Origin of the sequence: Pedobacter sp. MR22-3 (assembly GCF_026240075.1) — a bacterium.
Classification (GTDB): Bacteria; Bacteroidota; Bacteroidia; order Sphingobacteriales; family Sphingobacteriaceae; genus Pedobacter.
In genome coordinates this window covers 115,344-173,014 of the sequence record NZ_JAPIVF010000008.1, presented here as the reverse complement: position 1 = coordinate 173,014, position 57,671 = coordinate 115,344, and the positions used below count along the sequence as shown (strand labels likewise).

Here is a 57,671-nt window from a genome sequence, read left to right as displayed (position 1 = left end):
GGACGGTTTACCCGGCGTGTATAGCTCAGCTGAACCTGGTTGTCGCCTTTCAGCTTCTGTGTTAAAAATACACTCGGATATAATCTTTTATAGTGAATATTTCCTTCGTTTGAGGTTAATATATTATTGGTATAGCCATCTAAGTGGGTATCTAACCGTGCATCTTCAGCCCTTAAACCCAGCTGATAACCGAAATCCTTAATTTGATTCTGATAGTTTAAGTAAAGTGCATGAACCTGGTCTTTGCTGTCAAAATTGTTAATCAGCTTATTGTTTTGTATGTAAATACTTGTATTGGTTAAGATAGAATCTGCATATTGATTGTTGCCGGCCAAACGAATCTGACTCCGGTATCCAGCCTCCAATTTACCTGCTTTACCCACAGGCATGGTATAATCTGTCTGGATGTTATAGTTTGAATTATCTCCTCTGTTGAAAACACGTTGCAAACTCAGATTCTCATTGATGGGAATATTATTTCTATTTGTGGTGGTGGTGCTATACGTTTGGTCGTTGTTATTATCTCCGTTCGAATAGCCGAAATTAAAAGTTAACTCTTGCTTAGGTTTTTTAAACTTCTGAACGAAATCCAGATTTAAATCATAGCTACTTCCATAACCATCGTTTAGATTTGTTCTATTACTTAATGAAAGCGGCGTTTGTGCACGGTTCAATTGTTTGATGTCGAGCAACTCATTTCGCTCATTTTCCCTGGAGTTGAACCCCCCGGATAAACTGATTACACTTTTAGGTGTCAGGTAATAATCCAAACCAGCTTTAGCATTATGTCCCTTATCCAAAGAATTTGAACGGGTTGCCTGGCTGGTGTAAGCTGTTCTTGAGGAGTCAGATTTATAAAAAATATCCTGATAACCTCCACCAAGGCGGTTGCCATAACGATAGCTGTAGTTTCCGTAAATATTTACCTTACTGTTCTGAAAACTCAAATTGGTATTTGCATTATAATTGTCGCGGTTACCGGCAGTAATGGCTGCTGAACCATTAAAACCTAATTTAGTGTTTTTCTTTAAAACAATGTTGATAATGCCCGACTGACCTTCCGCATCATATTTGGCTGAAGGATTAGTGATTACCTCTACACTTTCAATAGAACTGGCCGGAATGGAAGCTAAAATCTGTGCTACGTTTCCGCCGGCAATTAAAGAAGGCTTGCCATCAATTAAAACCCGGACACCTGTTGAACCACGTAAACTTACATTCCCGTCCATATCGGTGGAAACGGAAGGCACATTTTGCAATAAATCAGTTGCGGAACCACCTTCGCTGATCACACTTTGGTCAACAGAGAAGATTTTTTTATCAATCCCCATCTGCATGCCTTGTTTCTGGCCGGTTACGGTTACCTCACTTAAAATATTGCCTTTAGCCGCATTCATTTTTATATCGCCAAAGTTTAAAGTTCCAGTGGCTGCGGTAATGGCAACATTATCCCTTACCATGGTTTGATAGCCTACAAAACTGATTTTAAAAGTAAAATTCCCATTAGGTAAATCAGCCATGGTAAAGGCCCCGTTAAGGTCAGTCTGTGCGATTTTAACATTCTTTGCGGTTGCTTTGTCAATTAAAACAGCGGTAGCAAACGGAATAGTTTCTTGGGTTTTAGCGTCTTTTAATACGCCGGTAATTTTTGCTTTGCCCCCGCTTTGGGCAAAAAGGTTAAACGTTAAACTTAAAAATAAAAGGGCAAGTGGTATGGCACGTAAGTGTATAAGTCTCATTAAAGATTAAAATTTGTGTATGTATTGTAAAGGGAGACAAAGTAACAGCAACTAAGTTTAATAAGCATGGCGTAACTATTTTATTACAGCGGTTTTATAGTAATATTTTTGTGAGTCTCAATGATGCGAAAGGCTTTAGATAAATAAGCGCTTTTGAAGTGTGGAAGCCTTTCATAAAATGTTACTTTTGTTTGATTTCAAAAACGTCTGAAATAAAATTTACACAATGAAAAAAATATTAATCGTTGATGATTTACACCCGGTTTTTAAGGAAAGGGCCATTGCAATGGGTTATGAAGTTGATGATGAACCACAAATTACGCGTCAGCAAACGCTGGATAAAATCAAGGATTATGTAGGGATTGCAGTGCGGACGAAGTTTAGAATCGATACTGAGATTTTTGCAGCGGCCCCAAATTTAAAGTTTGTGGCCAGAGCCGGTGCCGGTTTAGATAATATTGATGATAAAATCGCATTTGAAAGAAATATTGAACTAATCAATGCTCCGGAAGGAAATTGCGATGCTGTTGGAGAACATGCTACCGGATTGTTGCTTTCACTGATGAACAACTTCCGCAAGGCCGATTTGGAAATTAGAAATGGAATTTGGGATCGTGAAGGTAACAGAGGTTACGAATTGAAAGGTAAAAAGGTAGGGATTATCGGTTACGGTTTTATGGGACAAAGTTTTGCGAAGAAACTGGCAGGTTTTGAAGTGGATGTAATGGCCTATGACAAATATAAAACAGGCTTTAGCGATGCTTTTGCGCGTGAGGTAAGTATGGAAGAGATTGTAAAACATAGCGATGTGCTGAGTCTGCATATTCCACTCACTGCTGAAACCCGGCAAATGGTTGATGATGAATATTTCTTCCATTTTAAGAAACCAATTTTCTTCATCAATACCGCAAGGGGAGAGGTGGTCAATACCAAAGCTGTTTTGAATGCCATTAAATCTGGTAAGATTTTAGGTGCCGGTTTAGATGTACTGGAAACTGAAAAATTCCCTGCCCTGGCAACGCAAGACTGGTACGAAGAATTGAAGAAAAATGAAAAGGTTATTTTAACTCCGCATGTAGGCGGCTGGACTTTTGACTCATATCGCAAAATTTCGGAGGTGCTTGCTGATAAGCTGCAGGGTTTTTTATAGTTACATTTTATTCTATACTTGTAATTGCTGCTTAGAATTTAAAGCTATTTTCTTAAATTGATTCCAAATCTAACTCAGATATATTATGCCGAAAGATCATTTATATTCAACAACCATTACGTGGACGGGCAATAAAGGTTCCGGAACAATGGATTATCGTTCATACGATCGTGATTATACCATAACCGTTGATGGTAAAGCCGATATTTTGGGCTCATCAGATTCTGCCTTCCTGGGTGATAAAACTAAGTATAATCCCGAAGACCTATTGCTGGCCGCGATATCCAGTTGCCATATGCTCTGGTATTTACACCTTTGCTCGAAAAATGAAATTGTGGTCATTGATTATCAGGATAAGGCCGTTGGAACTATGGAGGAACTGGCAGACGGGAGCGGAAAGTTTAAAGAAGTAACCTTGCACCCTCAGGTTTTAATCGCGGATAAGGCTCATGTCGAACTGGCAGAATCGCTACATCAGGAAGCCAATAAAATGTGCTTTATCGCCAACTCACTGAATTTTCCGGTTAAACACGAAGCCACGTTTAAAGCAGAGAACAGTTAGTGTTTTTTAATTTACAGTTTTCAGTTGGCTATTTACGATTGCCAACTGAAAACTGTAAAACGGTATTATTTTACTTCGTAAATATTATCTTTTGGAGTAGCATCTACATAAATGCCGTTATCCAATGTAACGGATGTAATTTTCCTGGCTGATGGGATATTGATCACTACTTCTTTCTGATTGGTTTTCCAAACTACAGGTGTTTGATGAAGGGTTTCTTTTTTGCCGTCAGCATAAATTACCACCACATCAAAAGGAATAGCAAAACCACCAACGTTTTTAACGGTAACAGCTGATTTTTCTTTTGCTGCAGTTACTTTTTCAACTGCTAAATCCAGATAGTTGTTGGTGAAAAACCAATTCTGGAAAAACCAGTTCAGGTTTTGTCCTGAACCTGCATTCATCGAATTGAAATAATCCCATGGAATAGGATGTTTGCCATTCCAGGTGTTCATATAGTGGTGCAATGCTTTCTTGAAAAGAACGTCGCCCAGCATATCTTTCAATGCCAGGTAAGATAATGAAGCCTTTCCGTACGAATTATTCCCGTAACCTGCACCCGAAACCTGATCTGACATGGAAATCACAGGCTGATCTTCTTCTGTAGATTGATCATTGATGTAGTTGTTTACCCTGAATTTTTTGTAAAAATCATCCGCGGCCTGCTGACCATGTTCAGCGATACCAATTAAGTATTCAAAAGTAGTGGCCCAGCCTTCATCCATGTAAGCGTAACGGGTTTCGTTAATACCCATGTAAAAAGGGAAATAAGTGTGCGCCACCTCATGATCCTGAACCAATTGTGCAAAAACAGGATCGCCGAAGTTAGAATCATTCACCATCATGGGAAACTCCATATCTGCAAAGCCCTGAAAGGCAATTGTTTTGGCATAAGGATATGGAATGCCAGGCCAGTTGTTCGAAAACCAGGATAAGGCATTGATGTTGTACTTCACCGAATTTAGAAAATCTTTACCGGTAGCTGGATTATAAGCTGCCTGTGCACTGGCCCTGCGGCCGGTTCTAGCATCTACAACCACACTGCCACCATCCCAAACATAATGATTACTCAACGCAAAAGTAACATCTGTAATGTGATCAACTTTAAATTTCCAGGTATTCCAGTCTTTTTGTACAGTAACTTTTCCGTTCTTTAATTCTTCAGCAGTGGCAATATGAACCACTTCATCTGCTTTATACGATTTTTTTAAACGGGCAGCAATTTCTGGCTGAAGCACTTCATCAGGGTTTAAAAAATCGCCGGTGGCATAAACCACATAATTTTTTGGCGCTTTTACAGTGAAAACATAATCATTAAAATCGTTGTAAAATTCTGCCCTGTCGGTATGCGGAATCCGGTCCCAGCCATTGTAATCATCATATACAGAAATACGCGGATAGCTGTAAGCCACAAAAAATGAATTGGGGTCTATTTGTCCTTCACGACCACTTTCTTTAGATAATGGATAATCCCAGTCTATTTTGACCGTAATTTTCGATTTCGGGTTTAATGGTTTTTTCAGTTTTACGTTTCCAACTGTTCCCCAGCCTTTGCTGTCTATCTTATAGGTTTCCCCATCAACCGCAAAAGCAGAAATATTTAAGCCGCTGGATAAGAAATCTTCGCTTACTGAGCCACTACGCGGTGAAGTAGGCTTATGCAAATTGTTTACGAAACGAATGGCTAATACATTCAGGGTATCATTGCTGTTATTGCTGTATATAATTTCTTCCTGCCCGCTTACTATTTTAGTTTCTGCATCTACTTTGATGTCCATCTGGTAGCGGCCATGATTTTGCCAGTAATTGGGACCAGGCTGCCCATTCATGGAACGTGTTCCCTTTTGATAGGCAGCTTTGATATTTCGGGGCATATAAAGCTCCTGAGCCGAAACGGAATACCAACTCATCCCTAAGATGAGGGCTAGCGAAAATAACTTTTTCATTTTTTCTGAATAATTTGAGCTAAAAGTAAAAAATAATGAATGAATTTATTGAATGAAAGAATGCTTAGATTCAAATGAGTGATATGTTGCTCAAATGTGTTATCAACGTCATTACAGCATTCTGTAAATCTAAATCATAAAAATCATGTGCATTTATTTGCATTTGTAATTTTCAGATTTTATCTTCGTTATAATTGAAGCAAGACTATGTAGGAACCAACTATGTAGTCTTGTTTGTTTTTTATAGCGTTTGAAAAAAAATTAATAGAGCAATGACAGAGGTAACGTACTATACACAAGAGGGGTTAGATAAACTAAAAGAGGAAGTTCATTATCTAACAACCACAGGGCGTCAGCTAATATCTAAAGCAATTGCTGAAGCAAGAGATAAAGGTGATTTATCAGAGAATGCAGAATACGATGCTGCGAAAGAAGCACAGGGTTTGCACGAAGCGAAAATCTCCAAATTAAAAAATACACTGGCGAATGCGCGCTTGATTGATGAATCGAAATTGGATTTAACAAAAGTGCTGGCATTATCCATTGTTAAGATTAAAAATGTAAAAAATGGTGCAACCATGACTTACCAGTTGGTTGCCGAAACGGAAGCTGATTTAAAAACCGGAAAAATTTCTGTCAAATCTCCAATAGCTCAAGGTTTATTAGGTAAATCTGTTGGTGAATTCGCTGAAATTGAAGTGCCTGCAGGTAAAATGCAGTTTGAAGTGCTTGAAATATCAAGATAAGCAGATAGCGTTTGGCGGTGAGCGATTATAAAACGCCTATCGCAAAACGCTTACCTCAACACCTTTTCACCTTATACCTTCCACCTTTATGACTATCTTTTCGAAAATTGTTGCCGGTGAAATTCCTGCTCATGTAGTTGCTGAAACCGTAGAGTATTTAGCTTTTTTAGATGTTCAGCCTTTAACTGCCGGCCATGTGCTGGTGATCCCAAAAATTGAAGTAGATTACATTTTTGATATGGATGAAGACCTGTTTGTTGGTCTCTGGATGTTTGCTAAAATTGTGGCAAAAGGCGTAAAAACAGCTTTTCCTTGTCAAAAAGTAGGCGTTTCAGTAATCGGGCTGGAGGTACCGCATGCGCATATTCATTTAATCCCAATGAATCATGTCAGCGATATGAACTTTAGCAAAGCGAAACTAAGCCCAAGTCAGGAAGAACTGGCTGAAGCCGCTGAAAAAATTAGGCAGGCCTTGCTGGAAGAATAATATCAGATAATCTATAGTCATTGTGAGGAGGAATAGCGAAGCAATCCTCTTCATAAACTCTTCCATGAAAAGATCCTGAATCAAGTTCATGAGGATGAGTCTAAAGAAATGATCTTCATTTTTTCAAATAAGGATTGTGATTTGGCAGGGGAACAAATTCGGTTTCACCGGGAACAGGTTTAAAGTTTTGGTCTAACCAATTTTGTTTGGCCTGTTCAATTAAAGCTTTATCCGAAGCCACAAAGTTCCAGTAAATAAATCTTTCCTCCGGGAAAGGTTCACCGCCAAAAATGTAAACCGTTGTATTTTCCAGCATGGTAAATTCACAAAGTTTGGCATCGTTGGCAATTAAAATAAGCCGTGGCTCGAATAGATGTCCGTCGCTTTCAATGCCGCCTTCTAAAATATAAAGGGCACTTTCTCCAAATAAATCATTTCCAATGTTCAGCTTTTGCCTTTTATTACTTTTAATTTCGATAAAATAAAGCGGAGAATAAACCGGAACCGGTGATTTTTTACCAAATGCTTCTCCGGCGATCAATTTTATATTTACACCATCCTGCTCCCAACCCGGAATCTCATTTTCTTCCACATGAAAAAATTCTGGCTTCATTTGTTCCAGGTCTTTTGGTAAGGCCACCCAGATTTGTAAGCCATGAAGCATTTTGTCTGTATGGCGAAGATATGCCGGAGTTCTTTCTGAATGTGCAATGCCACTTCCGGAGGTCATCCAGTTTACCTGACCAGGTTTAATGATGATAGCTGTGCCCATGCTATCGCGGTGTTCAATCTCCCCTTCAAAAAGAAAAGTCAATGTAGATAAACCAATATGTGGATGTGGTGGGACATCTAAATTTTCATGATCGCTCATGGCTGCTGGTCCCATATGGTCAATGAATGCAAAAGGGCCTACCATTCGCTTTTCTCTGAATGGCAATAACCTGCCCACCATGAAATTGCCAATATTGGCCGGACGTTCTTCTATTATGAGGGAGATATTTGACATGGAATATTTTTTGAAAGCTGAATTTAAGGAAATTCTATCAAAGTCGTCAGAACAAAAAAAGCATCCCATTGCTGAGATGCTTTTTTGCCTTATAAATAGCAAATCTATACCAGCTCTGCTAAAGCTTCTTTGCTAAAGCCTTTCAATTCATCCGTACGGTTATTTTTGATTTTCTCTACCCAGTTTGCATCGGATAATAGCGGTCGGCCAACAGCAATTAAATCGAAATCGCCACGATCCATTCTGCGTACCAGTTCATCTAATGAACTTGGTTGTGAACTTTGTCCGGCAAATGCACCAAAGAAGTCACCATCTAAACCCACAGAACCTACTGATATAGTGGCTTTACCGGTGATTTTTTTCGCCCATCCGGCAAAGTTTAAATCAGATCCTTCAAATTCTGGTTCCCAAAACCGACGTTGCGAACAATGTAAAATGTCAATTCCTGCATCAACCAGTGGCGTTAACCATTGTTCCATCTCGTTTTCATTCTTGGCTAATTTGAAATCGTAAGCAGCAGGTTTAAATTGCGATAAGCGAATAATTAAAGCAAAATCTTCTCCAACACGTTTACGCGTTTCTTTAATCACTTCAACAGCGAAACGTGTCCGCTCAGCCAGGGTTTTGCCGCCGTAAATGTCTGTACGGTTATTGGTCTCATCCCAAAAAAACTGATCAATTAGATATTGGTGTGCCCCATGAATTTCTACCGTATCAAAACCTAAAGCTTTTGCATCTGCGGCAGCCTGTGCGAAAGCCGCGATGGTATCGGCAATGGCTGCATCCGTCATCGGTACCCCATTTTCAAAACCAGGCCTTTGTAATGCAGACGGGCCTTCGAAAGGTGTACCTGGTGTCCATCCAGAAGCATGATTTTCCATAATGCCCTGGTGCCAGATTTGCGGGCCCATTTGTGCGCCTGCAGCATGAACCTCATTGATCACTTTTTGCCATCCAGCCAAAGCCTGATCGCCATAAAAATGTGGGATGTTTGGGTCGGCGGATGATGAAGGTCGATTGATCACTGTTCCTTCAGATAAGATTAGTCCTACTTCGCCGGCCGCTCTTTTAGCATAATATTCTGCAACGGCATCGGTTGGAATGCCATCAGGAGAAAAAGACCGCGTCATCGGGGCCATTACAATTCTGTTTTTGGTATTTAATGTTTTTAAGCTAAAGGGCTTAAATAAGCTATCTGTGTTCATATATTTCTGTTTTTATAATGCTGTACTAATAATTTGATTTAACATTTTGATTCCTTCTTCACTGCGTTTGTAGTAAGTCCACTGGCCAACACGTGTCGCCGTAACCAAATTTGCTCGCTGTAAAATGGAAAGATATTCGGAAATGGTACTTTGAGATAAACCAGCCTTCATTTGAATCTGCCCAACACAAACACCAATATTTTCGAAATCAGGATTTAGCTGTTCAGGAAAATTCTCGGCAGGCTCTTTAAGCCAGTTTAAAATCTGTAAACGGGTTTTGTTTGATAAGGCTTTAAAGATTTCTACTTGATCCATAAAACAAAGATATATCGACTTTTCCCGATATACCAATGATAAAGCTGAAGATTACAATTTGATGTTTTTACATTTTAGGTTTATTAAAATTAACTGACAAACATTAGCAGCTGCGCTGCGTTCGGTAAGCAAGTATTTATTGATGCCAGATTAAACCTGATAGCGGGTTGATTTGATCATAATTAAAAAGAAGAATATGAAAAATTTTGAAAAAAATGTAATTCTGATTACAGGAGCAGGAATGGGTTTAGGATTGGCAACTGCATGGGAAGCTGCAGCTTTGGGAGCCAAATTAGTGCTTGTTGATTATAATGAAGAAGCCTTGCAAAAAGCAAAGTCTGACCTGACAAAAGATTATTCCGGATTAGAGGTTTTAACCATTAAAGCCGATGTATCAAAAGAAGAGGAAGTTAAAGCTTATGTTGATGAAACCATTGAGAAATTTGGCCAGATAGATGGTTTTTACAATAACGCGGGTATTGAAGGCAAACAGGCATCCATAACGGAATATGATATCGATATTTTCAAAAAAGTAGTCGATATTAATTTAATGGGTGTTTATTATGGTTTACGTTATGTATTGCCACATATGCAGGAAAGAAAATATGGTAGAATTGTTAATGTGGCATCTGTTGGCGGAATCCGTGGTGTAATGAATCAAATGCCTTATGTAGCCAGTAAACATGCGGTTTCGGGGATGACCAAAAATACAGCATTAGAATATGCCCAGTATGGAATTACTTCAAATGCCATAGCCCCGGGTGCTATACTTACCCCAATGGTTGCCGAGGCTTTTAAGCAGGTAAACCCCGCTGATCCCCAGGCGGCAGAAAAGGATTATGCACAAGCCAATCCGGCTAAAAGACTTGGATTGCCGGCAGAAGTTGCTAAAGTGGTTTGCTTTTTATTAAGTAAAGATTGTAGCTATGTAAATGGCCAAACCATAGCTATTGATGGAGGGCAATCCAATAGTTACGGGAATGTCTAAATTCTGATGTAAAAAAGAACGGGGATAAATCATACCGACCTATCCCCGTCATCTAAATTAACGCTCTCATATACATAAACAACCAAAAAGATGATTTATTATACCTGAGTGAAAATTTTTTTTATTTTTTTGCTGCAGGCTTCTTGGCTGCTGCTTTTGGTTTCTTAATTTCTGCTGAAGCATCTGCTGGTTTTTCAACTTTTGCTTTAGCAGTTACTTTAGTTTTTTTAACTTCTGCAACTGGCTCTTCTGTGGCTTCGGCCTTCTTTTTAGCAGGTGCTTTCTTTTCCTTTACTGCTGCAGCCGGTGCATCTTCTGCTTGTACTTTCTTTTTCGCCGGTGCCTTAACCTTTTTAGGTTCAGCAATTGCTTCAACAGCCTCCGCCTTATTTTTGACAGGTGTTTTAGGTTTTTTAGCTTCCGTAACGGGTTCTTTAATTTCTTCCTTTTTTACTTCTGCCGCTTTAGGGGCATCCGCATTTTGCAGGTAGTTGGCTAAAACCTGTTTCAAATAAATCTCTGGCTTAGGCATGTTGATGATAGAACCCTTTTCTTTATCCTGAGATTGCTTGATGTAAGCTGATTTGATTTTACCCCAATCTTTAGAGTAAAGTCTGATAAACATTTCAACGAATTGTTCATCTGTATATTTTTTAGGCAACCTACCCAGCACTGCCTGAATTTTTTCTTCTTTTTTATGTAATACCGCCATCGATTTTATTTTGTGTAAAGATAGCCTAAAATTATGATTTTCAGTTTTAGGGATTTTTTAAGCTGATTTGCCAGTGATTATCTTTAATTGATCATCCTTCGATATCAAGATTTTATGACGATGATGGGAAAAAATAACGATATTGAAGGGGAGCAGGCCATTGTTAAAACCTGTGATGTAATGGCCTGCCTAAACTATTTTTTCTTCCAGCCCTCTTTCATTTTTTTGTAGGCCTTTCTACTCACTTTAGATTTCTTTTTCGAACGGGATTTTCCTTTTTTTTTCCGGGCGTTGATATTGTTCACCAGGGAGTTTTTTACACCAAGCTTGTTCTTTTTAGTACTGCCTTTTTTCTTTTTATCTTTCTTTTTGCCACCTTTTTTCTTCGTTGTTTTTTTCTTTTTTTCTTTTGCCATGATGTTATCGGGTTAGTTCAATGGATAACATCAAATCATATTAAAAAGTTCGGGCGTAAACGTAGCGGTTTACCATAAAGCCTTTCGGTAAACAGACTTAATTCAGAAGGATTGGAAAACTGGTTAAATTAAAAAAGTTGACCATCAGCGGTATCGCTTCCAATCAACTTTAAATCTATTCAGAAATTAGTTATTATTTAAACACTGTTTTGATAGCATTTCCAACCTCGTGCCCGGCTGCGGCTTTAAAATCAAAACCCAGTAGCTCAGATATGGTTTGTGCCAGTTGTTTGTGGTAAATTGTTGTTGATGTTTTTATTTCTCCGCTTGCAGGTGTGTCCGGTCCTAAAATGGCAAACCACGTATTTTCAGCTCCTTTAACATTTGCGCCATGGTCACGCCATTGATCCATGGGTACCTCTCCGCGGCCGTGATCGCAGGTGATCAACAGTGTTGTGTTGTTTTTATAAAACGGATCTGCCTGGATCATTTCCCATAGCGTTTTAATATAGCCATCTTCCTGCTTGGCCCTGTCGAGGTAAAATTTATAATTGCCTGCATGTGCCATGTCATCGGTTTCATCAAAAGCCATATACATTACCCTTGGTTTATACTGCTTCAGGTATTCCTTACTAAATTCATAGGTAATAAAATCCAGTCTGGTAGAATCACCGAGGTAATGCGGAACATGATGTTGAAGTTCGTTCAGGTATTTTAATCGTGCATTTGCATCATTGTTTTTCAAATCTGCATAGCCGGAGTATACTGGCAGACCAGAACGGCCGGTATTCAAAATTTGCGGAAAACGTTCCCATGATGAAAACGTCACTACTTTACCTTCAAAGCCTTTTTGCTTATTCAGAAATTCCAGCACATTCAGGTTAGGATTGGCAATGGCATCATTGGTATTCATCCTGACATCGGGGAAGCCTGTAAAAAGCTCATTGTAGCCAGGATAGGAAAAACGATAAGGATTGGATAACTCTTCTTTATTGCCCAAATCCCGGTTACCATAAATCTGCCCCTCTTTTGCGATGGTGTTCCATAAAAATGGGAAAAGTAGTTTTCTTCGGTCATCCAGAGCGGCAGTCCAGTATTTTTTTCTCACTTCCTCCTTGTCTTCCGTGTATTTTGAACCGATCAGAGCAGAATCAGCCCCTCTGAATACTTCCTGCCAGCGCATTCCGTCAAGGGTAACAATTAACAGGTTTCTTGTTTTCCTGGCCTGTGCAAAGGAAAATGTTGCACTTATGGTTAAGGCAACAATTAATATAAGCTTATTCATATGATGGGTTGGAGGGGTAAAGGCAAGGCCAATAGTTGGCCTTGCCTGAATGGATATTATTTTAAAATCCACATGATGCCGTTAATGTCATCATTGCCATTAAACTGAGCGGTAATGGCTGCCTGATAATTTTTAGCATTGGCGGTGCGTTCTGCCGAAGGATATTTAAAACGTTGCGCAATGCGGTTTCCGTTTCCTGTTCCCGGGCCGGTTGTAAAAGCGGGAATTCCGGTACGGCGGTAAGTAAAATAAGATTCTAAACCAGCATGTCTGAACAAGGCCAGGTATTTCTGCTGCAAAATTTGTGTAATGCCTGTTGTGCCGGCTGCATACTTTACTGTAGCCTGGTTATAATAGGTATTAAAATCAACCGGGATAATGAAGGTGTCATAATTGGATGTGTTGGTTACATCTGTTGATCCGGGGCGATAGAAATATGCGGTATAGTTGCCCGTTTCAGGAATGCCATAAGCACTCATCGAGGCTTTTATGCCGGCAATATAATAGGTTTCAGCATTTCCGGCTGCCCATCCTCTATTGATGCCTTCTGCAAGGTTAAACATGAGTTCGGCATAGCCGATCTGTATGCTTGGCTCACCGGTATAAGTAGAATAAAACCGTTTACGGTTAAGGAAAGAATATTTTTGTAAACCGGCATTGTTATACATTACACCTAAATCCAGGCCTGCATCTGCACCAACAAAAGAAGCAAAATCCGTAGCGCTTTGCTTAGCATTATCCACTAAATCTCTTGCGGGTTCGGCAGTGGCGTAAACCCTCGGGTCTTTTAAACGGGTAAGTAAACTGATATAAGTTGCTGATGAATTTTTTCTGGATCCGCTTTGCCCGAAATTATTTGGGTTTTGAGGGTAATAATTGTTCGGGGCTACAAAGGTGTATTGCAGGTTATCTGCAGTACCAGTCATTAAAGGGTATTTAGTAGGATTGTTGATGATACTGGCAAACTGCGTCATCACATTCAGATCGGTATCCGCTGTTTTTTTGCTTAATTGAAGCAATAATCTGATTCTTAATGCATTTACCGTTTTTTGCCATTTACTCAGGTCATTGTTGAAATAGATATCATTGCTGAGTGTTGCGCCGGCACCAGTGCCAAAATTAGCCGGGTTTTTAATTAGCTGATCCAAATCGCTATTGGCACTTTCCAGCCAGGCCAGCGATTGCTGCATTACTGTTTTTTGTGAATCATATCCGGGTTCCAGCGCATCCAGGCCCTTTAGTGCCTGCGTCATTGGAATATCACCCATTTCCAAACTCATTTTACTAAAGAAATAGGCTTTAAAAAATTTACCCAATGCTTCATAAGGATTAATGCTGGCACCACCGGTAGCTGCAGCACGCTGCTCCATTTCCACTACGTTTTTAAGTGCGGTATAATAATCATCACCACTACCCAAATCATAACGGTTATTGCCATAGTAATCATAATTGTTCAGGTAATACTGGCTATAGGTTTCTTTTGAACCATCTGGCAGGTCTGGTAAATTATTTAATACGCCATTTAACAAAAGGGCTGCAGAAACGGAATTGGGTTTATTGGTGTTTTTAGTGAGCTCTTCAAAGCTTTTTTTACAACCTGTTACCAGGGTGATGAGCACCAGGGGCAACAGGAATATATAGGCTGTTTTTTTCATGATCTTTTGTGTTGTCAAGGTTAGAAAGAAGCGTTTAGGTTGATGCCAAAACTGCGGATAGTTGGCGACTGTAAACCGGTTGAGGGTGTGGCATAATTATACTGATCAAGGTCTACATCCTTAAAGCGTTTATCCTTATAGAAGTACAATAAATTCCGCCCATACAACGATAATGAAGCTTTTTTGATAAAGGTTTTTTCCAGCAATTCTTTAGAAAATTCATATCCGAGAGTTACTTCGCGCAGCTTGGTAAATGTTTTACTCATCAGGTTAGCCTCGTCTACCCCGTAATATTTACTGACATAATCCTGTACAAAGGCCACCTGTGTGTTCGGAGCGTATTGTAAGGCTGCATAATTAAGCACGGCGCCAGTATTGGAGTCATAATTAATTGAAGCGCCGTTAGCAATCACTACACCTTCTCCAACGTAACTGCCATTATAACCTTTCTTTCCAAAATTTGACCAATCCTGGTATCTGGCGGCACCTAAAGCACCATCTGCAGTTTCTGCATTTGAACCACCACGCATGGTTTTGTTGTGCATGTAATCAACAATTACACCACCAACATTCCCATCAAACTGGATGCCCAGGCTTAGGTTTTTATATTGGAATTTATTGTAAATGCTCCAGTTAAATCTGCCGATTTCGTTACCCAGAAACTGGGCTGTTGGGTTAACTAATGGTTTGCCTGCCGCATCATTGATGATTTTTCCATCCGGTGTTCTTACAAATGCGCTTCCATATAATTTATCTGTACGGTCTCCTGCTTTAAAGAAGGTAGCATAAATGCTTTGGCCCTGCGGAAGTTCTTTATAAACTTCTTTGTAAGTAGCAATATTGGTTAGGATATTCCAGCTAAAGCCGTCTGCCTGCTTAAAAACATCACCGCTTAATGAGCCTTCGTATCCGGTTTTCTTCGTTTTAAGCGCATTCAGGTATTCGATGGTGTAACCTGTAGCCGTTGAAATGGCATTTGGTAAAATTCTTGGCCCATCAATATACTGGAAGGCTGTTCCACTAAAAGTTAACCTGTTTTTAAAAAACCTGATGTCAAAGCCTTCCTCATAATTTACACGCGTTGAGGTTTTAATCCCATTCTGATATAAATAATCAGAAGCGTAACCTGCGGTTTGACTATTATAAGGTTTGCTCGTGGCGTAGGAAGTATTTAAAGAATAATCAGGTCCATTGTATGGAGAGCTATATGTCGTGCCATAGCCCAGTGGGTTGTTAAAAAGTGATGCACCCGTGCTGCCACCCAAGGCCGTAATGGAACTGAATGGGGCAGGGCCTATGGTGGTAGAAGTGGCATCAGATCGAATATTGGAGTATGATGCCCTGGCTTTTAAAAAGCTGATAAAAGCTGGCATTTTAACATAATCAGAGATTACTGTTGCTGCTGATAAGCTTGGGTAATAATAGGTGGTTGGAACCTGAAAGGCAGAAGATTTATCTAAACGGCCTGTGCTTGAAATCGTTGCATATTTGCCTAAGCTTAAATCCAACGAATAATAGGCACTTAATACCCGCATGCCAGAGTTGAAACTGGTAGACTGGATTGGATTTTTAGAGTTGCTGAAAGCATAAACTTCAGGAACATTCAGGTAATCGGTAGAGGTCCAGCTGGAATTATAAGACATGTTGCGCATGTTTCCGCCGATTAAACCCGAAATATTCAGGAATTTTTTAATGGTATAATCGTAATTTACCATCAGCTCCGTGTTGTTATCGAATAAGTCGCGGCGATCTTCACGGTAATCCCCTTCATTGCCTTCACGTCCGTAAGGATGGGCAGAAAAAGGCATTTTCTCTGTGCGCAGGATATTGTAGGTATCAACCTGCGAGCGTAAGGTGGCATTCAGGTTCGTGTTGATTTTGTAATTGGCTAAAAGGTAGCCGGTGGTATTTGTTTTATAGTGGCCACGTGTCCATTCCTTCACCATAAACCAGGGATTGTGGTAACGGGTATATTCTGCAAATTGTTGTTGAATCCCTTCTTTACCCGGTTGCCAGATGGCTTTAATATCAGGTGCGTTCACATCCCAGTCTGCCCCAGTCCAGATGGCCATATTGTAAATTAAACTGTTTGGGCCATATTGTACATCTGGAAAATTATCAGTGGTTTGGCGGTTGAAGTTAACATTACCTTCAAATTTCCAGCGTGGGCTAGGGTTGAATGAAGCATACATGTTGACATTGGCAATATCCAGGTATTGCTCAGGAATGTAACTGTCCTGGTGTTGTTGCGAAGCAGAAAAACGGATGGTATGGTTTTCGCCGTTGGAGGTTAAGGCGATATTGTTATTCGTTTGAACTCCGGTGCGTAAAAAGTTATTTAAGTTATTTGCACCCCGCGCGGTATAAGGTGTTGGCTGGCGTACACCGTTCACGATAGGGCTGTCATATTGTGCAATTAATTGTCCGTTGAAGTATGGCCCCCAAATGTCATAATCAGAATCTACACCCCCCGGTGCGCCACCTTTACCATCAACAAACTGATAAAAAGTATTTTCACCCGCCCCATAAGCATGCTGTATTCTTGGGAAGGCCAAAAACCCCTTGTTGATGACCGTACTGCTGTTCACATCAATGGTTAAGCCTTTTTTGTTTTTGTTGCCTTTTTTGGTGGTAATCAGAATGGCACCATAAGATGCCCTGTTGCCATAAAGTGCGGCTGCAGCGGGGCCCTTTAATACTGTATAGGTATCAATATCATCCGGACTGATATTATAGGTATCTGTATTGATGGGGAAACCATCCACCACATATAAAGAAATGGTATTTCCGCGAATGGCTACATTTGGCGAGCCTAATAATTCAGCAGAAGGACCTACTGATAATCCGGCCACTTTGCCAATTAAGCCGGTTACCGGATTGGGATCACGCGCCAGGGTAAGATCATCTCCCTGAACGGTAGATACGGCATAGCCAATTTTACGGTTATCCTTTTTTACACCTAAAGCCGTTACCACAACTTCATTAAGTGTTTGGTTATTCCCTTGCAGCGTGATGGTCAGCGGGTTCGTGCTGTCAATAATGGTCGCTTCCTGGCTGTTAAAACCTACAAATTGAAACTGAAGTGTTTGACCGATATTTGCTGATAAGATAAAGCGGCCATAATTATCAGTAGTTGTGCCAACTTTAGAATCCTTGAGCATGACAGTTACCCCGGGAAGAGGCTGATTGGTCTCATCATTAACCACGCCCGAAATCTTGGTTTGTGCCAGTAAAATTAGCGGAGAAAGGAAGCACATCACCAGGAGTGCGAGCCTTTTTAAATTGGGGTAAAAAGCATCCATAATTGCCAAATAATTTGATTTAATATTATTTGGCAATACTAAACTTTGTTTATTATTTGTAAACTAATTTTAAGTTATCTAAACTTTAAAAGTTTGTTTACTGATCATTAACAGATTTCAGTTTTGGTAACTAAATCAATACAATTAGGTTAAGATGATTTAACACCAAAGCAATAATTCCTATTTGTGATGGCTTAAATGTGTTATGGCAAGCGCCTTAAGCTGATCTAAATTATTGATCGGGATCGCTGTTAATTTCGCTTCATCGTCCCAAAAACGCATGCGGATAATAATATCAAGATCAGGATCAGCTTCAAATGCAGCTGCTTCGGCTGCGTGCATTGGTCCGCCTTGAAAGCCTAAAGTAATGCGACTGGCCGGAGAGAGCTTGTCAAAATATTCAGGATATTTATAAGTGAGATAGCGTTTAGCAATCACATGTCCGTTTACCAGTTTGGCCAAACGCGGGGAGAAACCACGTGCCAGCAGGTAATCAGCTCCAATCTGCTCATGATTTACGTTACCCATGCCATCCATGCTTCCCACTGCTGAACCTGCGGCACATAAATGTCCGATATCATGAAAGAAAGCTGCAAGTACAACTTCATCATCATAGCCTTCTGCAAGTGCCAGGTTTGCTGCCTGCGACATGTGCTCCAACTGGGAAACAGGTTCTCCGATGTAATCATCATTTCCATGTGCCTCATATAAAGCGAACACTTCATCAGCAATAAGCTGAGGATTTAAGGGTTTTTCTGTCATGCGATCTAAAAAAACGCAAATAAAAGCAATTCATGTTAGCACAGAATTAAATTTTTGTGACCTTCTTGCTTGATACTAAAATATTTTAAAAGCCTTGCCATGCTAAAATTTATTCTCTAATTTCCGCCCTTACAAAAATCAGATCGATGGAAGATGATGTACTGATACAGATCAGTAACCGTATTAAAGACAGGCGACGTGAGAAGAATATTACGGTGCAGGAACTTGCCTCCAGGGCAAATGTTAGCAAGGGATTAATTTCGCAGATTGAAAATAGCCGTACTGTACCATCTTTAATCGTACTCATTGATATTATTAAATCTTTAGAAATTGATTTAAACATATTTTTCAAGGATATTAAATACAATGGCAAGGAGTTTCCACTTTTGATCCGCCGTAAGGAAGCTTACGAGCATTTTGAAAAGGAAGATGCTATAGGTTTTAATTACCAGCGCATCTTTACACAATCCATTAAGAAATCAACCATAGATATCGTTATTCTCGATTTGGAACCCGGTGCCCAAAGACCGCAGATCCAAACGGAAGCTTTTGAATATAAGTACATCTTAAACGGGTGTATTGATTACCATTTTGGGGAGGAAGTGTATAGCCTGAAGCAAGGTGATTCTATGCTGTTTGATGGGCGTATGGCGCATACCCCCAAAAATTTGGGTAAAGAAAAAGCCAGTATGCTGGTGATCTATTTCTTTGAAGAAATCAGCTAAACTTAAATTTATCTTAACATTAAGGTAGTTTTGTAATAATAAACTAAGTTTAATTTTGCTAAACAAAAGATTTAGCAAATGTCCATTAAACTCGTAGTGTTTGATATGGCCGGTACCACGGTCAAAGATGAAAATAAAGTTACGCAAACTTTCAAAAGTGCCTTACATCAGTATGGTTATGATGTTCCTGATCACATCATCAACCCTTTAATGGGCTATAAAAAAATAGTGGCGATTACCAAAATGCTCCACTTATATGAAGCTGATGCTTCGAAGATTACATCAGTTCTTATTGATCAGATCCACGAGACCTTTGTACGCCTGATGATTGAATATTATCAGCAGGCCGATTTTCTGGAAGCCTTACCAAATGCAACGTCAACGCTATTGGCCTTAAAAAAAACAGGTATTCAGGTAGGCATCAACACGGGTTTTTCAAGAGATATTGCCGAAGTGATTATTAAAAGACTCGAATGGCGGGAGAAAGATATATTTGATTACCTGGTTTGTTCGGACGAAGTAGCAGAAGGTCGCCCCAATCCAGGGATGATTAACCGTTTGCGGCAGCTGGCCGGTATTGCTGAAGCAGATGAGGTGGCGAAAGTTGGTGATACCGAAGTGGATATCCGGGAGGGGCAGAACGCAGGTTGTAAATATGTCATTGCGGTAACCACCGGCGCTTTTACCCGTGCCGCGCTGGAGCCCTACCATCCCACGCATATTATTGATAACATTGCTGATGTGCTTGGCATCGTTTTATAAATAATCGCGATGGGCTTAGCAAAAATTTTACGGGCAAAGATAGCCCATTGGCCTTATGCCCTTACGTCGGTTATATCGGCTTTGGCTGCTTTTGGGGCCTATTCATCTATGTATGCCTTCCGCAAGGCCTTCGCTGCAGGTACATATGTGGGGCAGCAGTATTTTCATATTGATTATAAAGTATGGCTCGTTATTTTTCAGATTGTAGGTTATACACTGAGTAAATTTTATGGCATCCGTTTTATTGCCGAACTTAAGGGTAAGCGCAGGGGGGCTACCATACTGCTGCTGGTAGGTATTTCGTGGCTGGCTTTGCTGGGCTTTGCCCTTGTACCGGCACCCTACAATATGCTGTTTTTATTTATGAACGGTTTCCCTCTGGGTTTAATATGGGGCCTGGTATTTGGCTATCTGGAAGGTCGCCGTTCTACCGAATTTATGGCTGCGGTATTATCCATAAGCCTTATTTTTGGTTCAGGTTTCGTAAAAACAGTTGGCCAAACGCTTCTGCACGCTTACCATGTAAATGAATACATGATGCCATTTTTAACGGGTGCATTATTTGTAATCCCGATTATATTTTTTGTCTTACTGCTCGAACTCATGCCGCCGCCTACAGAAAAAGACCGGCTTCTGCGCACTGAACGTAAGCCTATGACGGCTTCAGAAAGAAAACAATTTATCAGCCGCTTCCTGCCCGGCATTATCCTTACTTTAATCATCTATGTTTTGCTTACGGTGATGCGTGATGTGCGTGATAACTTTGAAGTGGAAATCTGGAACAGCCTGGGGATTACCGATAAGAACATTTATGCGAAAATAGATAGCCGGATTTCGATCATTGTACTGGTTGCCATGAGCTTGCTTTTTCTGATCAAAAGAAATTTAAAAGCCTTCAGTATTATCCACCTCTTCATTATAGGGGGCTGCATTTTAATTGGCGTATCCACCCTTATGTTCAGTTTACACATGGTTGGCCCCGTAGCCTGGATGACAATGGCTGGCTTGGGGCTCTATCTGGGTTATGTGCCTTATAACGCCATCTTTTTTGAACGGATGATTGCCACTTTTCATTATAAAAGCAATGTGGGTTTTGTAATGTACCTGGCCGATTCCCTGGGCTACCTGGCCAGTGTAAGTGTATTAATCGTGAAAGAATTCGGAAAGCCGGATATCAGCTGGGGGAATTTTTTTAAAGAAGGTATAATCCTGGTCGCCGTTATTGGAGGCCTTTGCAGCATCTTATCCTTAATTTATTTTTTTCAATCTGCACGCAAGGGCACTTCTGCTGCGGCAACACCATTAAAATTTTCAACCATATGAATCAACCATCTGCCATCGTTATTGGAGCCGGCATTGTAGGTTTGGCCACCGCCCGGGCACTTGCCATCAGGGGATTTGAGGTAACCGTATTTGAACGTCACGAGCATGCAGTTGGTGCATCTATCCGCAACTTTGGGATGGTGTGGCCAATAGGACAACCTACGGGGCCCCTTTTCGAGCGTGCAATGTTATCCCGCAGCATCTGGAAACAGATTTGCATGGAGGCCGGTATCTGGCATGATGAGGTAGGTTCCTTACACATCGCCAATAGCGATGATGAACTCGCAGTGATGACTGAATATATAGAAATGAATCAGGCTTATCGCAATTGTAATCTGCTCAGCCCTAAGCAAACTTTAGCCAAATCAAACGGCGTAAATCCTGCTGTATTAAAAGGCGCCTTGTGGAGCGGGACGGAAATGATTGTAGAAGCCCGCGTAGCCATTGGTAAAATAGCCGGTTATCTGGAAGAAAAATATGGGGTAAATTTTCACTGGAATACGGCCATCAGCCAGGTAGAAAATTCAACTGTAAAATCAGGATCACGAAGCTGGCAGGCTGATGAAATCTTTATTTGCAGTGGTGCCGAATTTGAAACCCTATATCCTGAAATTTTTATGCAGCAGGGCATTACCAAATGCAAATTGCAAATGTTACGCATCATCAGTCAGCCAGAGGGCTGGCGTATGGGGCCGGCATTGTGCGGAAGCCTGAGTATGATTCATTATCCCGGGTTTCACGCCACACCATCTCTATCCCAGCTGCGTAAACGTTACGAAGTGGAATATGCAGAATATTTGAAATGGGGCATCCATGTAATGGCGGCCCAAAACCATACCGGAGAAATTACCATCGGCGATTCGCATGAGTATGGCCTGGTTCATGATCCTTTCGACAAGGATTTTATCAACCAGCTGATTATAAAATATTTGAAAACCTTTACCCATTTTAAAGATAACAGCATCATCCAAACCTGGAATGGCATTTATCCGAAAATGAAAAATGGCGAAAGCGAACTGGTTATGGCAGTAGCACCGGGTGTAACCATCATTAATGGTTTAGGTGGTAACGGCATGACTTTATCTTTTGGATTGTGTGAGCAGGTAATCGGTGCACGGTTTAGTTCACAAACCTTATAGGTTTTATAATCGATAGGGTTTATTTGATTTACCCTTTCCGTTGTTTTCTGACATCTGGATATTTAGGGATGGCAATTTTAAAATTAAATACTTCAGTTGGCTGAACTTCAAGTGCCTTGCATACGGCAAACAAGCCACTAACTGAAATATTGTTTTCTCCCCGCACAATACGGTAAACCTGGCTGTAGCTGAAGCCAGTCCGATCCTGAATATCTTCCAAAGTAATTTTTTTCGACTGGGAAATTTCCCAAAGCCTTGCCCTGATGAGTACTAAAATCTCCTTATCAATATACTGTTCAGCCATTATTGACAAAAAGACTTTAATAATTAAATATTTATTATTCCAAATTTGGAATAATAAATAATGAAAGCTATATTCGTGTATTATAACTAGGTATTAATAAAAGTCTTGCAACTACAGAATCTGACGCCGTTGAAGCAAGACAGCAGTTTAATACCCATATCTATGTGTAGTTGTATATATTTGTACATCGAAATAGATGTGGGGCTGCTGTAAATCCATTTCAATGTAAGGCGTCAGAAACTTTAATGTAGTGATGGTTTGCGGCCTCACATGTATTGTGAAAGCTGATTTGTCAAGGCTTGTATTTGATCAATATAAGTATGAACCCACAGGTAAAACAAGTACAGTTAAATTCCCCGCTTCATCCCGGCGCGGCACTTGGTTTTACGTTCAGCTTTACGTTTAAACATCCCATGTATGGTCATCATCCCCAAAAATGTCCTTTCAATTATTTGTTTGCTTTGAAACCAAAAAATCCTGTTTAGTTTAGAGCACAATCCCTGCGCTGCTTTCACATGCTGATTTAGAGGTATAACAGCGGTGAAGCAGCCGGGTTTTGTGAAACTTGAAACAAAACCAGGTAATTTATTAAAACAGCATCAGGCGCTGGCGGTATCTGCTATTTTCTTAACAGGACATACAGGTACATCAATCATTTGGAAAAATGCAGGCATTTAAAATTTAAGGGCGAACCCTAAATATGTGTTTATCCTGCGCTTATTGCAGGGTAACACATTTTAGGTTATGCATCATGCTGCATAAATAACAGATACAGCCATTTAGCATACCACCGGCGGCATGCCTGTTGTTAAAACCTAAGGTAATACCAAACCATAACCTAATCTTTCAGCACATTAAAACTGCGGTAATTAAAACCTGCTGGTTTCTTTCTTTAAGAAAACAGATCGCGCAGGAAAATTAACCAGGTTTAACCGGCTGAATTAAAACAAACCATTATGATTCAAAAAATAACGGCAATAGCCGTAAGGGCATGGCTATGCCTTAAAAATTTCAGAAAAGAAAGCATTAAACGCATAGCTGCGGATGCCATTTCAGACCAGATTACCAGGCATCAGGCACCCATCATCTTCAGCAAGAAAATAGCCCGGGGGCAGAAACGTTCTATACGCTCACGTGAATTGAGTTTGCTGGCCGAACTCTCTTTTGCAGAAATTAAACTGGAATGGATTAAACGAAGCAAAGAAATCACTATCATACTGCTTTTTTTCTGCTGCTGCGCTACTATTCCTACAAATGCACAAAATATGGCAGCGGAGATTAAGCCACAGCAGGTTGGCAGCAAATTACCAGCAAGCTTCTGGACACAGGAGCACCTGGTGTATGCAAAAGGAAAAACCACCCGGCAAAGCCTGCTCCGGTATAAAAACCGGTTATTGATTCTCGATTTCTGGGCAACATGGTGCAGCAGCTGTACCCATAAGTTTAAAGACATGGATAGCCTGCAGAAAGAATACGAAGGGCAGGCCATAGTACTGCTGGTAAACGCCAAAAGCACCCGCGATACACCTGAAAAGATTGCCGCCACGATGAAGCGCTTTAATGATCAGCTGGTAACAGTTATGGCTGATACTACATTGAGCAGATATTTTGTGCACGGCACCGTACCACATTATATCTGGATAGCCGGCGGATATATCCTGGCCGCAAGTGGAAGTGAATTTGTGCAGAAGGGAAACCTTAATGCCATTCTCGATCGCCAGCAACGCTTAAAAGGAAGCACTCCATAAACCATCAAAATTTCAACTAAACCAAACAAATTATGAAATCTTATATTATCGCCCTCCTGATTTTCTTTTGTAGCATTGCAAATTCAAGGGCGCAACAGCGGTTTACAGGAAGCGTTGTGAGCAGGGCTGATGGAAGTGCGTTGCCAAATGCCACCATCATTATTGATCAGGGGAAATTAAATGTACAAAGTGACCGTAACGGAAAGTTTTCTTTAGGTTTAAGCAGCGGGCCTCACCATTTTAAAATCAGCCTGCTTAATTACAGCACGTTAGATACGGTTATTCGTTTCGCTGGCCAATCTGTTCGTTTTGAATTGATACCGGCTATACATCAGCTAGAAGAAGTAACCGTAAATACTGGTTACCAAAAAGTGGGTAAGGAAAAATTAACGGGCGCTTACCAGCAAATTAGTGGCGCTGTACTAAATGAACAAGTGGGCAGTAATATTATGCGCAGGTTGGAAGCCGTGGGTAACGGATTAAGTGTAGACCGTGAAAGCTTTAATCGGGAGCGCATTAATATCCGCGGTGTAAGCACGTTCAGTGGACCAGGAAATGTACTCGTAGTTTTGGATAACTTCCCTTACGAAGGCAGTCTGGATAACCTGAATCCGAATGATGTGGAGAGTATCAGCATCTTAAAGGATGCAGCAGCTACTTCTATATGGGGCAGCCGTGCAGGTAACGGTGTCATTGTCATTCAAACTAAAAAAGGTAAATACAATCAGCCACTCAGCATCAGTGCCAATTTAAATCAAAGCTTTAAGCAGGCACCTGATCTTTACCGGTTGCCGCAAATGAGCAGCAACGATTTTATTGATGTAGAGCTGAACCTTTTTCAAAAAGGTTTTTACCTGGCCAATTATAATAGTCCAAATAAGCCGGTACTCTCTCCGGTGGTAGAATTAATGTATAATAATACCATTAGCCAGGCAGAGAAAGACCTCCGTATTGCGGAATACCGAAAAAAGGATGTAAGGGATGATTTTAAAAAATACTTTTATCAAAACGGTTATACACAACAATACTATGTGCAGGCTGCATCAGGCGGGAAGGGTTTCGGGTGGACCACCTCGGCAGGTTATGACCATAGCCGTTCTGAATTAAATGTAAAGAGCGATCGCCTCAGCCTGCGCTATGGCCTTAATTTTGACCTGCTGCAAAACCTTAAGCTTGATTTAAGCCTGCTATACACCGGAAGCAATACCTTAACGGGCAAAACAGGTTATGGTAGTATTACCTCTGCTACCGGCAGCCTTTATCCGTATGCCAGCTTTGCAGATGAAAACGGTAATGCCCTGCCAGTAGCTAAAAATTATAGCCTGAATTATATCAATAGTTTAAACGGATTGAAATTGCTGGACTGGCATTATTATCCGCTTAATGATGATGCCTATCAGCAAACTAAAGGCCATTTTGATGATTTAAATATCAATACAGGGTTAAACTATAAATGGAACGGCCTCTCGGCTACACTCCTTTACCGCTTACAAAGGCAATCGGGCAATAGCAACCTGTTGCAGGAAATGGGCAGCTTTACCACACGTAATCTGATTAATGCATTTACGCAATTGAGCAATACCGGCACAGCTGTTTATAAGGTTCCGCCGGCCAGCATTAATGATCGTTCTGCATCTTTACTCCGGGCGCAGGATTTAAGGGCACAGTTAAACTATACTAAAAAATTTGCTGCTCATGGTATTGATGTAATGCTTGGTGCAGAACGAAGAGAACAAATAAATAATGGAGATCATTTCAGAAGTTATGGTTTAAATACCAATACCCTGAGCATTACACAGGTAGATTATACCACCGCCTTTCCGAATTATGTTACTGGTAGCAGTTCCTATATTCCTGATCGGCAGGGCATCAGTCAAACACAAAACCGTTATGTAAGTGCATATGGCAATATCAGTTACGATTACCGTGAACAATATTTGCTGTATGGAAGTGCACGCAGGGATGCCACAAATTTTTTCGGGATAAATACCAACGATAAATGGAAGCCATTATGGTCGGCCGGTATCGGATGGATCATTTCAAAGGCTGGGTTTTACCATTTGAAAGCCATCGATTTTATGAAACTAAGATTAAGTTATGGCTTTAGCGGCAATGCCGATCCGAACCAGGCTGGTCTTACCACTATACAATATGTAGGTACATCGGTTTATTCACAGGCACCATACGCCATTATTGACAAAAAAGCCAATCCGGATTTGAAATGGGAAACCGTACAAACGATTAACCTTGGCCTGGATTTTAATGCGATGAGCGGTCGCTTATCAGGCAGCATTGACGGCTACCTTAAACGGGGGAAAGATCTTTTGGGAGTTTATCCGGTAGATTATACTACCGGAGTGGGTAACTTTATTACTAAAAATGTCGCCTCAATGGAAGGAAGGGGCATTGATCTTCAGTTAAACAGCCTCAACACCCAAGGATTATTAAAGTGGCAAAGTACCTTAAACCTCAGTGCCAATAAAACAAAGGTAACTGATTATTACCTGCTTAGTAATAGTGCCTCCGATTGGGTGGGCAGCACAACAGCCAGCATTAGTGGTATTGTGGGCAGCCCGGTTTACAGTATCTATGCCTTTAAAAGTCCGGGGCTTGATGCTGCCGGTGATCCTATAGCCTTTCTTAAGGGGGAGGTTAGTAAAGATTATAGCAAGATTACGCAAACCGGTACTTCGCTGGATGAACTTAAATTATTTGGTTCTGCACTGCCAACGGTTTTCGGCAATTTGCAAAACCGCTTTAGCTATAAAGGTTTTAGTTTACAGCTCAGCCTAAGCTTTAAACTGGGATATTATTTCAGGCGTCAAAGCATCAATTACAGCAGATTAGTGAATAGTGGCGTTAGCCATAATGATTATGGCTTGCGCTGGCAGAAGGCTGGTGATGAGCTAATTACCGATGTTCCGGCTTTTGTTTATCCGAATAATTCAGCACGTGATGCTTTTTATGCTGGTTCTGAAGCTTTGGTAGAACGGGGTGATCACATCCGTTTCCAATATGCCAACCTGGGTTACAAATTGCCCGGGAAATGGCTTGGAAAGGCCATTCGTGATGCTGAATTTTATTTGAATACCACCAACCTCGGGATGCTCTGGCAGGCCAATAAAAAAGGAATCGATCCGGATTATGCCGGTCCGACCATACTACGCCCTGCCAAAACCATATCTGCCGGATGCAGAATTAACTTCTAAAGGAATAAAAGATGAAAAGATATCAAAAAACAATGTTCTACCCGATTATGGGATTTTTAATTCTTCTATGCTTTTCTGGCTGTAAAAAATATCTGGATGAAAAGCCCGATCAGCAGCTGGCTACGATTGAAACAACGGAAGATATGCAGGCGCTGCTGGATTACTATCTTAAAATGAACTTTAATGATCCGGGCGTAGCCAATTCATGTACGGATGATTATTATGTAACAAATGAGGTATTTAATGCCCGTACTGAACAAGACCGGAATCTTTACCTGTGGAAGGCGGAAAATAATTTTGCACCTTTGTCCCTGCACTGGGCATCCTCTTTTGAGGAGATTTATATCTGCAATGCTATATTGGATGCCATTGCGCAAAATGGAAATCGCATTACGCCTCTTGATAAAGTGAAACACATCGCAGCCCAATCCCGTTTTCACCGGGCAAGGGCTTTTCTGAATGTAATTGGCATCTGGACAAAAGCTTATGACCCGACTTCGGCGCCATCCGATCTGGGTATCCCGCTGCGGCTTGACGCAGATTTTAATAAAATATCTTTCAGGGCCAGCCTTGCCGAAAGTTATAATCAGGTATTGAAAGACCTTAAAGCTACAATCGCAGATTTGCCTGTTAAAGATATTTCTGCCACCAGGCCATCTAAAGGAGCAGCTTATGGTTTATTGAGCAGAACTTATCTTCAGATGAGAGATTATGTGCAGGCTGGCCGATATGCCGATAGTGCCTTGCAAATTCAGAAAACATTAATGGATTTTAATACCTTAAATGCATCTGCAAACTTCCCTGTTGCACAGCAAAATGCCGAGGTTCTTTTCGATAGCCAGGCAGTAGCCACTGCAACGGGAAGCCAGGGCAGGGCATTGATTAATCCGGAACTTTATAACCTGTATGCCGCTAATGACCTTCGTAAAACTATATTTTTCAGAGCAAATGGAAATGCTTATATTTTTAAGGGTTATTATGCCGGTGCGGCATCTATTTTTAATGGCGTGGCCACTGATGAACTTTTGTTAACCAGGGCTGAGTGTTTAGTAAGACAAAACAGGATCACCGAAGCACTGGCAGATTTAAATCTTCTGTTGCTTAACCGATACCGGAAAGGAACCTTTTCTCCATACACCGGCCTTACACAAGCGGCTTTACTGGCTTTAATTAAAGTTGAGCGGAGAAAGGAGTTGCTTTTCAGAACCCTGCGCTGGGGAGATATTAAACGTTGGAATGCGGAGGGTGATGGTATTGTACTAAGCCGAACCGTAAATGGCGAAAAGACTATTCTAGAACCTAACAGCTTACGATATGCCTTACCGTTGCCTGAAGATATAATTGCTTTATCAGGGATGCAGCAAAATCCAAAATAAACCAGTCCTATAGGTTTTCTCAAAAACCTATAGGACTTCATGTTTTACATTTTATTCGGCTTCTTTTTTATAAATGGCCGCGTTGGTAATATCAGCAGAAGAGGGAAACATTGAAGTATTATGAAGGTAAGTATCCAGCTCATCCTTTGTATTGATGCTTTCATCAACTCTTAACACGCAAGGAAGATCTAAGCCATTTGCACAGGGTGATTCATTAGGTTCGCTAATCTGCGTATAGCTGGCGCCATTGCGGATATCGTTTAAGCTTCCTGATTCATACTGCCAGTAGGTATAACTTTTTTTTGAAGCTGAAGTAAAAGCGTTTAAAGTGATTAAAAGGCCGAACCCCATCAGGGCTACAAGGCCTAAACTTAATTTTTTTAAATTCATGGCATGTTTAATTTTAGTTTAAAGTTTTAATCCTGATCGATGTACATTGGCCTGGCCATGCCACATCAGTTGTTTAGTTTTTTTTGGTTTCCTCCTTTCTATTTGATTCGCATTTCTTAAAAACCAACAATTCTTTCCAGACACAATGAACATTATTGTGCATGTCGATTGCTATACTAAATTCGCTGTTTTCTCTATAAAAAATTCGGCTGTTTATTTCAAATGGGTTATTACAGGTACCTGAATAGGTATTGTATTTCTGAAAGCTGAGAATAGAAGTACCTATCTTTATTAAACTGAACTTTTAAGGGTCAATATGTAAGCTTCTCAGCAGCTTTTCCTTGGCAATCCATATTTTACAAACAGCTTTTTTTGGAAAATATGGTTTAATTTTTAAATTTATAAAACCATTATGTACCTCTGTTTTAAGGAATATGAAGTGATGATGGGCGCCCTGTTTTTTATCCGAAACGCTTTCAATTTTCCTTATTCATGGACGAAAAATTACAATGTATTGTTGTTGATGACGATCTTGAGGCGATCAATATACTTTCTGCACTTATGCAGGATCATCAGTGCTTCATCCTCCAAAAAAGCTATACTGATCCGCAACTTGCCCTCAGGGATATACTGCTACAAAACGAGGTTATTGACATCGCTTTTTTAGATATTGATATGCCGCTACTCTCCGGGCTGGAACTGGCTAAACGGATTCAGGGAAAAGTTCGGTTTATCGTTTTCGTAACTGCCTTTCGCGAATATTCCTTAGATGCATTTGAAGTAAATGCGATGCAATATTTCATCAAGCCTGTTACGGCAATTAATCTGATTGATACCTTCACTCAGATTAATCAACTTCAGCATTTTCATCAAAAAGATGTGCGCTTAATAGCTGATGTAACGGATGACGGACTATACGTATTGACAGGTGTAAAAGGTCAATACCTCAGGTTAGATATAGCCAGCATCATTTTATTTAGTGCGGAGAAAAATCAGGTTCATGTTTTTACAACAAAAGCTGATTATGTAGTGAGCGCCGGGATTGGCAGGGTTATGAACGACCTTAAAGGTGACAAGCGGTTTATGAGAATACATAAGTCGCATATCATTAGGTTAAATGCCATCAAGAATGTATCCGCTAACCTTGTTTATCTTCAAAATGATTATATGGCGTCAATTAGTCCGCAATACCGAACTGCTTTTTTCAATTATATTCAGCAAAAAATACTCAAAAACCGGCCATAACCGGTTTTCAAATCGTAACCATAAATAACAATACTAAACTTTAATGCGTGGTGAGTACGCTCGTGGTAATACTGGTGTCTGTAGATGGTTTGTTTGTTTCCTTCTTTCTTGATTTAAAAACAAAAACTGTTTTTGCGCCTAAATTGCATTTTGCTTTTTTCATATAGATCTGAATAAATAATAGAAATGGAAATAAATACTGCAAATGGTTTCTATTTCCGTTGCGAACTTAATTGGATGGTGGAATAAAAAAGATAAATTATGACCAGATGGCATATTGATCATACGAAACTGAATATGAGGGTAATCAGGAAATTATTGAGATTGGTAAAAAATTATCGTATTCATATAGTCTGCTGGATAGTTTTTATACTATATGAAAACTTATTGCTCATCGGGATGGAACTTCAAATGCCTGATTTAAAAGCTTTAGTTTTTCATTCGGCCGCAAATGTTACTTTTTTTTACGTTTTTGCCAGGGTGATTTTAAACTGGGCCTGGCGATCTGATTTCCATGACTGGTGGCGAATTCCTTTTGGTGTAGCTGTTAGTTTAATCGCTTTTATGTTGCTGAAATTTTTGTTAGATGATGTAATATTAATTCAATATGAGGTAAAGCAAAGTTCAGCGCGTAGCAACATCAAAATATTTTCAGGTTACCTGTACCGTGGTGTGTTTTTTATGCTATGTGCATTAGGCTACTGTTATTTATTCAGGTTTATTAAAGAGCGTCAGAAAAGGCAGATGTTACTGGTGTCTTATTTTAATGAGCTTACCTTGTCATCCAATGGCAAGAGCCCCTTGCAACAACGGCTTCCCGGCTTATTGTATACACATCAAAATATGCATCACCTGTTTAGTTGTTTAAATTTTATTTATTTAAAGCTGGCGGATAAAGATCCTGATCTTGCCCTTTTCTCTTATTTTTCTACAGATTTAGTGCGCTATTATATTGATCCGGATACGGCGAAGAGCACTAAGCTGGCGAAAGAATTAATTCTGGTTAGCAACCTGATAAAAATGGATCAGATTATGTTTCCCGAAAAAATGCCGTTGCGTTTAAAAATCGAAAAGGGAATAAAAGATATGGATGTTTCCGCTACGGCATTAATTCCGCTGACGATACTTTTGCTCCGCTTTTCAACTGCCAAGATTAAAAGCCAAAGCAATAGAGGTGAGTTTTCTATTTTGATGTTAGATGGACAATTGTGTTCAAGAGGGAGTGATATTCAGTGTATTGAGGATTCGGGTAGTTTAAAGGTAGCATTTGAACAATTACAGGTTCAAATGCTCACTTACAAAAAAGAGATGGTAAAGTTTGAATATGAAATTATTCATGATACCTTAAATTTTGAGGCTGTATTTTAGCATCAGCAAGCAGTATAATTAAATTTGTGGGTTTAAATACATTCATTTAATCTGCAATGAAATAGCCCATGGTTTATTCTAAAAGTTACCCCTGCCTTATCTCGTTTTAATCTGTTTGATGGACATTTAAAATAACCCAAGCTTATGCTAGCAGAGGATATAATATTTTATTGAGGTTGCCAGGAATAAATTTATAAAACTTACGGTACATTTACAGCAGGATTTTAAATACAATTTTTGTAAATATTTTTTTTATTTCTATAATAAAGTTTGTATCTATGTGTAACAAATCTGTTTTGTAATAAACCAAACGCTCAAACTCAATGCAATACGCTCATTCTTTATCTGCTTCCGTTATCCTTACGCGCCGTTTTTTTGTCAACGCCACTTAACGTTTTGTTTTAAGGGGTTATGCCTTTTATTTATAAATATTAGCCTTTTAGTCAGGATTTATAATCACTTCACGTTTAATAATAAGCTGCTTTCGTTTATCAATTTCAGATAAATTAAAATCATCTCATTATATAGTCCATCTAAATTTTTATTTCTAATTTAACTCAATCAATTGTGAAAAATCTATTATCAATTATCCTTCCGGTGCTTGAAGGAATGGAGGAATCTCCGTTGAAACAACAACTGCTTACTTATTTTCCGCAACAGGAAGAACATTTTACGACCATCGAAGAAAGTTTTACCAAACTGACGGCAATCCCGCATGACAGGGACCATCTTAAACCCTTTTTCCATAGCTGGAGTCAAACCAACAATAGTGCTGTTACTGTTGCCGGATTAAGTAACCGCATGACGATGCTGATTCATAAAAATGCACCCGTAGCCGATGAGGCTCAACTTTTCAGATCAGTGGCCAATTTAAACAGAATTGTGGATGAAGACCTTGCTGTAGTAGGAAAGGTATTACATTCTGATTTGTTTTATACGATGGCTACCAATACATGTGGTGATGATGGCTGGTTATTAAGGCAATACCTGGATCCAAGTGCCCGTGCTTTTAAATACTGGAAAGACCAGAACTCGTTGCGCAACAAAGATTTAATGATTGGCTTATTAACCACGCTTGTACATGAAATTTACACACACGGCGAAGTAGAATTTATATTGCCTAAGTTTACACGCTGGCTGGAAGATGATTTTGGTTTCGATAAAGATACGTTAAAACATACCTTGGCCTGGATATCCGTACACTGCGGCCCAACAGAGAAAAACCATTTCTTTTATGCCGTGAATGCCATCAATCACTATGTAAAAGCGATGAATGTAAGCCTGGCTAATTATGACCTCCGTGAAATTGTTGCCGATTATTTAAGTAAAAAAGCAGCCGTAATGGAAACCATCAGTGCCAGTTTAGAACCGGTGATGGAAGAAATTGCTTAAGGAATGACAGGCGAACTTATAGCAGGACACGCCATTTGTAGCAGGGATTTCCTGAATGAAATGCTGATCAAATACCTGGGCGAAATACCATGTAACGGGGCCGATTCTTTTTCGCCGGTGCCTGTTGCGGTAGAACGCAGGGAAATTATGCGGATGGAACAGTTATGCCGGATTTTGAACAAGGCATTAACCGGTATTGTAAATGCCTACTTTGAAGATGAAAGGATCCGTGCCATTTATAACTTCGATGAAGAACTGAATCGTATTTTGCAAATGGCACAAGCACTACCTTATGAAGTGGGTATGTACCGTCCTGATTTTTTACAGGCAGAAGATGGCGGCATTAAAATTTGTGAAATAGGTGCAAGGTATCCCATTAACGGATGGATGATCAGTTATTACCTCAATATCATTACTGAAGCTGGTACAAAAGGTCAGCTGCCATCGCTGGAAGCTGTTCCTGCCCAGCAGGATTTTATAGCCAGCATTTTTGATCAATTTAACAGCAGTACGCCAATTGTGTTGGTGCACGACCGTGAAAAGGGAACGGAAGTATTTTACCTGCTGGATGAGTTAGGTAAACAGGGGCTGGATTACCTTTCTGCAAGCCCCTCGCAACTGACGCATCAAAACGGAATCGTCATGTTAAATGGCCGGCCTGTGAGTCAGTTTATTTTTGAAATGGACCGGGAGGAACTGCGCAATTTCGATCCGGAAGTGTTGAAACTGATTATCAATCAGGGCAACTACTTTAATGATGTGCGTACGCTGATTCTGGTGCACGACAAGCGCATCCTGGCGGTTTTGTATGATGAAGCGATGATGTCGGATCATCTGTCGGAAGAAGAATACCGGTTTTTAAGGTCTTTTCTGATCCCGACCTACGACCTGCATAGCGCTGAGAAAAGGGCAGAAGTAAGCCATTCACCGCTAAACTGGGTATTGAAACGCAATAGCGGAGGCCGTGGGATTGATATGTTTGTAAAAAATGACTGCGACGCCGGGGTTTGGACAGCTATTATTGATAACCAATGGCCGGAATATATGGTGCAACAATATGTGCCGCAACGCTGGTTTACGTATGGCAGTGGTTCAGAGCAGACTATGATCAATCTGGTGGGGATGTTATTGTGTTATAACGGCCACTCTTTTGGCCCGGGCCTGTTTCGTGGTTCAGCAGAGCATGTAGTTAATGTTCACCAGGGCAGGGGCGTAATTTTCCCGGCCATGATGTCTGAATCATCTGTATGACGCATGCTGTAATCATTCCCTTATTTAATAAAGCGGCCTACATTGCTCAAACGCTGCAATCACTCCTCCGCCAGCACAAACTGCCGGAGGAGTTGATTATTGTGGATGATGCCAGTACAGACCATGGTCTTTACATTACCCGTGAGTTTTTGCATCATCATACAACTGAATTTGGCGCTTGCCGGATACAAATAATTGAGCTGCCAGAAAATAAGGGACCAGGCCATGCACGCAATGTTGGTTTTGCGGCCAGCAGCAGTACACTGATCAGTTTTTTGGATGCAGATGATGAATACCATCCGCGCTTGCTTGAAATGGCCGCGGAGGCATTCAGCAGACATGAACTCGATTTTATGGTACTCAACATCACCTTTATGCCCGGCAGGGAAATATACCCTGATCTGGATCCCTTAAAACAATACATTGAACCCATTGCACCGGATCTTTATCTGATTCAGGACCCTTTAAGGGCAGTAAGTTCGCCACACTTTATTATGGGGGTGGGGAGCAATGTCATCACCAGAAGAAAATGGATTAATGGTCACTACTATAGTGCTGAAGCACAATTAAATGAAGGTATTGATTTCTGGTACCGGGTGCTCAAAGGAATTGTGAACAAGGTGCCGGGAAAAATTGCCCTGCAAACCGGAGCTTATCTTTATGTGAATGAAGTGCCGGGTAGCTTATCGCGGAAAAACTATACCCATTTTAAGCAGGTTGAACTGCCACCGGTAATTTCAAGGTATATCAACAGCAATGATAAGCATGATCGCTTGTTGATGGGTATGATTGGTGAACGCTGGTATAAACATGCCTTGCAAAATTTGACATCCAACCATCAGAAAATGTGCTTTGTATGGTATCACCGTCGGTTTTTGAAACCATACCTGGGCTATCTGCTGCTTAAAATAAATTTTAAATCATGAATGATACTCTTCTTCAAGCGCACTATCAGCTTGTGCGCCGGTCTGAACTCTTCAAATCCCACTACCAGGATTATGAGGCCTATCAAAAGGCCCCGCTAATCGGGAAAAAAGAACTAATCAGGCAGTTACATGAAAACTTTGATCTGCATCAGGAGGACAAAGGTGTTTACCTGGTGCGCTCTGGTGGTTCTACGCAGAAGCCGTTGGTTTTTCCTGTAGACATTGCCGAAAACCTGGAGCAGCGGGCTGTACTGGCCAAAGTCTTAAACCAGGCTGGGGTATTTACGCCGAAAACCATTGCGCTCAATCTGTTTGGCTACATGGATATGTACCGCACGGCCGCCATTATGGATGACCTGCTGGAAAGGTGCAGTTCAACCACCCTGGTCGCCAGTGCCAGCCTGCCCTATGAAGATGCCTATCATATGGCGCAGCATTTTAAACCCAATTTATTGCTGGGTACGCCTTCCAAACTATTTCTTTTTGCCCAATACCTGAAAAAAAATCAGCTTCATTTATCCATAGAAAATCTTTTGTTCGGGGGAGAATTCCTGCCGCCATCGCATATCGGGGTTTTTGAACAGGTCTTCGGCACACGGCAAATTTATTCACTGTACGGTTCAGCAGAAACAGGCATCTGGGCCTGGTGCGATTACAGCCGCTCTCCGTCGTTATTCCGAGTGATTGACGGCCTGGTGGTTGAAGTACATGCGCCTGATGCTGATGGTTATGGCAATTTGCTGGTGAGCAATTTGTTTCGCAAGCGTTTCCCTATTTTTAGATACAATACCGGCGATACGGGCAAATGGATTGATATTAACGGACAACCTTACCTGGAGTTAAAAGGGCGGGAGCATCAATCATTTATGTTTAACGAGTGCAATTATGACCTGGATGATTTTAAGGCTGTTTTAGCGGATGTGGAAAGGTTCCAGATCCAGATTGTTCCTGGTGAAGGGCATACGGGCATAAAATTTTTGCTGGTAACCGATTTTACGGATATGGCCAAAGCAGAATATATGGAACTAAAACGTCAGCAGCTCTATGAAATATTTGGTTACCAGGTGAAAAATTTAGAAGTTTTAGTAAGCAATGATCTACAGCTTTATACCAATGAAACCACGGGTAAAAGCCCTGTGATTGTGGATCACAGGGATTGATTGCAACAGCATCTTGACTACTAATTTTATTTCTATTCCAACACCTAAGTGCCAGAATAAACGCTCGATGTTTGCAGGATTTCGATCTGGGGATCATGATCCTTTACTACGATGTTCGCAAACGGCGCCGTTTGCCTGAAAGCCACCGTATCTGCAGGCGTATTGGCTACAAAAACGGCTAATTTTCCGTTGGTAAAACTATCATTGTGGATGGTAGAGGGTTTAATGGCCAGTGCTGATCCATCAGCAGGAATCCTGAATGTGGTAAACCTGATCTGAGGATCACTTTTCCCTGCAGCTTCAACCTTACGGCCCAGTGTAACTTTCGCCTCACAAAAAACTTCTCCGTTTATAGTTGGTTTGGGCAGAAAAATATGCGGGAAGGGATGGTGTTCCACAAACATGCCACCACCACCAATAGGTGAGAGGGCATAGTTACGGATGTAGTCAGGTAAAGAGGTGTCGTATTCCATGCCAAATAAGGTATCTTCAAAACCGAGATAAAATGCTTCTTGTGGCTTCAGCAATTTTGCGCCGTAAAAGGCAAGTGTTTCCTCATAATCAGGATGGGTCACATCAAGCACCGGGAAAATGACTGCATTTTCATTCACATACAGTGAGCCGGTGGCGCCAAATACGTTCGCTGAGGGATCAAGATTGGGTAGCTTCCCGCCATCTTCACTGCTGACCCAGTTGGAATGAACCAAAACTGCATTACCGTCTTTAACGTGCTGATGGTTTGCTGCAAGGGTTTCCAGCTGTTCAATCAGGCTGACTTCAGGCGGGTTCGTGGAGATAACCTTTACTCCGGTACCTTCATTCGGCGTTAAAACCACCTGATCGCCTTTTTTAATAGGACCATAAATTCCTGTGGTAGTCATGAGTGGAACACCCTCCCGGCTTTCTCTGATCACAACGGCATCGTTTAAAAAAAGGATATTATCCTTGAGGTCTTGATGGGAGATTTTAATCTCCACGGTTTGCCATTTTCGTTGGGCGAGGATTTCTTTTAATTTATCGTCGGTCACGGGTTTTACATCCGGTGCATAGGATGTTCTGAATACGGAGCTCATGAGTGGCGTTTTAGATGAGAGTTTGAGGTGTTAATTTAAATGGTTAGATCAGCGTAATGATGCCTGATGTTTTCTGAATAAAATTAAACTTTAAAATGTAATTATTCAAGATCAGAGACATAATTATTTAGACAAGGTGTTTTGCTTCTTATACATTATTTTTGATCTTGAATGGCTTTTGCTATTAAATTTTGCATGGTGCTCAAAAAGGAGCTTCGATATTGTACATCAAGTAAAGCGAAGATGAACAATGGGTTATTTAATTTGAAGTTAGGATTCAGCTGTTTTACGTGGAGATTGTGAAATTAATCCAGCAAGTCCCCCAACTGCTGCAGAACCAATTGCAATCAAGCCTTCATTGCTTTTTTCTTCATTTAGAATGATTACAGTGACGCAGATTACAGTCGTAATCACTGTCAGTCCAAGTATCCAGATTGCGACACGAGGAGCCCATCGGTCTGTCGTTACCGGATTATTTTTGCGTAGTTCATCTATTAATTTTAGTTTTTCTTCAACTTTGAGATCCCTGTCTGATAATACTTTTTCCATAAGGGCGTAAGGGTTTATTTGATCACTCATAATGAGAACTTTAATTGTTAATAATGTGAAATTGGGGATGTATATTTAATAAAATAATTTTTGTTAAGAAATTGATCATTGAAATCTGGTAGTTAATATAATTTCAATTTACGAAATGATGATAAATATTTCAAATGAAGAATACTGTGAATATTGGTTTCCGCAGAGGATTAGATGAAAAGCAAAAATCCCGCTCTACTTATCGTAAAGCGGGATCGTAGCCCGTAGGGGAATCGAACCCCTGTTTCCAGAATGAAAATCTGGCGTCCTCACCCCTAGACGAACGGGCCATTTTTTAAGTCCTGAGTCTTATAGTTCTTCGTCTTGAGTCAGCTGACTTTGGACTTGGTACTGATGACTTCAGACTACTTTTAGTAGCGGGGACACGACTCGAACGTGCGACCTTCGGGTTATGAGCCCGACGAGCTACCAACTGCTCCACCCCGCACTCTATAGCTTCAAATTTTCTTTGTTTGAAGGAGTGCAAAGGTATACAATATTTTTGCTTTTCAAAAGGCTTAGCTAAATTTTATTTGATATTTAAATTATCTGCTTGATTTTTAGTGGATTATTTTTGTGCTGATTTGTATTGGCTTTGCAAAAGGACAATACAAAAAGAATTTGCTCATCTACATGTATCATCAATCTTGGTGTCGCCGGAAATAATTTGGATTTCACATCTCCCGCAAAGTGTTTCCCTGGTAAGCCCTAGCTTGCGCGCAACGTCATTAAATAGGCTCTTTTATTCGTAGAATTATCGTGATGTAATTAATCACATATGTGCTACTAACTTATGTGTATTTAAAATTATTTAAGCGGTGATGGGTGTAGTTAATCTTTGTTGAACATTTGAACTGCTAATTTAATAATTATTACCCTAAACTAAAATGATAAGCCTATACATTTGAACTGCTAATCAATAGTTAAATTGGTTTTTAGTGCCTTTTTAGCATAAGATTAAATGTCTATACCAACTAAAAATGTATAATTGAATTTTGAATATATTCAATTTTGAAATGAATAAAAATGTAAGATTTATATTTATAAAAATGTAGAATAAAAAATTATTAAATGTAGTTTTTATATAAATTCATTTTTGGGTAAATGAGTATTTAAGCCAATAAATGCAAAAACAAAAAGCGTATTTCTTGATAAGTACTGCAATTATACAGCAATTTGAATCTGTCCTTTATGATTTGGTATAACATGATGTTTGGTGTTGCATTTTTATAGCATTACAATAAAATAAAAGGAAGTATTTACAGTTGTATCGTTAATGATTTTATATAAGCTTAATTGATGTTTTAGTGAAAAATTTTTAAGAGGCTGGTAATCGCAAATAAAAAGGATGATGAATAATTATAAATATCCGCATGCATATTGCCAATTGTGGCCCAGCAAAAATACCTGTCAAAATATATTGTACTCAACAAATTCAGACACTAAAAGAAAGGAGGGGCATTCAAGTAAGTAACCTTATACGATTTTTCAACATTAGCAACTATCTATCTTAAACAAAACCTTAATCGAGCAATTATGAAATTTAAAATTTGTGTTATCGCTATTGCGGTATTTTTACTACACGGCTGTTCAAAAGAAAAGCAGCAAAGTGTAGAAAATGTTGAACCGCAGTTAAAAGGGCTGGCATCCATTGATGGCAATACCTATTATCAAACCATTGACGGGCTGGGCTTTTCCAGCGCGTGGTGTGGCACGCTTACGGCTGCCAAAAATGATGCACTTTATAATACACTGGGCTTTTCTTTGTTAAGGGTTCGTTTTGACCAGAATAATGCATGGGCCGATGAAACGAACAATGCTGCTGCGGCACACGCCCGGGGCGCTAAAGTATTAGGCTGCCCCTGGAAAATACCTGACGCTTACCGCTCAGGCAATACCATTCCGTCTAGCCAGTATGTTAATTTCTGCAACTGGCTGGGTAGTGCTGCTTCAGCCATCAATTGTGATTTCGTATCCATCAAAAATGAGCCTGATGGTTCTTCGGAAGATGGCAATTTGGATGGATACCAGATACGTGACATTATCAAAGCAGGCGGATCAAATATTGGCAAACCCATTGCCTGTGCTGATGCCATTAATTTTAATGATACCTATACTGATCCAACATTGAACGATGCCGCCGCTGCTGCTAAAATTTCTTATGTTTCCGGGCATCTTTATGGTGGTGGGAATAATGTACACCAAAATGCGCTAAATAAGGGAAAACGTATTTGGATGACAGAATACTATGTGGCCAATAGCCGTGATAATATGGATAACTGTTTAGTTTTAGCTAAAAACATTAATGATTGTATGAACAACCAATTTAGTGCTTACTATTTTTGGTGGGTAAATGATAATGATGCAAGCGTTAACCTGGTTAATCAAAGCGGTACAATTTACAAAGCCGGCTACACTGGCGGTCAGTTTGCCAAATGGATAAGGCCGGGAAAACAAAGAATAGCCTGTACCTATAATCCTACCCCTAATGTTTATTTAACGGCCTACCGTGGAGGTGGATTGGTAATAGTAGCTGTTAATACAGGTGCTTCTGCAGTAAGCCAGTCTTTTTCGGTTGCTAACGTTAGTGGTATTGGTTCACTGAATGTTCATCGCACATCGAGTAATGAAAACATGTCTTCGATAGGATCAGTTCCTGTTTCAGGTAATGCATTTACGTATACACTTCCTGCAAAAAGTATTACTACCTTTCACCAATTTTAGCCGGCAGTACGTTTTATTGTAATAAGCAATAAAAATGCCGGATACTACCTTCAACGGCATGGAACATTATCGTTTCATGCCGTTGATATTTCCAAAAAATGAAGAAAAAGCAGATTTCTATTTTAACAGTATATGCAGCGGATTTGTTTATCTTAATGTGTTTATGAAGTTTATCCGCCATTGTTTTGTAGTCCTGTTGTCAATACTGGCATGCAGTTATTGTACGGTTGCACAAACTTATAATGATGCCATCCCTATGAGCATTGCCGCCGGAATTACGCCTTTAAAAAATTACGAAACCTTAAGCGGCAGTAGCAAAGGAAAGGCGGAGTTATTGAGTCATAATGCATTACAAGATGCGGCGGGTATAAAATCTTATCAGTTTGCAGAACGCGTAAACGTTAACCTTAACCCTGAAAATTCTGGCCATTGGGATCAAATCACACAGGGCAGGGTTTGGCGCTTAGGCATACATGGCGTCAATGCATATTCCATTTACCTGACTTTTAATTCACTGAAGCTATCAAAAGGTGTCACGCTGTTTGTATACAACAAAGGTTTAAGGCAGTTAAGAAAGTATCATCAAAAAAGCAGTGTAAACAGTCACATCTCATTGGCTCCCGTTTCCGGAGATACAATCATGCTGGAACTGAATATACCTCATCAGGTAACTGATTATGGAAACATTCAATTATCGAAAGTATATTTAGATAGAACCGGCATTTTTAAAGCGGGAACCAAAAATGTTTCTGTCTCTTGCAATCAAAATATAAATTGCGAAAATGGTATTAACTGGTTAACCGACAAAAGGGCCGTATGTAAAATTATTACTGATGGTAACCTAAGCTCAGGTACACTTATCGGCAATACTGCAAAAGACAAACAACCGTATCTGCTAACATCTTTTCATACCATTTTCGATGAAAGTCATGCAGAAGAATCTGTGTTTATATTTAATTATGAATATGATTGCGAACAATCATCAATTAGCGACGACCAGACCATTTCGGGCGCCAAACTTGTGGCCGCAGCTGATCAACTTGACTTTTCCCTGCTCAAGCTCAATGAAGTACCTCCGGCCTCTTTTCGTCCTTATTATGCAGGTTGGGATGTAAGGGATATTCAACCAGAAGCCGGTGTTTGCATCCATCATCCTGGTGGCAGGTATAAGCAAATTGCAATAGATTATAATCAACTTCATTCGGCAACATTCAATACCGATTATATCACCAATTCTTCGTGGCAGGTTGTGAAATGGGATATTGGCGCTACTGCGCCTGGTTCTTCAGGAGCACCGCTTTACAACCCACAACATAGGCTGGTGGGCAGTTTAACAGGCGGGTATTCTTCCTGCAATTCACAAGGCAGCGATTATTTTAATAAGTTAAGTGTCTCTTACACTTCCGTTGCAAAAATAGGAAATAGGCTGATCGAATTGCTTGATCCCTTACAGCGGGGGGCAAGCTTTATGGATGGCTACGACCCTTATGGGTTTAACGCTGAACAATGTGATACGGTTTCTCATATCAGGGTTAACGAAAAAACAGCTTACAACCTGACTGAAAAGCCTTCCGATTACTTGTCGGCAACCTCTTCTGTCATGTTTGCCGAGAAATTCACCCTACCTGGCTATTTGCTTTTGCCAGGCTTTTATTTAAATGTTGCACAGTTAGGAGCTTTTAGTCAAACATCCAGTATAAAAATAAAGATATGGGAAGATGGAAGCTTGCCCGGGCAGGAGATTTACACCAAGAGTATTTTTTTGAAAGAACTAAAAGCGGGGGCGGTCAATCACATTTTGCTTGATTCTGTTTTAAAATTAACCTCAGGTTTTTATATTGGCTACCAGTTAATGGATGATAACAAAGATGGGTTTGCAGTATATCATTCTGCAAATCGTGGTAAAACAGGTCCGTCGACCATGTATGTTTATGATGGTGCCTGGCATAATATTAATTCAATTGACAAAATGAATTACTCCGCTTCCATGTCAATTGGCATCGTGGAGTGTTATGGCAAAACAGATGAATTGCAGCCGGATGCTTTATTGCTGTTTCCTAATCCTTGCAGTCAATATATAAATATTAAGGTGCCGCTGGCATTTACGATTGAAGGAATTGACTGCTATGATATAAGTGGCCGCAGGCATGCTGTAAACTATCAACCCTCAGAGGTATCTAAACGTATTTATTTCAATCTTTCACCAGGGTTATATATCTTGGTTGTAAAGGGCTCGGGCATGCAGCTGTCATCCAAATTTGTGGTGGCCAACTAATCCAAGCCTTGCATAGCAACGGCTCAAATATAGCCTTATTCAACAGGACTTAAGTACGCAAAACCTACCATCCTGAACATTTTACCTTCTTTGGTGCTACTGGGTGCAGTAGTTGTATCTGGTTCAAAATAATGTTTCGAACAAATCAGGCCATATTTATGATTAATTAGGGTGAAAAATGGCCTATTCAAATTCCGACGATATCCTAACTGCTTTATTAACAGATCTACAAATGCATCTGCAGCGTCTTTCGATGCAAAGATCAAAGCTTCAGCGCAACATCAAGAGAGGTAAGGAATAATTTCTTCTTATTCAGATGATCAAAAGTATATACTTGGAATTAATCCCCCCCCAAAAAAATCGTATACTTTTTGATATATTCGTAAAGCATAAAAGGCTGAAAATCATTGATTTTCAGCCTTTTAAAAACTTTGATGATAATAAGTGTAGCCCGTAGGGGAATCGAACCCCTGTTTCCAGAATGAAAATCTGGCGTCCTCACCCCTAGACGAACGGGCCATTTTTTAAGTCTTGAGTTCTATAGTTCTTAGTCTGGAGTCAGTTAGACTTTGGACTGATGACTTTAGACTGCCTTTTAGTAGCGGGGACACGACTCGAACGTGCGACCTTCGGGTTATGAGCCCGACGAGCTACCAACTGCTCCACCCCGCATTATATACAACTCGTTTTTTCTTTGAATTAAATCCTTAACGCTATTTCCGAATTGGAATGCAAAGATATAATTCGTTTCTTTGTGCTGCAAATTTTTTTTAAAAAATATTTCAATGGCGCATAAAGCAGGTTTTGTTAGTATAATAGGTAAACCGAATGTAGGTAAATCCACCCTCATGAATGTGCTTGTAGGCGAGCGACTTAGCATTATTACACCTAAAGCGCAAACCACAAGGCACCGTATCCTGGGTATTGTAAATGAAGAAGAATATCAGATTGTTTTTTCTGATACTCCCGGTATCATTAAACCAAAATACAGTTTGCAGGAAAGTATGATGAGCTTTGTAAACGGCTCATTAACTGATGCAGATGTACTTTTGTTTGTAACCGATATCAATGAAACACATGATGAAGATGATGTGCTGGATAAAATCCTCAACAGGGATATCCCAACCATTGTACTCATTAATAAAATAGATAAAGCATTACAGGAGCAGGTAGATGAAAAGCTTGCGTATTGGCAGGAGAAGCTGAATCCGGTTTCCATTTATGCCATATCGGCCCTGCATAAGCACAATGTTGATGGCTTACTGGATCGCGTTTTGGAAATGCTGCCTGAGCACCCGCCGTATTATGATAAAGAAGATTTGACTGATCGTTCAGAGCGTTTCTTCGTTTCGGAAATCGTTCGCGAAAAAATCTTCCTGAATTACCAGAAAGAAATTCCTTACAGTACAGAGGTGATTGTGAAGAGCTTTAAAGATGAGGCACTCAAAAACGGAAAAGGCCAGATGGTGAGAATCAGTGCTGAAATTGTAGTCGAACGCGATTCACAAAAAAATATTCTGATCGGTACCGGCGGCAGTATGCTGAAAAAGGTAGGTACAGAAGCACGGATAGAAATCGAGAAATTTTTAGATTCCAAAGTGTTTCTGGAGCTGTTTGTAAAAGTAATTCCGGATTGGAGAAGTAAAAAGAACTACTTAAAAAGCTTTGGTTACGATAATTAACCGTACCTTTGCAGCCCGAAATGAATCGGTTAGTAGTTGATAGTCAATGGCTGATAGCCAAATAGTTTAAGCAGCTTGCTTAAGCACCACGACCGTTAACTATAAGCCATTAACTATCAATAGAACACCCATGAGTAATATTATCGCCATCGTAGGCAGGCCAAACGTAGGCAAAAGTACCCTTTTTAACAGATTAACCGAAAGTCGTAAAGCCATCGTTGATGATGTGAGCGGTGTAACCCGCGACAGGCATTATGGCGTAGGGGAGTGGACCAACAGACAATTTACCGTAATTGATACCGGTGGTTATGTGGCCAACTCCGAAGATGTTTATGAAGCAGCAATCCGTGAGCAGGTAATGATTGCCATTGAAGAGGCCAGCGTGCTGGTTTTTATGGTAGACGTTACCACTGGCATTACTGATCTGGATGATGATATTGCACAAGTACTTCGCCGCAGTAATAAACCCGTATTTGTTTGTGCCAATAAGGTGGATAATACGGCCTTATATAGTGAAATCAGTACTTTTTATGGATTCGGATTGGGCGAGATTTATCCCCTTTCTTCCATGACCGGTTCCGGAACAGGAGAGTTATTGGATGATGTGGTTAAACATTTTGAAGATATTCCGGAAGAAGAAAATCAATTGCCAAAAATTACCATTGCAGGCAGACCGAATGTAGGTAAATCATCTTTGGTTAATGCGCTGATTGGTAAAGAAAGAAATATTGTAACAGCGAATGCAGGCACCACCCGCGATTCCATCAAAATTCATTATAACCAGTTTGGCCATGAATTTATGTTGATCGATACAGCTGGTTTACGTAAAAAAACCAAGGTTAAAGAAAATCTGGAATTTTATTCGGTCATGCGTACCATCAAAGCTTTGGAAGAAGCCGATGTGGTAGTGTTAATGATCGATGCCCAGGAAGGAATTGAAAGCCAGGATATCAATATTTTCCACCTGGCCGAAAAAAATAAAAAAGGTATCGTAATCCTGGTAAACAAATGGGATCTGATTGAAAAAAATACGCAGACGATGAAAGCTTTTGAAGAGCAGATTCATGAGCGTATCCGTCCATTTACTGATGTGCCGATCGTGTTTACATCGGTATTGAATAAGCAAAGAATCTTTAAAGCCATTGAAGCTGCTTTGGAAGTGGCTAAAAACAGGGGTAAAAAAATTCCGACATCAAAATTAAATGATGTGATGTTACCATTGATTGAAAAATTCCCGCCACCAGCATTAAAAGGGAAACACATCAAAATTAAATACATCACACAGATCAATGGCACATCTCCTATGTTTGCGTTTTTCTGTAACCTGCCTCAATATATTAAAGATCCGTACAAACGTTTCATTGAGAATAAATTAAGAGAGAATTTTAATTTCTCCGGTGCACCAATTCAGATCTTCTTCAGGCAGAAATAAGCTGTTTGAAAGCTGAAAGTATATTTTAAAAATAATAGAAAAGCAGGGACAGCATTCCATATGGAGTTGCAGCCCTGCTTTTTGTTTCAATCTTTTTGCGAATGTCGGCCCTGAAAATGATGAGGATGAATAGCAAAAAGTATTTCCACGTCAATCAGGTTTAAACAATTAAGTCTGAATTCCATATCTTCGCTGCCATGCAAATCGAAGTCAAAAACAGCCTTTTATCAGATTTTGACACGATATTTAAATTTTATGATATCGCTGTTGCCCATCAGAAAAAGGTATTTCATAAACATTGGCAGGGATTCAGTGCAGAACTGGTGGAAACGGAAATTGCTGAAAACCGACAGTATAAAATACTGGTGGATGGTGTAGTGGCTTGTGTTTTTGCAGTTACGTTTAATGATCAGCTGATTTGGGGTGACCGGGATCATGAAGCCATCTATATCCACAGGATTGTAAGTCATCCCGATTTCCGGGGGCAATCCTTTGTGAAAAAAATCATTAGCTGGGCCAAACAATATGCCACAGCACACCAGATTAAATATATCCGCATGGATACCTGGGCAGATAATAAAAAACTATTGAATTACTATACCAGTTGTGGTTTTGATGATGTTGGTATAGTGACGATGGCAAAAACGGATGGTTTACCCAGGCATTATGAAGGCATAAGTTTGAGTTTGTTCGAAATCGAAGTATAAGATCAATATCCAGCTAATCTTTGAATCATAAAATTGGTCTGCTTTTGAAACCTGTCTGTGATTTACTGAAGATTGGTTAAAGCCTGTCTTACCGCATTATCCGTTTGATTAACAGATCGGTAGTAGCCCACGTCTCCCAGATAGTAACGGCAGAGCAGGGCTTTTAAATCGTTCAGGATAATTGATTTTGCAGCATAAAGCTGAAAGCGGTCTATAGTTACATTTTTTCTTTGCAAGTAGCCTATAAAATCTTTAAACTCATTATCACTCAGGGCAAAATTATTAATATTTTGTTCTACAAAAGCAGCACTATAGCGGTTGGTCAATACATTAAAAACATAATCAGACAGCACTTTTTTGCTCACCAGGTTAGCGTAAAACTTGTTATATCCGGTAGTATCCAGTTTTACAAAAATGTCTGGCTGAATCCCGCCAACAGTTTTAGCCCTTTTATGTTGCTGCATATTAACACCCTCACTTTTTTCTATCGAATCCTGAAAGGAGGTGTGATCACCGGTTAACTCCCCGTCAAGCATCCTTTCATCAAGCTCATGTTTGTACGCATCATATCCTTTTTTATATGATTTCTGAATGCTTCGCCCAGATGGCGTATAATAGCGGGCAATGGTTAAATTTAAGGCAGAGCCATCTCCAAAAGCAAACTGTTCCTGAACGAGTCCTTTTCCGAAAGACCGCCGACCTACAATTATTCCACGGCCCAGATCCTGAATGGCACCTGCAACGATTTCACTTGCTGATGCGGTGTTTTCATTGATTAGGATGGCAAGCTTCCCATTTTGAAAGGCTCCTGTCCCGGTCGAATAATAATCTGTGCGGGGTTCATGCTTACCCTGGGTGTATACAATTAATTTATTTTCGGGCAGAAACTGATCGGCCAGGCCTGTAGCTGCAGAAAAGTAACCGCCGCCATTATCGCGTAAATCAAGGATCAGCTTTTTCATTCCTTTTGCCTTTAGGTTTGCGGCCGCGGCTGCGAAATCACCGTCTGTATTGGCACCGAATTTACTAATCCTCACGTACCCGGTTTCCGGGTTCATCATGTAGGCAGCGTCAATGCTGCTGATATTCACTTTACCCCGGGTAACCATCAGCCGGCTTTGTACCTGTGTGCCGCTGCGCAATAAGGTAACGCCCACGCCGCTACCAGCCTTTCCCCTGAATCTTCCTGTTAATTGTTCTTTTGGTAAATTTCTGCCACTAACCATAGTGGTATCGATCACCAGGATTTTATCACCCAGCTTAATGCCCGCCTGATATGCCGGTCCATCCTTCACCACGCCTGTTACCATCATGGTGTCGTTCAGCATATAGTATTCAATGCCAACGCCCTCAAAATTCCCTTCCAGGTTATTGGTCATGTCTTGCGCATCGGTAGGAGGCAAATATACACTGTGTGGATCCAGCTGGTGGAGTACACTATCAATAGGTAAGTTTTGCAGCGAATCTGTATTGATATCATCTACATAATTTTTATTGATGATATGCAGAATTTCTTCCAGTTTTTCATCACTATTGCTGGCCAGTTGAGGTCTTCTGGTAACGCCAAATCCCTGATCTTTAATAAACTTAATACCCAAATACATTCCTGCTATCAAAATCACAGAATAGCTGATGGCAATCAGTATGTTTTTTCGGGTATTCTTTTTCATTGGCGTTAGGCAAATTTATGAAAATAAGCGGGTTGATATATTTTTAACTGCAATTTCTTGTCTTTTGTTTATAATATTTCACATAAATTAACAGTATAACATCTGCTCTATCAAGTGGCAATCTATATTTTTAAATTTTTAGGGTAGATTTTAGAAAGAATTTACCGAATTTTATCAAAAATAAATTTATGAATAGAGTTACCGAGCAAGAATCAAATTATAACCACATTGATGAAATGTCGGTAATGGAAGTTTTGCAGGGGATTAACAATGAAGACAAAACCGTAGCCTTTGCTGTTGAAAAATCTTTGCCTCAGATTGAGAAATTAACTTCGGCCGTTGCCGAGAGAATGAAAAAGGGCGGTCGGCTTTTTTATATAGGGGCAGGTACCAGCGGCCGCTTAGGTGTGGTAGATGCGTCCGAATGTCCACCAACTTATGGTGTTCCTTTCGATACTGTAGTTGGTATTATTGCCGGCGGGGATTCTGCCATCAGAAAGGCTGTAGAATTTGCTGAAGATGACAGCCTGCAGGCCTGGAAAGATTTACAGGCATTTCATATTAATGAAAAGGATTGCCTGGTAGGTTTAGCTGCATCCGGCACCACACCATATGTGGTTGGAGGTTTAAATACCGCACGCCAGCATGGAGTTTTAACAGGTTGCATTGTCTGCAATACTGATGGACCCATTGCTGCAGCGTCTGATTTTCCGGTAGAAGTGGTCGTTGGACCTGAATTTATTACCGGTTCTACGCGAATGAAATCGGGCACAGCACAAAAATTGGTTTTAAATATGCTGAGTACCACCGTAATGGTGCAATTGGGGCGTGTGGTTGGAAACAAAATGGTAGATATGCAGTTAACTAATCATAAACTGGTTGATCGCGGAACGCAAATGGTAGCTGATGAATTAAATGTGAGCTATGAAATAGCTGCAGATTTGCTGAGTAAACATGGAAGTGTGCGTAAAGCAGTAGAAGCAGGACACTGAGAAATGTTAGAATGAGAGAAGGATGAAATGATTGAATTTGGAAGTAATTTTAGCATTCTCTCATTCAAAATTCACTCATTCAATAATTAAAAAAAACATGCACGAGATAGAGCCGTATTACCAGTGGAGAGATGATTATATCTCGGCAGAGGATGAGCGATCGCCATTCTACAATACCGAATACTCTGAACTGTACTTTGATAAGCAGATCTATAATTTTCTGTTGCACCCGCAATGGGATGAGTTTGGTTCCAATACCTTGTACATGAAAGTATTGTATGCGGATTATGATAGAGGTTACGCGATTATTGAGTTTATCGGCGAATGGAATGATGCCATCAACAACGACATCATGTTGCTGAAACGCGATATTTTGGAACTCATGATGGATGAAGGCATTAATAAGTTTGTATTAATCGGAGAAAATGTATTGAACTTTCATTCATCAGACGATAGTTATTATGAAGAATGGTTTCAGGAAGTGGAAGATGGCTGGATTGTTGGGGTAAATTTCCAGGAACATGTTATCAGGGAGTTTAAAGATAACAACATTGATTATTACATTAATTTTGGAGGTGCTTTCGATCACCTGCCCTGGCGTACATTAAAACCGTTACAGTTCTTCAAAAAAGTTGAAGAATTGCTGACAAAAAGACTGAATTAAAGTATTATTTTTATAATTATTTAAATACACAAATAAAAATGGAACAACAAAATTATCAATATCAGGGCAATAGCGTGTTCGTGCAGGAAAACACAGTGTCTAAAAAATTCTTTGCCAGCGTATTCTTATGGATGTTCGTTGCTTTGTTAATATCAAGCGCTTCTGCATTTGTATTGGCAAATTCGCCAGGAATTTTATCCTATTTAGTAGCTGAAAAAGGATTTACCATATTTGGATACATTGCCATCTTTGCGCCACTGGGTTTAGTGATGTTGATGGGTGCTGCTATGCAAAGATTATCCTTCCCTGCATTAGTGGGTATTTTTCTGTTGTATTCTTTACTAACAGGTGTGATGTTGGGCTTTATTCTTTTAATTTACACAACAACATCTATTGCCATTTGCTTCGTTGCAGCAGCCGTTATTTTTGCTGTAATGGCTATCATGGGATACACTACAGATGTTGATTTAAGTAAATTCGGACCAATACTAATGGCTGGCGTAATCGGTTTGGTTATCGTAAGTCTGATCAACTTCTTTATCGGCAGCGAAACGCTGAACTACATTTTAGGCTTTGTTGGTGTGGCTATTTTTACTGCGCTTACCGCTTATAAGGTTCAGGAAATTAAAAGAATTGGTGAAGGTTTGGATGAAAGCGGAAATGAAATTGCATTGGCCGACAGCAAAAAATTAGCAATAATGGGTGCGTTGTCACTTTATATCACATTCATTAACTTATTTGTTTCTTTACTACGTCTCTTCGGTAGCAGAAGATAATTCACTAAATTCTGACCGCTGGATTTATCTGGTTTCAGGTTAATGACAAAACAATATTTTAAAGGCCGTGCATATTTGCATGGCCTTTGTAATTTTATTTGGCAGCGAAGCGATAAATTTTGGAAATGATGTTGCTTTGTTGCATTTTTGTATGCTTATTAAGAAAGACGGAGGGATTAGACCCAACGAAGTCTTAGCAACCTGTGCCAACAAGGTGCTACATTCTAATCTCGGTTAACCGGGAGAAAGATAAGTTAAGGAAGTACGATCCATGTGCCAACTTTTTGAATAAGCTTTTTTGAGATTTGAGAAATTAGATTTGAGATTTGAGGCCAATTATAAATGTCTTAATTTCTCAGATCACTCCTCTCGTCTCTCACATCTAATAACAGAATGAGCATAAGAGAAGAATTAGAAAAACGTATTTTAGTCATCGATGGTGCGATGGGCACGATGATTCAACGTTATACGCTTACCGAAGAAGATTTTAGAGGGGAACGGTTTAAGGATCATCCTTGCGATGTGAAAGGCAATAATGATTTGCTGAACATCACCCGTCCGGATATTATCAAAGCCATACATCTCGAATATTTAGCCGCTGGCGCAGATATTATCGAAACCAATACCTTTAGTACGCAAAGAATCTCCATGGCGGATTACCAGATGGAAGATTTGTCGTATGAATTAAGTTATGAAGGTGCTAGAGTGGCAAAGGAAGCGGCAGATGAGTTTATGGCTGCTAATCCAGATCGTAAGTGTTTCGTTGCCGGTGCCATTGGCCCAACCAATAGAACGCTTTCCATGTCGCCCAATGTAAATGATCCGGGTTACCGGGCGGTTTACTTTGATGAATTGGAGACCGCTTATTACGAGCAGGTGCGCGGTTTGGTAGATGGGGGCTCAGATGTATTGCTGATTGAAACCATTTTCGATACGCTGAATGCCAAAGTGGCTATTGTGGCCATCAAAAAATATGAAGAAGTTATTGGCCGTAAATTGGAGATTATGATTTCCGGTACGATTACCGATGCTTCTGGTCGGACCCTATCCGGACAAACTGCCGAGGCTTTTTTAAACTCAGTGATGCACGCAAAACCTTTAAGTATAGGTTTCAACTGTGCATTGGGCGCGAAAGAAATGCGTCCGCATATTGAAGAGTTAGCCGCAAAAGCGGGATGTTACGTTTCTGCCTATCCAAATGCAGGTTTGCCCAATGAATTTGGTGCTTATGATGAGCAACCGCATGAGACAGCACACTTAGTAGATGACTTTATCGCTTCTGGCTTTGTTAATATCGTAGGAGGTTGCTGTGGTACCACGCCCGAACATATCGGCTGTATCGCGGCGAATGCCAGAAAAGCATCACCAAGAAAAATTCCGGAAATTCAGCCGTTTATGCGGTTAAGTGGCCTGGAGCCCGTAACCATTACGCCTGAAAGTATTTTCGTAAACGTTGGGGAAAGAACCAATATTACCGGTTCGCCTAAATTTTCGAAGCTGATTTTAGGGGGTGATTACGAAGCTGCGCTCGCCGTGGCCTTGCAACAGGTTGAAGGTGGTGCACAGGTGATTGATGTGAACATGGACGAGGGAATGCTGGATTCGGAAGCAGCCATGACCAAATTTTTAAACCTGATCGCCTCCGAACCCGACATTGCAAAGTTGCCCATCATGGTCGATTCCTCTAAATGGTCGGTGATTGAAAATGGTTTGAAATGCCTGCAGGGAAAAGGAATTGTGAATTCAATCTCTTTAAAAGAAGGCGAGGATAAATTCCGCGAAAGTGCCCGTAAAATTATGCAATACGGTGCTGCTGTAGTGGTGATGGCTTTCGATGAACAAGGCCAGGCCGATAACTACGAGCGCAGAAAAGAGATTTGTAAAAGAAGTTATGATATTTTGGTGCATGAAATTGGATTTCCTGCGGAAGATATCATCTTCGACCCAAACATTTTAACTGTTGCCACCGGACTGGAAGAGCACAATAACTATGCTGTTGATTTTATCAATGCCACCCGTTGGATCAAAGAAAATCTCCCGCATGCTAAAGTGAGCGGCGGGGTTTCTAATATTTCATTCTCATTCAGGGGAAACAATACTGTTAGGGAAGCCATGCACTCGGCTTTTCTCTATCACGCCATTCAGGCAGGCCTGGATATGGGGATTGTAAATGCAGGGATGCTCGAAGTTTACCAGGAAATTCCACCTGAACTTCTGGAACGTGTAGAGGATGTATTGCTCAACCGGAGAGATGATGCCACCGAACGTTTGGTAGAATATGCCGATACCGTAAAATCAAAAGGTAAGGAAGTGGTTAAGGATGAGGAATGGAGAAAGGGCTCAGTGGAAGAAAGATTATCACATTCTTTAGTTAAAGGAATTGTAGAATACCTGGATGATGATGTAGAAGAAGCACGACAGAAATATGCCCGTCCGATTCAGGTGATTGAAGGGCCGCTGATGGATGGGATGAATATTGTTGGTGATTTATTCGGTGCCGGGAAAATGTTTTTGCCCCAGGTGGTAAAATCTGCTCGTGTAATGAAAAAGGCTGTGGCGTATTTATTGCCGTTCATTGAGCAGGAAAAACTGGATAATCCGGATCAGAATCAAAGTTCATCAGCCGGAAAAGTGCTGATGGCTACCGTAAAAGGTGATGTGCATGATATTGGTAAAAATATCGTAGGCGTAGTTTTAGCCTGTAATAACTTTGAAATTGTAGATATGGGCGTGATGGTTCCGGCACAGGAAATCATCAAAAAAGCCAAAGAAATCAATGCAGATATTATTGGACTAAGCGGATTGATTACGCCATCTTTAGACGAAATGGTTCACTTTGCCAAGGAGATGGAACGTGAAGGCTTTACCATTCCATTGATTATTGGTGGTGCAACTACATCCAGAATTCATGCTGCTGTTAAGGTGGCTCCAAATTATTCAGGGCCAGCCATTCATGTGCTTGATGCTTCCAGAAGTGTAACAGTTTGCAGTACCTTAATGAATCCGGAAACAAAGGATGATTATGTAGCAGGCATCAGGGCTGAATATGATAAAGCCCGCGAAGCGCATTTAAACAAGCGTTCTGATAAGCGCTTTAAAACGCTTGAACAGGCACGGGAAAATAAATTTAAGATCGATTTTAAACCAGATCTTCCTGTACCGGAATTTACCGGAATCCGGGTATTTGATCATTATCCATTAGAAGAACTCGTTCCTTACATTGATTGGACACCGTTTTTCCACACATGGGAACTACGCGGAAGCTATCCTAAAATCTTTGATGATAAAAACGTAGGTGACGAAGCCAAAAAACTTTTTGATGATGCACAAAAGTTATTGAAGCGGATTCTGGATGAAAAATTACTGACCGCCAGAGGGGTGATTGGTTTTTGGCCAGCAAATGCGGTTGGAGACGATATTGAACTGGAAGTCCGGAGTCCGGAGTCGGAAGTCGGAATTCATAACGGCGACTCAGGACTAGCGACTCAAGACTCCAGACTGGTAACCATACACACCCTTCGCCAGCAGGCAGAAAAAGTTGACGGACAACCTTATTATGCCTTATCAGATTTTATTGCCCCGAAAGAAAGTGGTATTCAGGATTATTTTGGTGGCTTTGCAGTAACTACGGGTATTGGAATTGATGCCTTGGTTGAAGAATTTGAATCAAACCATGATGATTACAACAGCATTATGGCAAAGGCCCTGGCTGATCGTTTGGCGGAAGCTTTTGCCGAACGCATGCATGAGCGGGTGCGTAAAGAATATTGGGGTTATGCCAAAGATGAGGATCTTTCAAACGCTGAATTAATTAAAGAGGAATATGCCGGAATTCGTCCCGCACCTGGTTATCCGGCCTGTCCGGAACACACGGAGAAAGGTACTTTATTTGAATTGTTAGATGCTGAAAACCAGATCGGACTTCGTTTAACAGAAAGTTATGCCATGTACCCAACGGCGGCAGTGAGTGGGTTTTATTTCGCACATCCTGAATCCAGGTATTTCGGATTGGGAAAAATTACCAAAGACCAGATTGAAGATTATGCCCTGCGTAAAAATATGTCAATAGAAGAAGTAGAAAGATGGCTGAGTCCGAATTTGGCTTATTAAGGTTTTGGGTTATGAGTTGAAGGTTACCGCTTTGGATGTATAGAATGCGATAGGCTATAGCAAAGGTTCATATGGAAAAGAAAATTATACTGATTTAGATGTTTGGAAACAGGCAAGAATCTTATCAAAGGAAATTTATTTGGCATCTTCGGATTTTCCTAACAAAGAAAGATTTGGCCAAATGAGCTCAATCAGAAGCTAGAGGTTCTGTTTACAAAGTCGAAACACAATTGTATTTTTTATGATTTGAATTTTATCACTGAACCGGATTTAAAGGCTATACTCATTAAACTGGAAACGACGCGAAAAACTATTAAACGGATTTATAAACTATTATCAAACAATTGTTCAATTAGCCCTCCCCAGACTTTTAACCTGCAACCTTTAACCCAATGAAAATAACCAACCATATAAAAAACGCCAAGGGTAAAACCTTATTCTCTTTTGAACTATTGCCGCCAATTAAAGGCCAGAGTATCCAGTGGATTTACGATGCCATTGATCCTTTACTGGAATTTAATCCGCCCTTTATTGATGTAACTTCCCTGCGTGAAGATTATATTTATAAAGAACAGGATAACGGCTTGCTGCAAAAGGTATCTTACCGCAAGCGGCCGGGTACGATTGCTATTTGTGCCGCAATTATTCATAAATACAAAATTGATGCAGTACCCCACTTAATTTGTGGAGGGTTTACCAAGGAAGAAACCGAAAATGCATTGATCGATTTACAGTTTTTGGGAATAGACAATGTATTGGCCCTGCGTGGTGATGCCCGTGCTGCCGATCATTCTTTCATTCCTACAAAAGGCGGACATTGTTATGCGACAGACCTCATCCAACATATCAAAAACCACAATGAAGGTAAATTTTTGCATGAAGATATTGATACCTTCAAAAGTGATTTTTGCATTGGTGTTGCCGGTTACCCTGAAAAACACTTTGAAGCACCCAATTTAAATGCCGACTTTAAGTATCTGAAAAAAAAGGTAGATATGGGTGCAGAGTTCATTGTAACACAAATGTTTTTTGATAATCAGAAATATTTCGACTTCGTAAAGAAATGCAGAGAGAATGATATCAATGTGCCGATTATTCCAGGTTTGAAACCAATCAGCACCCTCACGCAATTAAATGTGTTGCCTAAAATTTTCCATATAGACCTGCCGGATGAATTAACTGATGCTTTATCCCATGCTAAAAGCAATGCTGAAGCAAAAGAAATCGGTACAGCTGCAATGATTAAGCAATGCAAGGAGTTGATGGATTTTGGTGTGCCCGTACTGCACTTTTATACCATGGGCAGACCAGAACAAACGAAGCAAATAGCGAAAGCAATTTTCTAAAATGCTTGAATTAAACTGTTTTTGATTACCCATAAGAATTACAAATGAACCACTTACATAAAGACTTAGCTCAACTTGATGAAATTCTTACTCAGGTACAGCAGCAAAGTTCAGACTATTTAAATCATCTGCATAACAGACTGACAACTGGCAAAGTAAATCCTGATCAGGAAGTGGGTTTACATGAAGACGGTTTGGGCACTTTGGGTGCGCTCCAATTTTTTAATGATAGATTTGAACCTGCAATGGTGGCGTCATCAGGACCCAGGTTTTGGGGCTTTGTAACTGGTGGAACTACTCCTGCTGCCATTGCCGGCGACTGGTTGGCTTCCGTTTATGACCAAAATACACAATCGGCAAAAGGGAATGGCGATATTTCTGCAGTAATAGAATTCGAAACCATCAGGCTTTTATTGTCTCTTTTTAATTTGCCTGATGATTTTTTTGGCGGTTTTGTTACCGGCGCCACCATGTCAAACTTCACGTGTTTAGGGAGTGCCAGACAATGGATTGGCAAGCAAGCCGGAAAAGATTTTGCAAAAGATGGCGTGAGTGGTTTGATCAAAGTTTTATCAGCTACGCCGCATTCATCAGCAATGAAATCGCTTTCTATACTTGGAATAGGAAGCAATAATGTCGTTAAAATTAAAGTGTTGCCCGGTAACCGGGAAGCATTGGATGTAGCCGATCTGGAAGATAAAATTGTGGCACTAAATGGTGAACCTTTTATCTTGATTTCCAGTGCAGGGACTGTCAATACCGTCGACTTCGATGATTTCATAACCATTCAAAAGTTGCATAAAAAATATAATTTCTGGTGGCATATCGATGCAGCCTTTGGTGGTTTTGCAGCTTGTTCACCAAAATATCAACACCTGGTAGCGGGTTGGGAGCAGGCAGACAGCATCACTATCGACTGTCATAAATGGCTAAATGTACCTTACGAAAGTGCAGTATTCTTTTTAAAGGAGAAGCATAAGCGGCTACAGATGGAAACTTTCCAAAATGCAAATGCAGCGTATCTGGGTAATCCGCTAGAGAACTTTA

At 40.3% G+C, this 57,671-nt stretch carries 47 protein-coding genes, 4 tRNA genes and 1 riboswitch (2 of these 52 cut by a window edge); of the genes, 30 read left to right on the top strand and 21 right to left on the bottom strand.

What is annotated here, in order from left to right:
* Nucleotides 1-1,739, bottom strand: the 5' portion of a protein-coding gene (locus tag OQ267_RS20065; RefSeq protein WP_088302496.1) for a TonB-dependent receptor domain-containing protein. The gene continues 751 nt to the left of window position 1, outside the view; only the first 1,739 of its 2,490 coding nucleotides appear in the window; its start codon is at nucleotides 1,737-1,739; its stop codon lies off the left edge, out of view.
* A gap of 226 nt (nucleotides 1,740-1,965) precedes the next feature.
* Here OQ267_RS20065 and OQ267_RS20060 point away from each other — a divergent pair, with 226 nt between their 5' ends.
* Together OQ267_RS20060 and OQ267_RS20055 are read left to right on the top strand one after the other, a co-directional pair.
* Nucleotides 1,966-2,889, top strand: coding sequence for a 2-hydroxyacid dehydrogenase (locus OQ267_RS20060; RefSeq protein WP_265837737.1), 924 nt, complete (start codon nucleotides 1,966-1,968; stop codon nucleotides 2,887-2,889).
* A gap of 85 nt (nucleotides 2,890-2,974) precedes the next feature.
* Nucleotides 2,975-3,451: an OsmC family protein gene (locus OQ267_RS20055; RefSeq protein ID WP_265837736.1), complete on the top strand. Its 477-nt coding sequence runs from the start codon at nucleotides 2,975-2,977 to the stop codon at nucleotides 3,449-3,451.
* A gap of 65 nt (nucleotides 3,452-3,516) precedes the next feature.
* On the opposite strand, the gene OQ267_RS20050 is transcribed toward OQ267_RS20055, so the two are convergent.
* On the bottom strand, nucleotides 3,517-5,397 hold the full coding sequence (locus OQ267_RS20050) for a M1 family metallopeptidase (RefSeq protein WP_265837735.1): 1,881 nt from the start codon (nucleotides 5,395-5,397) through the stop codon (nucleotides 3,517-3,519).
* 272 nt (nucleotides 5,398-5,669) lie between these two features.
* Between OQ267_RS20050 and greA the strand changes: the two genes are divergently transcribed.
* A complete protein-coding gene (gene greA, locus OQ267_RS20045) occupies nucleotides 5,670-6,143 on the top strand; it encodes a transcription elongation factor GreA (protein WP_029287566.1) in 474 nt (157 codons plus the stop codon).
* A gap of 88 nt (nucleotides 6,144-6,231) precedes the next feature.
* Nucleotides 6,232-6,630 (top strand): HIT family protein, encoded by a 399-nt coding sequence (locus OQ267_RS20040; RefSeq protein WP_265820141.1) that lies wholly within the window; start codon nucleotides 6,232-6,234, stop codon nucleotides 6,628-6,630.
* 115 nt (nucleotides 6,631-6,745) lie between these two features.
* Here OQ267_RS20040 and OQ267_RS20035 read toward each other — a convergent pair whose 3' ends face one another.
* The 3 genes from OQ267_RS20035 to OQ267_RS20025 form a co-directional block, all read right to left on the bottom strand.
* A complete protein-coding gene (locus OQ267_RS20035) occupies nucleotides 6,746-7,636 on the bottom strand; it encodes a pirin family protein (protein ID WP_265837733.1) in 891 nt (296 codons plus the stop codon).
* 104 nt (nucleotides 7,637-7,740) lie between these two features.
* Nucleotides 7,741-8,841, bottom strand: coding sequence for an NADH:flavin oxidoreductase (locus OQ267_RS20030; protein ID WP_265837732.1), 1,101 nt, complete (start codon nucleotides 8,839-8,841; stop codon nucleotides 7,741-7,743).
* Between the two features lie 12 nt (nucleotides 8,842-8,853).
* Nucleotides 8,854-9,156: an ArsR/SmtB family transcription factor gene (locus OQ267_RS20025; RefSeq protein WP_265820138.1), complete on the bottom strand. Its 303-nt coding sequence runs from the start codon at nucleotides 9,154-9,156 to the stop codon at nucleotides 8,854-8,856.
* A gap of 196 nt (nucleotides 9,157-9,352) precedes the next feature.
* On the opposite strand from OQ267_RS20025, the gene OQ267_RS20020 reads away from it, so the two are divergent.
* Nucleotides 9,353-10,144 carry a glucose 1-dehydrogenase gene (locus OQ267_RS20020; RefSeq protein WP_088302504.1) on the top strand — a complete coding sequence of 264 codons (792 nt, stop codon included), beginning with the start codon at nucleotides 9,353-9,355 and terminating at the stop codon, nucleotides 10,142-10,144.
* 121 nt (nucleotides 10,145-10,265) lie between these two features.
* On the opposite strand, the gene OQ267_RS20015 is transcribed toward OQ267_RS20020, so the two are convergent.
* The 6 genes from OQ267_RS20015 to OQ267_RS19990 all read right to left on the bottom strand — a co-directional run bounded on the left by OQ267_RS20015 (nucleotide 10,266) and on the right by OQ267_RS19990 (nucleotide 18,276).
* Nucleotides 10,266-10,856, bottom strand: coding sequence for a hypothetical protein (locus OQ267_RS20015; protein WP_265837731.1), 591 nt, complete (start codon nucleotides 10,854-10,856; stop codon nucleotides 10,266-10,268).
* 194 nt (nucleotides 10,857-11,050) lie between these two features.
* Entirely contained in the window at nucleotides 11,051-11,272 is a 222-nt protein-coding gene (locus OQ267_RS20010; RefSeq protein ID WP_029287553.1) for a hypothetical protein, read from the bottom strand.
* A gap of 193 nt (nucleotides 11,273-11,465) precedes the next feature.
* Nucleotides 11,466-12,629, bottom strand: a complete 1,164-nt coding sequence (locus OQ267_RS20005; RefSeq protein ID WP_265837730.1) for an alkaline phosphatase family protein — start codon at nucleotides 12,627-12,629, stop codon at nucleotides 11,466-11,468.
* On the bottom strand, nucleotides 12,614-14,212 hold the full coding sequence (locus OQ267_RS20000; protein WP_265837728.1) for a SusD/RagB family nutrient-binding outer membrane lipoprotein: 1,599 nt from the start codon (nucleotides 14,210-14,212) through the stop codon (nucleotides 12,614-12,616). Before OQ267_RS20000 ends, OQ267_RS20005 begins: the two co-directional genes overlap by 16 nt.
* 20 nt (nucleotides 14,213-14,232) lie before the next feature.
* Nucleotides 14,233-17,514, bottom strand: coding sequence for a SusC/RagA family TonB-linked outer membrane protein (locus OQ267_RS19995; protein WP_265837727.1), 3,282 nt, complete (start codon nucleotides 17,512-17,514; stop codon nucleotides 14,233-14,235).
* 180 nt (nucleotides 17,515-17,694) lie between these two features.
* The gene (locus OQ267_RS19990) at nucleotides 17,695-18,276 is read right to left on the bottom strand and encodes a phosphohydrolase (RefSeq protein ID WP_265837726.1); all 582 of its coding nucleotides are present in this window, start codon (nucleotides 18,274-18,276) and stop codon (nucleotides 17,695-17,697) included.
* A 146-nt stretch (nucleotides 18,277-18,422) separates the two neighbouring features.
* On the opposite strand from OQ267_RS19990, the gene OQ267_RS19985 reads away from it, so the two are divergent.
* The 4 genes from OQ267_RS19985 (at nucleotide 18,423) to OQ267_RS19970 (ending at nucleotide 22,225) form a co-directional block, all read left to right on the top strand.
* Entirely contained in the window at nucleotides 18,423-19,001 is a 579-nt protein-coding gene (locus tag OQ267_RS19985) for a helix-turn-helix domain-containing protein (RefSeq protein WP_088302508.1), read from the top strand.
* Nucleotides 19,002-19,079: 78 nt separating this feature from the next.
* Nucleotides 19,080-19,763, top strand: a complete 684-nt coding sequence (locus tag OQ267_RS19980; protein ID WP_265837725.1) for an HAD-IA family hydrolase — start codon at nucleotides 19,080-19,082, stop codon at nucleotides 19,761-19,763.
* Nucleotides 19,764-19,772: 9 nt separating this feature from the next.
* Nucleotides 19,773-21,086, top strand: a complete 1,314-nt coding sequence (locus tag OQ267_RS19975) for a DUF5690 family protein (protein ID WP_265837723.1) — start codon at nucleotides 19,773-19,775, stop codon at nucleotides 21,084-21,086.
* Nucleotides 21,083-22,225, top strand: coding sequence for a TIGR03364 family FAD-dependent oxidoreductase (locus tag OQ267_RS19970; RefSeq protein ID WP_265837722.1), 1,143 nt, complete (start codon nucleotides 21,083-21,085; stop codon nucleotides 22,223-22,225). Before OQ267_RS19975 ends, OQ267_RS19970 begins: the two co-directional genes overlap by 4 nt.
* A gap of 28 nt (nucleotides 22,226-22,253) precedes the next feature.
* Here OQ267_RS19970 and OQ267_RS19965 read toward each other — a convergent pair whose 3' ends face one another.
* Nucleotides 22,254-22,529: a helix-turn-helix domain-containing protein gene (locus tag OQ267_RS19965; RefSeq protein WP_265837720.1), complete on the bottom strand. Its 276-nt coding sequence runs from the start codon at nucleotides 22,527-22,529 to the stop codon at nucleotides 22,254-22,256.
* A gap of 956 nt (nucleotides 22,530-23,485) precedes the next feature.
* On the opposite strand from OQ267_RS19965, the gene OQ267_RS19960 reads away from it, so the two are divergent.
* From OQ267_RS19960 to OQ267_RS19950, 3 genes are read left to right on the top strand one after another with little or no spacing between them, the layout of a single operon-like run.
* A complete protein-coding gene (locus tag OQ267_RS19960; RefSeq protein WP_265837719.1) occupies nucleotides 23,486-24,277 on the top strand; it encodes a TlpA family protein disulfide reductase in 792 nt (263 codons plus the stop codon).
* A 32-nt stretch (nucleotides 24,278-24,309) separates the two neighbouring features.
* Nucleotides 24,310-27,486: a SusC/RagA family TonB-linked outer membrane protein gene (locus OQ267_RS19955; RefSeq protein ID WP_265837717.1), complete on the top strand. Its 3,177-nt coding sequence runs from the start codon at nucleotides 24,310-24,312 to the stop codon at nucleotides 27,484-27,486.
* Between the two features lie 11 nt (nucleotides 27,487-27,497).
* Nucleotides 27,498-28,862, top strand: coding sequence for a RagB/SusD family nutrient uptake outer membrane protein (locus tag OQ267_RS19950; RefSeq protein ID WP_265837715.1), 1,365 nt, complete (start codon nucleotides 27,498-27,500; stop codon nucleotides 28,860-28,862).
* A 51-nt stretch (nucleotides 28,863-28,913) separates the two neighbouring features.
* Here the strand turns inward: OQ267_RS19950 and OQ267_RS19945 are convergent, their stop codons facing one another.
* Nucleotides 28,914-29,252, bottom strand: a complete 339-nt coding sequence (locus OQ267_RS19945; protein ID WP_088299533.1) for a hypothetical protein — start codon at nucleotides 29,250-29,252, stop codon at nucleotides 28,914-28,916.
* Nucleotides 29,253-29,744: 492 nt separating this feature from the next.
* Here OQ267_RS19945 and OQ267_RS19940 point away from each other — a divergent pair, with 492 nt between their 5' ends.
* Nucleotides 29,745-30,497, top strand: coding sequence for a LytR/AlgR family response regulator transcription factor (locus OQ267_RS19940; protein WP_265837714.1), 753 nt, complete (start codon nucleotides 29,745-29,747; stop codon nucleotides 30,495-30,497).
* A gap of 40 nt (nucleotides 30,498-30,537) precedes the next feature.
* Here the strand turns inward: OQ267_RS19940 and OQ267_RS19935 are convergent, their stop codons facing one another.
* Complete coding sequence (locus OQ267_RS19935; protein WP_256387648.1) at nucleotides 30,538-30,660, bottom strand: hypothetical protein; 123 nt, start codon at nucleotides 30,658-30,660, stop codon at nucleotides 30,538-30,540.
* Nucleotides 30,661-30,896: 236 nt separating this feature from the next.
* Here OQ267_RS19935 and OQ267_RS19930 point away from each other — a divergent pair, with 236 nt between their 5' ends.
* The 5 genes from OQ267_RS19930 (at nucleotide 30,897) to OQ267_RS19910 (ending at nucleotide 36,594) form a co-directional block, all read left to right on the top strand.
* Entirely contained in the window at nucleotides 30,897-31,865 is a 969-nt protein-coding gene (locus tag OQ267_RS19930; RefSeq protein ID WP_265837713.1) for a hypothetical protein, read from the top strand.
* A 567-nt stretch (nucleotides 31,866-32,432) separates the two neighbouring features.
* Nucleotides 32,433-33,257, top strand: coding sequence for a hypothetical protein (locus tag OQ267_RS19925; protein ID WP_265837712.1), 825 nt, complete (start codon nucleotides 32,433-32,435; stop codon nucleotides 33,255-33,257).
* Between the two features lie 3 nt (nucleotides 33,258-33,260).
* Nucleotides 33,261-34,508 (top strand): hypothetical protein, encoded by a 1,248-nt coding sequence (locus OQ267_RS19920; protein ID WP_265837711.1) that lies wholly within the window; start codon nucleotides 33,261-33,263, stop codon nucleotides 34,506-34,508.
* On the top strand, nucleotides 34,505-35,434 hold the full coding sequence (locus OQ267_RS19915) for a glycosyltransferase family 2 protein (protein WP_265837709.1): 930 nt from the start codon (nucleotides 34,505-34,507) through the stop codon (nucleotides 35,432-35,434). Before OQ267_RS19920 ends, OQ267_RS19915 begins: the two co-directional genes overlap by 4 nt.
* Complete coding sequence (locus OQ267_RS19910) at nucleotides 35,431-36,594, top strand: AMP-binding protein (protein ID WP_265837707.1); 1,164 nt, start codon at nucleotides 35,431-35,433, stop codon at nucleotides 36,592-36,594. The genes OQ267_RS19915 and OQ267_RS19910 overlap by 4 nt, the downstream gene beginning before the upstream one ends.
* Before the next feature lie 44 nt (nucleotides 36,595-36,638).
* Here the strand turns inward: OQ267_RS19910 and OQ267_RS19905 are convergent, their stop codons facing one another.
* From OQ267_RS19905 to OQ267_RS19890, 4 genes are all read right to left on the bottom strand, one after another.
* Nucleotides 36,639-37,667: a hypothetical protein gene (locus tag OQ267_RS19905; protein WP_265837705.1), complete on the bottom strand. Its 1,029-nt coding sequence runs from the start codon at nucleotides 37,665-37,667 to the stop codon at nucleotides 36,639-36,641.
* Nucleotides 37,668-37,937: 270 nt separating this feature from the next.
* On the bottom strand, nucleotides 37,938-38,246 hold the full coding sequence (locus tag OQ267_RS19900; protein ID WP_265819932.1) for a hypothetical protein: 309 nt from the start codon (nucleotides 38,244-38,246) through the stop codon (nucleotides 37,938-37,940).
* Between the two features lie 218 nt (nucleotides 38,247-38,464).
* A tRNA-Glu gene (locus OQ267_RS19895) sits at nucleotides 38,465-38,536 on the bottom strand.
* Between the two features lie 85 nt (nucleotides 38,537-38,621).
* Nucleotides 38,622-38,694 (bottom strand) — tRNA-Met (locus tag OQ267_RS19890).
* Nucleotides 38,695-39,782: 1,088 nt separating this feature from the next.
* On the opposite strand from OQ267_RS19890, the gene OQ267_RS19885 reads away from it, so the two are divergent.
* Together OQ267_RS19885 and OQ267_RS19880 are read left to right on the top strand one after the other, a co-directional pair.
* The gene (locus OQ267_RS19885; protein WP_088299525.1) at nucleotides 39,783-40,970 is read left to right on the top strand and encodes a glycoside hydrolase family 30 beta sandwich domain-containing protein; all 1,188 of its coding nucleotides are present in this window, start codon (nucleotides 39,783-39,785) and stop codon (nucleotides 40,968-40,970) included.
* Between the two features lie 34 nt (nucleotides 40,971-41,004).
* Nucleotides 41,005-43,245 carry a trypsin-like peptidase domain-containing protein gene (locus OQ267_RS19880; RefSeq protein WP_265837704.1) on the top strand — a complete coding sequence of 747 codons (2,241 nt, stop codon included), beginning with the start codon at nucleotides 41,005-41,007 and terminating at the stop codon, nucleotides 43,243-43,245.
* Between the two features lie 447 nt (nucleotides 43,246-43,692).
* Here OQ267_RS19880 and OQ267_RS19875 read toward each other — a convergent pair.
* Together OQ267_RS19875 and OQ267_RS19870 are read right to left on the bottom strand one after the other, a co-directional pair.
* Nucleotides 43,693-43,764, bottom strand: a tRNA-Glu gene (locus OQ267_RS19875).
* Nucleotides 43,765-43,844: 80 nt separating this feature from the next.
* A tRNA-Met gene (locus OQ267_RS19870) sits at nucleotides 43,845-43,917 on the bottom strand.
* A 113-nt stretch (nucleotides 43,918-44,030) separates the two neighbouring features.
* Between OQ267_RS19870 and era the strand changes: the two genes are divergently transcribed.
* The 3 genes from era (at nucleotide 44,031) to OQ267_RS19855 (ending at nucleotide 47,066) form a co-directional block, all read left to right on the top strand.
* Nucleotides 44,031-44,927, top strand: coding sequence for a GTPase Era (era, locus tag OQ267_RS19865; protein ID WP_265837702.1), 897 nt, complete (start codon nucleotides 44,031-44,033; stop codon nucleotides 44,925-44,927).
* A 130-nt stretch (nucleotides 44,928-45,057) separates the two neighbouring features.
* Nucleotides 45,058-46,359: a ribosome biogenesis GTPase Der gene (gene der, locus OQ267_RS19860; RefSeq protein ID WP_088299521.1), complete on the top strand. Its 1,302-nt coding sequence runs from the start codon at nucleotides 45,058-45,060 to the stop codon at nucleotides 46,357-46,359.
* Between the two features lie 197 nt (nucleotides 46,360-46,556).
* A complete protein-coding gene (locus OQ267_RS19855) occupies nucleotides 46,557-47,066 on the top strand; it encodes a GNAT family N-acetyltransferase (protein WP_265837701.1) in 510 nt (169 codons plus the stop codon).
* A 62-nt stretch (nucleotides 47,067-47,128) separates the two neighbouring features.
* On the opposite strand, the gene OQ267_RS19850 is transcribed toward OQ267_RS19855, so the two are convergent.
* Nucleotides 47,129-48,736 carry a S41 family peptidase gene (locus OQ267_RS19850; protein WP_088299520.1) on the bottom strand — a complete coding sequence of 536 codons (1,608 nt, stop codon included), beginning with the start codon at nucleotides 48,734-48,736 and terminating at the stop codon, nucleotides 47,129-47,131.
* Between the two features lie 188 nt (nucleotides 48,737-48,924).
* Between OQ267_RS19850 and murQ the strand changes: the two genes are divergently transcribed.
* The 7 genes from murQ to OQ267_RS19820 form a co-directional block, all read left to right on the top strand.
* A complete protein-coding gene (murQ, locus tag OQ267_RS19845; RefSeq protein WP_088299519.1) occupies nucleotides 48,925-49,728 on the top strand; it encodes an N-acetylmuramic acid 6-phosphate etherase in 804 nt (267 codons plus the stop codon).
* A 97-nt stretch (nucleotides 49,729-49,825) separates the two neighbouring features.
* On the top strand, nucleotides 49,826-50,392 hold the full coding sequence (locus OQ267_RS19840; RefSeq protein WP_265819963.1) for a hypothetical protein: 567 nt from the start codon (nucleotides 49,826-49,828) through the stop codon (nucleotides 50,390-50,392).
* A 38-nt stretch (nucleotides 50,393-50,430) separates the two neighbouring features.
* The gene (locus OQ267_RS19835; protein WP_265819964.1) at nucleotides 50,431-51,168 is read left to right on the top strand and encodes a Bax inhibitor-1 family protein; all 738 of its coding nucleotides are present in this window, start codon (nucleotides 50,431-50,433) and stop codon (nucleotides 51,166-51,168) included.
* Nucleotides 51,169-51,320: 152 nt separating this feature from the next.
* Nucleotides 51,321-51,424, top strand: a riboswitch (SAM riboswitch).
* Between the two features lie 137 nt (nucleotides 51,425-51,561).
* Nucleotides 51,562-55,278: a methionine synthase gene (gene metH, locus OQ267_RS19830; protein ID WP_265837698.1), complete on the top strand. Its 3,717-nt coding sequence runs from the start codon at nucleotides 51,562-51,564 to the stop codon at nucleotides 55,276-55,278.
* A 49-nt stretch (nucleotides 55,279-55,327) separates the two neighbouring features.
* The gene (locus OQ267_RS22595) at nucleotides 55,328-55,480 is read left to right on the top strand and encodes a four helix bundle protein (RefSeq protein WP_416348673.1); all 153 of its coding nucleotides are present in this window, start codon (nucleotides 55,328-55,330) and stop codon (nucleotides 55,478-55,480) included.
* 190 nt (nucleotides 55,481-55,670) lie between these two features.
* Entirely contained in the window at nucleotides 55,671-56,624 is a 954-nt protein-coding gene (locus OQ267_RS19825) for a methylenetetrahydrofolate reductase (protein WP_265837697.1), read from the top strand.
* 44 nt (nucleotides 56,625-56,668) lie between these two features.
* Nucleotides 56,669-57,671: the 5' portion of a pyridoxal phosphate-dependent decarboxylase family protein gene (locus OQ267_RS19820; protein ID WP_265837696.1), read on the top strand. Its footprint extends 389 nt past the window's final position; the window shows 1,003 of its 1,392 coding nt (coding positions 1-1,003); the start codon lies at nucleotides 56,669-56,671; its stop codon lies beyond the right edge, outside the window.

Excerpts from the sequence above, each read along its gene's own strand:
- OQ267_RS20060 (WP_265837737.1), top strand. The coding sequence starts at position 1,966 with ATGAAAAAAATATTAATCGTTGATGATTTACACCCGGTTTTTAAGGAA.
- OQ267_RS20055 (WP_265837736.1), top strand. The coding sequence starts at position 2,975 with ATGCCGAAAGATCATTTATATTCAACAACCATTACGTGGACGGGCAAT.
- OQ267_RS20050 (WP_265837735.1), bottom strand. The coding sequence starts at position 5,397 with ATGAAAAAGTTATTTTCGCTAGCCCTCATCTTAGGGATGAGTTGGTAT.
- greA (WP_029287566.1), top strand. The coding sequence starts at position 5,670 with ATGACAGAGGTAACGTACTATACACAAGAGGGGTTAGATAAACTAAAA.
- OQ267_RS20040 (WP_265820141.1), top strand. The coding sequence starts at position 6,232 with ATGACTATCTTTTCGAAAATTGTTGCCGGTGAAATTCCTGCTCATGTA.
- OQ267_RS20035 (WP_265837733.1), bottom strand. The coding sequence starts at position 7,636 with ATGTCAAATATCTCCCTCATAATAGAAGAACGTCCGGCCAATATTGGC.
- OQ267_RS20030 (WP_265837732.1), bottom strand. The coding sequence starts at position 8,841 with ATGAACACAGATAGCTTATTTAAGCCCTTTAGCTTAAAAACATTAAAT.
- OQ267_RS20025 (WP_265820138.1), bottom strand. The coding sequence starts at position 9,156 with ATGGATCAAGTAGAAATCTTTAAAGCCTTATCAAACAAAACCCGTTTA.
- OQ267_RS20020 (WP_088302504.1), top strand. The coding sequence starts at position 9,353 with ATGAAAAATTTTGAAAAAAATGTAATTCTGATTACAGGAGCAGGAATG.
- OQ267_RS20015 (WP_265837731.1), bottom strand. The coding sequence starts at position 10,856 with ATGGCGGTATTACATAAAAAAGAAGAAAAAATTCAGGCAGTGCTGGGT.
- OQ267_RS20010 (WP_029287553.1), bottom strand. The coding sequence starts at position 11,272 with ATGGCAAAAGAAAAAAAGAAAAAAACAACGAAGAAAAAAGGTGGCAAA.
- OQ267_RS20000 (WP_265837728.1), bottom strand. The coding sequence starts at position 14,212 with ATGAAAAAAACAGCCTATATATTCCTGTTGCCCCTGGTGCTCATCACC.
- OQ267_RS19995 (WP_265837727.1), bottom strand. The coding sequence starts at position 17,514 with ATGGATGCTTTTTACCCCAATTTAAAAAGGCTCGCACTCCTGGTGATG.
- OQ267_RS19990 (WP_265837726.1), bottom strand. The coding sequence starts at position 18,276 with ATGACAGAAAAACCCTTAAATCCTCAGCTTATTGCTGATGAAGTGTTC.
- OQ267_RS19985 (WP_088302508.1), top strand. The coding sequence starts at position 18,423 with ATGGAAGATGATGTACTGATACAGATCAGTAACCGTATTAAAGACAGG.
- OQ267_RS19980 (WP_265837725.1), top strand. The coding sequence starts at position 19,080 with ATGTCCATTAAACTCGTAGTGTTTGATATGGCCGGTACCACGGTCAAA.
- OQ267_RS19975 (WP_265837723.1), top strand. The coding sequence starts at position 19,773 with ATGGGCTTAGCAAAAATTTTACGGGCAAAGATAGCCCATTGGCCTTAT.
- OQ267_RS19970 (WP_265837722.1), top strand. The coding sequence starts at position 21,083 with ATGAATCAACCATCTGCCATCGTTATTGGAGCCGGCATTGTAGGTTTG.
- OQ267_RS19965 (WP_265837720.1), bottom strand. The coding sequence starts at position 22,529 with ATGGCTGAACAGTATATTGATAAGGAGATTTTAGTACTCATCAGGGCA.
- OQ267_RS19960 (WP_265837719.1), top strand. The coding sequence starts at position 23,486 with ATGATTCAAAAAATAACGGCAATAGCCGTAAGGGCATGGCTATGCCTT.
- OQ267_RS19955 (WP_265837717.1), top strand. The coding sequence starts at position 24,310 with ATGAAATCTTATATTATCGCCCTCCTGATTTTCTTTTGTAGCATTGCA.
- OQ267_RS19950 (WP_265837715.1), top strand. The coding sequence starts at position 27,498 with ATGAAAAGATATCAAAAAACAATGTTCTACCCGATTATGGGATTTTTA.
- OQ267_RS19945 (WP_088299533.1), bottom strand. The coding sequence starts at position 29,252 with ATGAATTTAAAAAAATTAAGTTTAGGCCTTGTAGCCCTGATGGGGTTC.
- OQ267_RS19940 (WP_265837714.1), top strand. The coding sequence starts at position 29,745 with ATGGACGAAAAATTACAATGTATTGTTGTTGATGACGATCTTGAGGCG.
- OQ267_RS19935 (WP_256387648.1), bottom strand. The coding sequence starts at position 30,660 with ATGAAAAAAGCAAAATGCAATTTAGGCGCAAAAACAGTTTTTGTTTTT.
- OQ267_RS19930 (WP_265837713.1), top strand. The coding sequence starts at position 30,897 with ATGGAACTTCAAATGCCTGATTTAAAAGCTTTAGTTTTTCATTCGGCC.
- OQ267_RS19920 (WP_265837711.1), top strand. The coding sequence starts at position 33,261 with ATGACAGGCGAACTTATAGCAGGACACGCCATTTGTAGCAGGGATTTC.
- OQ267_RS19915 (WP_265837709.1), top strand. The coding sequence starts at position 34,505 with ATGACGCATGCTGTAATCATTCCCTTATTTAATAAAGCGGCCTACATT.
- OQ267_RS19910 (WP_265837707.1), top strand. The coding sequence starts at position 35,431 with ATGAATGATACTCTTCTTCAAGCGCACTATCAGCTTGTGCGCCGGTCT.
- OQ267_RS19905 (WP_265837705.1), bottom strand. The coding sequence starts at position 37,667 with ATGAGCTCCGTATTCAGAACATCCTATGCACCGGATGTAAAACCCGTG.
- OQ267_RS19900 (WP_265819932.1), bottom strand. The coding sequence starts at position 38,246 with ATGAGTGATCAAATAAACCCTTACGCCCTTATGGAAAAAGTATTATCA.
- OQ267_RS19885 (WP_088299525.1), top strand. The coding sequence starts at position 39,783 with ATGAAATTTAAAATTTGTGTTATCGCTATTGCGGTATTTTTACTACAC.
- OQ267_RS19880 (WP_265837704.1), top strand. The coding sequence starts at position 41,005 with ATGCCGGATACTACCTTCAACGGCATGGAACATTATCGTTTCATGCCG.
- era (WP_265837702.1), top strand. The coding sequence starts at position 44,031 with ATGGCGCATAAAGCAGGTTTTGTTAGTATAATAGGTAAACCGAATGTA.
- der (WP_088299521.1), top strand. The coding sequence starts at position 45,058 with ATGAGTAATATTATCGCCATCGTAGGCAGGCCAAACGTAGGCAAAAGT.
- OQ267_RS19855 (WP_265837701.1), top strand. The coding sequence starts at position 46,557 with ATGCAAATCGAAGTCAAAAACAGCCTTTTATCAGATTTTGACACGATA.
- OQ267_RS19850 (WP_088299520.1), bottom strand. The coding sequence starts at position 48,736 with ATGAAAAAGAATACCCGAAAAAACATACTGATTGCCATCAGCTATTCT.
- murQ (WP_088299519.1), top strand. The coding sequence starts at position 48,925 with ATGAATAGAGTTACCGAGCAAGAATCAAATTATAACCACATTGATGAA.
- OQ267_RS19840 (WP_265819963.1), top strand. The coding sequence starts at position 49,826 with ATGCACGAGATAGAGCCGTATTACCAGTGGAGAGATGATTATATCTCG.
- OQ267_RS19835 (WP_265819964.1), top strand. The coding sequence starts at position 50,431 with ATGGAACAACAAAATTATCAATATCAGGGCAATAGCGTGTTCGTGCAG.
- metH (WP_265837698.1), top strand. The coding sequence starts at position 51,562 with ATGAGCATAAGAGAAGAATTAGAAAAACGTATTTTAGTCATCGATGGT.
- OQ267_RS19825 (WP_265837697.1), top strand. The coding sequence starts at position 55,671 with ATGAAAATAACCAACCATATAAAAAACGCCAAGGGTAAAACCTTATTC.